The organism is Vibrio sp. 397 (genome assembly GCF_033339395.1).
GTDB classification, from domain to species: domain Bacteria; phylum Pseudomonadota; class Gammaproteobacteria; order Enterobacterales; family Vibrionaceae; genus Vibrio; species Vibrio alginolyticus.
On sequence record NZ_JAWOUN010000003.1, the window covers coordinates 56,818 to 114,488 of the forward strand.

55 protein-coding genes and 1 pseudogene (2 of these 56 only partly in view) are annotated in these 57,671 nt (G+C 44.9%); 28 read left to right on the top strand and 28 right to left on the bottom strand.

What is annotated here, in order from left to right:
* Window positions 1-457, top strand: the final stretch of a protein-coding gene (locus R7P36_RS05745; RefSeq protein ID WP_053308037.1) for a GGDEF domain-containing protein. 692 nt of this gene lie to the left of the window's left edge; the window shows 457 of its 1,149 coding nt (coding positions 693-1,149); its start codon lies beyond the left edge, outside the window; the stop codon is at window positions 455-457.
* A gap of 3 nt (window positions 458-460) precedes the next feature.
* Here R7P36_RS05745 and R7P36_RS05750 read toward each other — a convergent pair whose 3' ends face one another.
* Both R7P36_RS05750 and R7P36_RS05755 read right to left on the bottom strand, forming a co-directional pair.
* Window positions 461-742 (bottom strand): hypothetical protein, encoded by a 282-nt coding sequence (locus R7P36_RS05750; protein ID WP_025768744.1) that lies wholly within the window; start codon window positions 740-742, stop codon window positions 461-463.
* A 132-nt stretch (window positions 743-874) separates the two neighbouring features.
* Window positions 875-1,159, bottom strand: coding sequence for a pyrimidine/purine nucleoside phosphorylase (locus tag R7P36_RS05755; RefSeq protein WP_005383244.1), 285 nt, complete (start codon window positions 1,157-1,159; stop codon window positions 875-877).
* A 328-nt stretch (window positions 1,160-1,487) separates the two neighbouring features.
* Here R7P36_RS05755 and R7P36_RS05760 point away from each other — a divergent pair, with 328 nt between their 5' ends.
* Both R7P36_RS05760 and R7P36_RS05765 read left to right on the top strand, forming a co-directional pair.
* The gene (locus R7P36_RS05760) at window positions 1,488-1,991 is read left to right on the top strand and encodes a DUF2850 domain-containing protein (RefSeq protein WP_206970541.1); all 504 of its coding nucleotides are present in this window, start codon (window positions 1,488-1,490) and stop codon (window positions 1,989-1,991) included.
* 369 nt (window positions 1,992-2,360) lie between these two features.
* Window positions 2,361-4,907 (top strand): glycosyl hydrolase family 18 protein, encoded by a 2,547-nt coding sequence (locus tag R7P36_RS05765; protein ID WP_017633824.1) that lies wholly within the window; start codon window positions 2,361-2,363, stop codon window positions 4,905-4,907.
* 168 nt (window positions 4,908-5,075) lie between these two features.
* Here R7P36_RS05765 and R7P36_RS05770 read toward each other — a convergent pair whose 3' ends face one another.
* Window positions 5,076-5,933 carry an alpha/beta hydrolase gene (locus tag R7P36_RS05770; RefSeq protein ID WP_017633823.1) on the bottom strand — a complete coding sequence of 286 codons (858 nt, stop codon included), beginning with the start codon at window positions 5,931-5,933 and terminating at the stop codon, window positions 5,076-5,078.
* Between the two features lie 128 nt (window positions 5,934-6,061).
* A complete protein-coding gene (locus R7P36_RS05775) occupies window positions 6,062-6,652 on the bottom strand; it encodes a TetR/AcrR family transcriptional regulator (RefSeq protein ID WP_005374416.1) in 591 nt (196 codons plus the stop codon).
* Between the two features lie 250 nt (window positions 6,653-6,902).
* On the opposite strand from R7P36_RS05775, the gene R7P36_RS05780 reads away from it, so the two are divergent.
* Window positions 6,903-7,928, top strand: a complete 1,026-nt coding sequence (locus tag R7P36_RS05780) for an acyltransferase (protein WP_213900006.1) — start codon at window positions 6,903-6,905, stop codon at window positions 7,926-7,928.
* Window positions 7,929-8,348: 420 nt separating this feature from the next.
* Window positions 8,349-9,779: a sodium:proton antiporter NhaD gene (gene nhaD / locus R7P36_RS05785; RefSeq protein WP_005374422.1), complete on the top strand. Its 1,431-nt coding sequence runs from the start codon at window positions 8,349-8,351 to the stop codon at window positions 9,777-9,779.
* A 37-nt stretch (window positions 9,780-9,816) separates the two neighbouring features.
* Here nhaD and R7P36_RS05790 read toward each other — a convergent pair whose 3' ends face one another.
* On the bottom strand, window positions 9,817-10,212 hold the full coding sequence (locus R7P36_RS05790) for a GFA family protein (RefSeq protein WP_033907219.1): 396 nt from the start codon (window positions 10,210-10,212) through the stop codon (window positions 9,817-9,819).
* 201 nt (window positions 10,213-10,413) lie between these two features.
* Here R7P36_RS05790 and R7P36_RS05795 point away from each other — a divergent pair, with 201 nt between their 5' ends.
* A complete protein-coding gene (locus R7P36_RS05795; protein ID WP_033907220.1) occupies window positions 10,414-11,022 on the top strand; it encodes a YitT family protein in 609 nt (202 codons plus the stop codon).
* Window positions 11,023-11,094: 72 nt separating this feature from the next.
* Here the strand turns inward: R7P36_RS05795 and R7P36_RS05800 are convergent, their stop codons facing one another.
* The 3 genes from R7P36_RS05800 to R7P36_RS05810 form a co-directional block, all read right to left on the bottom strand.
* On the bottom strand, window positions 11,095-11,913 hold the full coding sequence (locus tag R7P36_RS05800; protein WP_064376354.1) for a hypothetical protein: 819 nt from the start codon (window positions 11,911-11,913) through the stop codon (window positions 11,095-11,097).
* Window positions 11,914-12,013: 100 nt separating this feature from the next.
* Window positions 12,014-12,496, bottom strand: a complete 483-nt coding sequence (locus R7P36_RS05805; protein WP_213900005.1) for a methylated-DNA--[protein]-cysteine S-methyltransferase — start codon at window positions 12,494-12,496, stop codon at window positions 12,014-12,016.
* On the bottom strand, window positions 12,493-13,860 hold the full coding sequence (locus R7P36_RS05810; protein WP_136976769.1) for an AlkA N-terminal domain-containing protein: 1,368 nt from the start codon (window positions 13,858-13,860) through the stop codon (window positions 12,493-12,495). The genes R7P36_RS05805 and R7P36_RS05810 overlap by 4 nt, the downstream gene beginning before the upstream one ends.
* 194 nt (window positions 13,861-14,054) lie before the next feature.
* Between R7P36_RS05810 and R7P36_RS05815 the strand changes: the two genes are divergently transcribed.
* The 3 genes from R7P36_RS05815 to R7P36_RS05825 all read left to right on the top strand — a co-directional run bounded on the left by R7P36_RS05815 (window position 14,055) and on the right by R7P36_RS05825 (window position 15,729).
* Window positions 14,055-14,258, top strand: a complete 204-nt coding sequence (locus tag R7P36_RS05815; protein WP_017633816.1) for a hypothetical protein — start codon at window positions 14,055-14,057, stop codon at window positions 14,256-14,258.
* 322 nt (window positions 14,259-14,580) lie between these two features.
* Window positions 14,581-15,024: a DoxX family protein gene (locus R7P36_RS05820; protein WP_005374434.1), complete on the top strand. Its 444-nt coding sequence runs from the start codon at window positions 14,581-14,583 to the stop codon at window positions 15,022-15,024.
* Window positions 15,025-15,033: 9 nt separating this feature from the next.
* Window positions 15,034-15,729 (top strand): pirin family protein, encoded by a 696-nt coding sequence (locus R7P36_RS05825; RefSeq protein ID WP_203345515.1) that lies wholly within the window; start codon window positions 15,034-15,036, stop codon window positions 15,727-15,729.
* Between the two features lie 81 nt (window positions 15,730-15,810).
* Here the strand turns inward: R7P36_RS05825 and R7P36_RS05830 are convergent, their stop codons facing one another.
* A complete protein-coding gene (locus tag R7P36_RS05830; protein WP_213900004.1) occupies window positions 15,811-16,704 on the bottom strand; it encodes a LysR family transcriptional regulator in 894 nt (297 codons plus the stop codon).
* 149 nt (window positions 16,705-16,853) lie between these two features.
* Between R7P36_RS05830 and R7P36_RS05835 the strand changes: the two genes are divergently transcribed.
* On the top strand, window positions 16,854-17,207 hold the full coding sequence (locus R7P36_RS05835; RefSeq protein WP_005374439.1) for a DUF413 domain-containing protein: 354 nt from the start codon (window positions 16,854-16,856) through the stop codon (window positions 17,205-17,207).
* 147 nt (window positions 17,208-17,354) lie between these two features.
* Here the strand turns inward: R7P36_RS05835 and R7P36_RS05840 are convergent, their stop codons facing one another.
* Window positions 17,355-17,606, bottom strand: a complete 252-nt coding sequence (locus R7P36_RS05840) for a DUF3081 domain-containing protein (protein ID WP_005374440.1) — start codon at window positions 17,604-17,606, stop codon at window positions 17,355-17,357.
* 374 nt (window positions 17,607-17,980) lie between these two features.
* Here R7P36_RS05840 and nagB point away from each other — a divergent pair, with 374 nt between their 5' ends.
* Window positions 17,981-18,781, top strand: a complete 801-nt coding sequence (gene nagB, locus R7P36_RS05845; protein ID WP_005374441.1) for a glucosamine-6-phosphate deaminase — start codon at window positions 17,981-17,983, stop codon at window positions 18,779-18,781.
* A gap of 90 nt (window positions 18,782-18,871) precedes the next feature.
* On the opposite strand, the gene R7P36_RS05850 is transcribed toward nagB, so the two are convergent.
* Both R7P36_RS05850 and gltS (R7P36_RS05855) read right to left on the bottom strand, forming a co-directional pair.
* Window positions 18,872-19,738 carry a hypothetical protein gene (locus R7P36_RS05850; RefSeq protein WP_005374442.1) on the bottom strand — a complete coding sequence of 289 codons (867 nt, stop codon included), beginning with the start codon at window positions 19,736-19,738 and terminating at the stop codon, window positions 18,872-18,874.
* A 154-nt stretch (window positions 19,739-19,892) separates the two neighbouring features.
* The gene (gltS, locus tag R7P36_RS05855) at window positions 19,893-21,119 is read right to left on the bottom strand and encodes a sodium/glutamate symporter (RefSeq protein ID WP_171344991.1); all 1,227 of its coding nucleotides are present in this window, start codon (window positions 21,117-21,119) and stop codon (window positions 19,893-19,895) included.
* A 413-nt stretch (window positions 21,120-21,532) separates the two neighbouring features.
* On the opposite strand from gltS (R7P36_RS05855), the gene R7P36_RS05860 reads away from it, so the two are divergent.
* The 3 genes from R7P36_RS05860 to R7P36_RS05870 are packed head-to-tail and all read left to right on the top strand — an operon-like array spanning window position 21,533 to window position 23,588.
* The gene (locus R7P36_RS05860) at window positions 21,533-21,904 is read left to right on the top strand and encodes a GntR family transcriptional regulator (RefSeq protein ID WP_005374444.1); all 372 of its coding nucleotides are present in this window, start codon (window positions 21,533-21,535) and stop codon (window positions 21,902-21,904) included.
* A complete protein-coding gene (locus R7P36_RS05865) occupies window positions 21,901-22,758 on the top strand; it encodes an ABC transporter ATP-binding protein (RefSeq protein ID WP_005374445.1) in 858 nt (285 codons plus the stop codon). The genes R7P36_RS05860 and R7P36_RS05865 overlap by 4 nt, the downstream gene beginning before the upstream one ends.
* Complete coding sequence (locus R7P36_RS05870) at window positions 22,758-23,588, top strand: hypothetical protein (protein ID WP_213900003.1); 831 nt, start codon at window positions 22,758-22,760, stop codon at window positions 23,586-23,588. Before R7P36_RS05865 ends, R7P36_RS05870 begins: the two co-directional genes overlap by 1 nt.
* 101 nt (window positions 23,589-23,689) lie before the next feature.
* Here the strand turns inward: R7P36_RS05870 and gltS (R7P36_RS05875) are convergent, their stop codons facing one another.
* Entirely contained in the window at window positions 23,690-24,925 is a 1,236-nt protein-coding gene (gene gltS / locus R7P36_RS05875) for a sodium/glutamate symporter (RefSeq protein ID WP_005374448.1), read from the bottom strand.
* Window positions 24,926-25,787: 862 nt separating this feature from the next.
* Here gltS (R7P36_RS05875) and R7P36_RS05880 point away from each other — a divergent pair.
* The 4 genes from R7P36_RS05880 (at window position 25,788) to R7P36_RS05895 (ending at window position 29,447) form a co-directional block, all read left to right on the top strand.
* Window positions 25,788-26,582, top strand: a complete 795-nt coding sequence (locus R7P36_RS05880) for a DUF4344 domain-containing metallopeptidase (protein WP_213900002.1) — start codon at window positions 25,788-25,790, stop codon at window positions 26,580-26,582.
* 24 nt (window positions 26,583-26,606) lie between these two features.
* Window positions 26,607-26,993, top strand: a complete 387-nt coding sequence (locus tag R7P36_RS05885; RefSeq protein WP_054576513.1) for a thiol-disulfide oxidoreductase DCC family protein — start codon at window positions 26,607-26,609, stop codon at window positions 26,991-26,993.
* A gap of 175 nt (window positions 26,994-27,168) precedes the next feature.
* Window positions 27,169-28,830, top strand: coding sequence for a methyl-accepting chemotaxis protein (locus R7P36_RS05890; protein ID WP_151515215.1), 1,662 nt, complete (start codon window positions 27,169-27,171; stop codon window positions 28,828-28,830).
* Between the two features lie 122 nt (window positions 28,831-28,952).
* Window positions 28,953-29,447, top strand: a complete 495-nt coding sequence (locus tag R7P36_RS05895) for a peptidylprolyl isomerase (RefSeq protein ID WP_020195057.1) — start codon at window positions 28,953-28,955, stop codon at window positions 29,445-29,447.
* A 116-nt stretch (window positions 29,448-29,563) separates the two neighbouring features.
* Here R7P36_RS05895 and R7P36_RS05900 read toward each other — a convergent pair whose 3' ends face one another.
* The 8 genes from R7P36_RS05900 to R7P36_RS05935 form a co-directional block, all read right to left on the bottom strand.
* Entirely contained in the window at window positions 29,564-30,199 is a 636-nt protein-coding gene (locus tag R7P36_RS05900) for a DUF2268 domain-containing putative Zn-dependent protease (protein ID WP_213900001.1), read from the bottom strand.
* 68 nt (window positions 30,200-30,267) lie between these two features.
* Window positions 30,268-31,059: a LytR/AlgR family response regulator transcription factor gene (locus tag R7P36_RS05905; protein WP_213900000.1), complete on the bottom strand. Its 792-nt coding sequence runs from the start codon at window positions 31,057-31,059 to the stop codon at window positions 30,268-30,270.
* A 15-nt stretch (window positions 31,060-31,074) separates the two neighbouring features.
* Complete coding sequence (locus R7P36_RS05910; RefSeq protein WP_213899999.1) at window positions 31,075-32,097, bottom strand: sensor histidine kinase; 1,023 nt, start codon at window positions 32,095-32,097, stop codon at window positions 31,075-31,077.
* Entirely contained in the window at window positions 32,098-33,444 is a 1,347-nt protein-coding gene (locus R7P36_RS05915; protein ID WP_318099070.1) for a hypothetical protein, read from the bottom strand.
* A gap of 45 nt (window positions 33,445-33,489) precedes the next feature.
* Complete coding sequence (locus tag R7P36_RS05920; RefSeq protein WP_213899997.1) at window positions 33,490-34,275, bottom strand: outer membrane lipoprotein-sorting protein; 786 nt, start codon at window positions 34,273-34,275, stop codon at window positions 33,490-33,492.
* Entirely contained in the window at window positions 34,268-35,536 is a 1,269-nt protein-coding gene (locus R7P36_RS05925; RefSeq protein WP_213899996.1) for an ABC transporter permease, read from the bottom strand. The genes R7P36_RS05920 and R7P36_RS05925 overlap by 8 nt, the downstream gene beginning before the upstream one ends.
* A complete protein-coding gene (locus R7P36_RS05930) occupies window positions 35,524-36,222 on the bottom strand; it encodes an ABC transporter ATP-binding protein (RefSeq protein ID WP_005374479.1) in 699 nt (232 codons plus the stop codon). The genes R7P36_RS05925 and R7P36_RS05930 overlap by 13 nt, the downstream gene beginning before the upstream one ends.
* A 9-nt stretch (window positions 36,223-36,231) precedes the next feature.
* Window positions 36,232-36,900, bottom strand: coding sequence for a hypothetical protein (locus R7P36_RS05935; protein ID WP_213899995.1), 669 nt, complete (start codon window positions 36,898-36,900; stop codon window positions 36,232-36,234).
* A 393-nt stretch (window positions 36,901-37,293) separates the two neighbouring features.
* Here R7P36_RS05935 and rodA point away from each other — a divergent pair, with 393 nt between their 5' ends.
* Window positions 37,294-38,376 carry a rod shape-determining protein RodA gene (gene rodA, locus R7P36_RS05940; protein WP_262649489.1) on the top strand — a complete coding sequence of 361 codons (1,083 nt, stop codon included), beginning with the start codon at window positions 37,294-37,296 and terminating at the stop codon, window positions 38,374-38,376.
* A gap of 72 nt (window positions 38,377-38,448) precedes the next feature.
* Here the strand turns inward: rodA and R7P36_RS05945 are convergent, their stop codons facing one another.
* From R7P36_RS05945 to R7P36_RS05955, 3 genes are all read right to left on the bottom strand, one after another.
* Entirely contained in the window at window positions 38,449-39,165 is a 717-nt protein-coding gene (locus R7P36_RS05945; RefSeq protein WP_005374482.1) for a YebC/PmpR family DNA-binding transcriptional regulator, read from the bottom strand.
* A gap of 135 nt (window positions 39,166-39,300) precedes the next feature.
* Complete coding sequence (locus R7P36_RS05950) at window positions 39,301-39,510, bottom strand: DUF3283 family protein (RefSeq protein ID WP_213899993.1); 210 nt, start codon at window positions 39,508-39,510, stop codon at window positions 39,301-39,303.
* A gap of 100 nt (window positions 39,511-39,610) precedes the next feature.
* Window positions 39,611-41,509, bottom strand: a complete 1,899-nt coding sequence (locus R7P36_RS05955; RefSeq protein WP_318122062.1) for an ATP-binding protein — start codon at window positions 41,507-41,509, stop codon at window positions 39,611-39,613.
* 68 nt (window positions 41,510-41,577) lie between these two features.
* On the opposite strand from R7P36_RS05955, the gene R7P36_RS05960 reads away from it, so the two are divergent.
* Window positions 41,578-42,333, top strand: coding sequence for a substrate-binding periplasmic protein (locus tag R7P36_RS05960; protein ID WP_064369544.1), 756 nt, complete (start codon window positions 41,578-41,580; stop codon window positions 42,331-42,333).
* 68 nt (window positions 42,334-42,401) lie between these two features.
* On the opposite strand, the gene ribA is transcribed toward R7P36_RS05960, so the two are convergent.
* Both ribA and R7P36_RS05970 read right to left on the bottom strand, forming a co-directional pair.
* Window positions 42,402-43,463, bottom strand: coding sequence for a GTP cyclohydrolase II (gene ribA, locus R7P36_RS05965; RefSeq protein WP_005374492.1), 1,062 nt, complete (start codon window positions 43,461-43,463; stop codon window positions 42,402-42,404).
* Between the two features lie 238 nt (window positions 43,464-43,701).
* A complete protein-coding gene (locus R7P36_RS05970; protein ID WP_005374493.1) occupies window positions 43,702-43,899 on the bottom strand; it encodes a PA3496 family putative envelope integrity protein in 198 nt (65 codons plus the stop codon).
* A gap of 361 nt (window positions 43,900-44,260) precedes the next feature.
* On the opposite strand from R7P36_RS05970, the gene R7P36_RS05975 reads away from it, so the two are divergent.
* Genes R7P36_RS05975 through R7P36_RS05985 form a run of 3 tightly spaced genes read left to right on the top strand, consistent with a single transcriptional unit; the run spans window position 44,261 to window position 46,511 of the window.
* Window positions 44,261-45,109, top strand: coding sequence for an ABC transporter ATP-binding protein (locus R7P36_RS05975; RefSeq protein ID WP_005374497.1), 849 nt, complete (start codon window positions 44,261-44,263; stop codon window positions 45,107-45,109).
* Between the two features lie 2 nt (window positions 45,110-45,111).
* On the top strand, window positions 45,112-46,044 hold the full coding sequence (locus tag R7P36_RS05980) for an ATP-binding cassette domain-containing protein (protein ID WP_017821873.1): 933 nt from the start codon (window positions 45,112-45,114) through the stop codon (window positions 46,042-46,044).
* Entirely contained in the window at window positions 46,044-46,511 is a 468-nt protein-coding gene (locus R7P36_RS05985; protein ID WP_065275567.1) for a transcriptional regulator, read from the top strand. Before R7P36_RS05980 ends, R7P36_RS05985 begins: the two co-directional genes overlap by 1 nt.
* A gap of 289 nt (window positions 46,512-46,800) precedes the next feature.
* On the opposite strand, the gene R7P36_RS05990 is transcribed toward R7P36_RS05985, so the two are convergent.
* Entirely contained in the window at window positions 46,801-48,771 is a 1,971-nt protein-coding gene (locus R7P36_RS05990) for a replication initiator protein RctB domain-containing protein (RefSeq protein WP_005374502.1), read from the bottom strand.
* Window positions 48,772-50,008: 1,237 nt separating this feature from the next.
* On the opposite strand from R7P36_RS05990, the gene R7P36_RS05995 reads away from it, so the two are divergent.
* From R7P36_RS05995 to R7P36_RS06010, 4 genes are all read left to right on the top strand, one after another.
* Complete coding sequence (locus R7P36_RS05995) at window positions 50,009-51,226, top strand: AAA family ATPase (RefSeq protein ID WP_005374503.1); 1,218 nt, start codon at window positions 50,009-50,011, stop codon at window positions 51,224-51,226.
* 7 nt (window positions 51,227-51,233) lie between these two features.
* Window positions 51,234-52,208 (top strand): ParB/RepB/Spo0J family partition protein, encoded by a 975-nt coding sequence (locus R7P36_RS06000; RefSeq protein ID WP_005374504.1) that lies wholly within the window; start codon window positions 51,234-51,236, stop codon window positions 52,206-52,208.
* A gap of 105 nt (window positions 52,209-52,313) precedes the next feature.
* Window positions 52,314-54,341, top strand: a complete 2,028-nt coding sequence (locus R7P36_RS06005; protein WP_213899043.1) for a tRNA(Met) cytidine acetyltransferase TmcA — start codon at window positions 52,314-52,316, stop codon at window positions 54,339-54,341.
* Between the two features lie 251 nt (window positions 54,342-54,592).
* Window positions 54,593-56,272 carry a DUF342 domain-containing protein gene (locus R7P36_RS06010; RefSeq protein WP_033907245.1) on the top strand — a complete coding sequence of 560 codons (1,680 nt, stop codon included), beginning with the start codon at window positions 54,593-54,595 and terminating at the stop codon, window positions 56,270-56,272.
* A gap of 55 nt (window positions 56,273-56,327) precedes the next feature.
* On the opposite strand, the gene catC is transcribed toward R7P36_RS06010, so the two are convergent.
* Window positions 56,328-56,987, bottom strand: coding sequence for a type C chloramphenicol O-acetyltransferase (gene catC / locus R7P36_RS06015; RefSeq protein ID WP_017821876.1), 660 nt, complete (start codon window positions 56,985-56,987; stop codon window positions 56,328-56,330).
* A gap of 88 nt (window positions 56,988-57,075) precedes the next feature.
* Between catC and R7P36_RS06020 the strand changes: the two are divergent.
* Window positions 57,076-57,671 (top strand): annotated as a pseudogene (locus R7P36_RS06020) (LysR substrate-binding domain-containing protein); it runs 316 nt beyond the window's last position.

A 57,671-nucleotide genomic window follows, 5' to 3' on the forward strand; every position in this document is an offset into this window, starting at 1 on the left:
TATCGATAACTTCAAGCACATCAACGACACCTACGGGCACGATATTGGTGACCAAGTACTTCAAGCCTTCGCAACTCGATTAAAAAATAACATTCGCAACAAAGACAGAAAAACAGATAAACACGACTACTCCATCGCTCGATTTGCGGGCGACGAGTTTGTAATCATGCTTTACGATGTAAAAAGTAAAGATGACCTCGACAGCATCCTAAAACGGATCGTAAATCTGTTTCCGACAGGTTACCGAAGCTACGATATGATTAACGAGTTAACGATGAGTGTAGGTGCTGCTATCTATAAGCAAGATGCAAAGGATTTGTCTGAATTGACTCGATGTGCAGATAAAGCAATGTACGCAGCTAAACATACTGGTAAAAACCAGTACGCCTTTTATGAGCACTGCAATACGGAAGAACAGTCAACATCTGATGCACCAGCTGTACCAGAAGCTTGCTAATGACTAAGCGAACACATGCATCACCCAAAGCCCCACAACGAGGAATACGATTAACCACACTACTTGCAACGTTCTGTTCGGCTTGTCTTGCTGACGAGTGGGGTAATCTTTAAACGCACGGCCCTTCATTTTGCCCATTAAGCTCTTTCCTAGAGCACGTCGATAAAATTCACGTCTCTTATGAGCGGCATTGGCAACTTCGGTAAAGCGCTGTCTTTGCTCATTGGTGAGATCTTTGTCCTCGTAACGAGGAGGGAGATCAGAATGCTTGCGTTGTACTGCCATCACTTCCTCCCTGGTCGATGGGTACATTTTTATTAAGTATATACCCAAATAACCAAAAAGATGCGTTATAAGTGAAGCACATAGACGAAAAAACCACCCGAAGGTGGTTTTATGACGAGCAACAAATGAACGCTAGAAGTACTCACATAAATACGCAGTCGCTTCTTTCACTTGAAGCTCAAATGAAGAATTACCTTCCACTTCAAAAAACTCACCACTTTGATAAGTCGTCCAATCGCTCTCGCCAACACGCTTGACCACAAGCGCACCTTTTACAACCGTCATACGCTCTGGTGCTTGAGTACCAAACGTGTACTCACCAGGAAGCATCACACCAACGCTAACATCCTGATCTTTCTGGTTAAAGCCTAGTGATTTTACACTACCAGCAAAATAGCTATTTTCCTTAATATTCATTATTGGTTTCCTTATCAAAAGTCCGCTCTTTTTTACCTTGTTTCTTTCCGTTACTCAAGCTTTGAAAGCCATTAAACTCAACGTAATAACGCACATCCTTTGCTACTGAGCGAGAACCTCTTTTCACGAGGATTAATCAGGCGACCTAAACCGAGCAAGAAAAACTGCGAAGTAATGAATGTGAGCAAACAACAAAACCATCAATAAGATGTGTATCTGAATGTAAAAGTGGACATTAGATCATAGTTTCGTCGTCTCAATGGCGGGATTGTTTGTTTTTAAAAAGGAAGCTTTCCACCATGTTAAAAAAGTGGAGAAAATTAGATCTATGACGTACTCAACCCGCCGAAGGCGAAAAGCACGACAAGAACCAAAACTTTCATTTTTGGCTCGCCACCAATCCAAAATCCTCAAGAGTACATTTGTCTGCTTCGGGATGGGTCTGTTGACGTTTTTTGGCTATCAAATCCACCTCTCCTATCAAGACCACATTGATCCGGAAAAGGTGTACGGCGAATGGATTGAGATTGGCGCGCCACCCTACCAAACAGAACGTCTCGTTTTCACTGAAGATGGGGTATACCGAAACCATCGACTTATTACGACGGAATTTGAATTCGATGGCAAGGTCATCACGTTGAATACCGGATTAGGAAAGACCGCGTATCAGATCTCGGGCTCTCATCTTTCACCTCAAATACGCCGTATTGAGCCTCTTATTCCAGATCAGCGATTCATTCGTAAAGGATTTGAGCATACCGTTCAGGGCTCAGAAACCGGCGCAGCCTCTAAACGTCGTGCCGCGTTGAGTGAACACTTCAGCCGTGACTAATACGTCTTCACGGCTATTTTTCCTTTCAATTCTCTTTCTATATCAATGAAACAAAACCTTAATAAACAACAAAATAAGGTCTTCATCGCATTTAACTAACTCGTTACTGAGTAAACAATAATTTTAGTTTCTGCTGAGATTTTATAAATTATTGACTCAGTCTGACACTTTCTGTGTAACAGAGTGCGAGTTTTAGTTAAGTTCTCTCAAGTGCCTCGAAAACCGTCTTAATTTTTTTTGACGAAAAAAAACTCTCTGAAATGCTGAGTGTGATGCTTTTGCACGTGGAGTAAATCCAATCATCTTATCTGGTGCAAGAGCAGCCTATGTTCTAGGTAGAACATGAATCCAAGGATTGAGAGAGAAGTTATGATTCGATTTAACCTATGTGCAGCTGGAGTTGCTTTAGCGCTATCAGGTGCTGCAGTTGCGGCTCCAACCGCACCAAGTATCGATATGTACGGTTCCAACAACCTTCAGTTTTCTAAAATTGAACTCGCGATGGAAACCACGTCAGGCTACTACGACATGGTGAAATACCATGAGCAAGCGAAGATCACTGTTAAATTTAACCAGTGGAGTGGCACACCTGGTGACACTTACAACGTCTATTTTGATGGTGTAAAAGTAGCAAGCGGCCCTATCACTGGTAGCCAAACGACAGCTTCGTTTGAATACGGCCAAGGTGGCTTATACCAAATGGAAATCGAAGCATGTGATGCGACAGGTTGTGCGAAAAGCGCACCAGCTGAAATCACGATTGCAGATACCGATGGTTCTCACCTGAAGCCACTAACGATGAATGTTGATCCAAACAACAAAACCTACAATACCGATCCAAGCGTCGTGATGGGTACGTATTTTGTTGAATGGGGCATCTATGGCCGTGACTACACAGTCGATAATATGCCGGTCGACAACTTGACTCACATCCTTTACGGTTTTATCCCAATTTGTGGCCCAAATGAGTCTGTGAAGTCTGTTGGCGGCAACAGTTTCAACGCGCTACAAACTGCTTGTACAGGTGTGCCTGATTATGAAGTCGTTATCCATGACCCTTGGGCTGCTTATCAGAAGAGCTTCCCACAAGCTGGTCATGAATACAGCACGCCTATCAAGGGTAACTACGCAATGCTAATGGCATTGAAACAACGTAACCCTGATCTAAAAATCATCCCATCGATCGGTGGTTGGACACTGTCTGACCCATTCTTCGATTTCGTGGACAAGAAAAACCGTGACACATTCGTCGCATCAGTTAAGAAGTTCCTGAAAACTTGGAAATTCTACGACGGTGTTGATATCGACTGGGAATTCCCTGGCGGCGGCGGTGCAGCAGCCGATAAGGGCGACCCTGTAAACGATGGCCCAGCATACATCGCACTGATGCGTGAACTGCGCGTAATGCTTGATGAATTAGAAGCTGAGACAGGCCGTACTTACGAGCTAACGTCCGCTATCGGTGTCGGTTACGACAAGATTGAAGACGTAGACTACGCAGATGCAGTTCAGTACATGGATTACATCTTCGCAATGACTTACGACTTCTACGGTGGTTGGAATAACGTTCCTGGTCACCAAACTGCGCTTTACTGTGGTTCATTCATGCGTCCTGGTCAGTGTGACGGTAGTGGCGTTGATGAGAACGGCGAACCGTACAAAGGTCCTGCTTACACAGCAGATAACGGCATCCAACTTCTTCTTGCTCAAGGCGTTCCTGCAAACAAGCTAGTACTTGGTACAGCAATGTACGGTCGTGGCTGGGAAGGCGTAACTCCAGATACGCTAACCGATCCAAACGACCCAATGACAGGTACTGCTACAGGTAAACTGAAGGGCAGCACAGCGCAAGGTGTTTGGGAAGATGGCGTAATTGACTACAAAGGCATTAAGTCATTCATGCTAGGTGCAAACAACACTGGTATTAACGGCTTCGAGTACGGCTACGATGCACAAGCTGAAGCACCATGGGTATGGAACCGTACTACGGGCGAGTTGATCACATTTGATGACCACCGTTCAGTGCTAGCAAAAGGTAGCTACGCGAAGTCTCTTGGTCTTGCTGGTCTATTCTCTTGGGAAATTGACGCGGATAACGGTGACATTCTAAACGCGATGCACGAAGGTATGGCTGGTGGTGTGGTTCCTCAACCAAACCGTAAACCAACCGCAGCCGCTGGCGCAGATCAATCGGTAACAGGTCCTGCAAATGTGGTTCTAGATGGCAGCCTGTCAAAAGACTCTGACGGCACCATCGCAAGCTACGCTTGGGAACAAGTATCTGGCACAGCAGTGGTACTAACAGGTGCAAACACAGCGAAAGCAAGCTTTGATGCAGCAGAAGTTACTGTTGAAGAGCAATTAACTTTCAAGCTGACGGTGACTGATAACGAGGGTGCAACGGCATCTGACCTCGTTGTAGTAACAGTGAAACCAGCAGGTGTTGTTGACCCAGTGAACAGCGCACCAGTAGCACAAGTTGTTGCTCCAGCAACAGCAAACGCTGGTGACGTTGTGGTTGTAGATGCATCTGCGTCTAGCGATGCAGACAACGATACCCTGACATTCAACTGGACTCTACCTCAAGGTCTGAATGCAACGGTTGAAGGCTCTAAAGTCACGTTCACTGCTGCGGAATACCCGCAAGACACAAGCTTAAGCTTCACTGTAAGTGTGAGCGACGGTAAAGCGTCTTCATCGGCAAGCGCGACAGTGGTTGTTGCACAGCACACAACCGATCCGAACCCTGGTACTTGTGACAACGCATGGGATGCGAGCGCAGTGTACACAGGTGGTAACCAAGTGACTCACGCAGGTAAAACGTGGGAAGCGAAATGGTGGACTCAGGGTGACGATCCTAGCCAATCTGGCGAATGGGGCGTTTGGAAAGAAGTTGGCGTAGCTAACTGTAACTAATTTCAGCCTTGCAGACGTTCTGCTAAATAAACAAAGGACAGCTTCGGCTGTCCTTTTTGGATTTAACCTCTTAACGAGGAGAGCAACACCAGAGACGAAAAAGTCTGAGGTGTTACTTTCAAACCGAATTAGCGCAAAACGGAGCGAATCAATCAGTAAAAGTAAGGGTTACCAAGCACTATCGAGCAAACGGTCAAAACTACTGAAGACTTGCTCACACTTCATCACTCGACCATGCCCCTGACCTTGTGTTGTCACTAACTCAACGTTTTTAATCTCTTCAGCCGCTTTTGCCGAGACACTGTATTTGGTGAACTTGTCTTGCTCATCATGAATAATAATGGTGTGAGACGGACGCTCAGACAAACGCTTCATCGGATCAATGGACTGTAACGGATAACCAAATTGGTCTTCAACTTCTGAAACCACAGCATTAAAAAGCTTCATCGAGTAACCGGAACGTGCAATGCTACCGAATAAGTTCTCTACGTAATTTAATACCGGAGCAATAAGCAGCAAAGGCTTGTTTTCTAACTTACTGTGCCTACACTCAAGAGCAGAAGCGGTGCCCATGCTGTGCCCAACTAGGCCAACAATATCCTCGACCGTATCCAACACATCTTCTAATCCTCTGACAAACCCCGGAATGTGCCCATACTGCCCCTCACTCTCACCATGTGCCGGATGATCGTACGCCAAAGCAGTAAACCCTTTCGACGCAATATGTTCCATCAGTGGATAAAACTGACTTGCCGTTCCAGACCAACCATGAGTTAGCACCCAAATAGGTCCAGATCCCAAAGTATAGGTTTTGATGATGCCTGCATGCCCTTTAATTTCACCTTTGATAAGCCCTTGAGGTTCTATATTTTTAGGTTGCGTACGAGCAGGTGTCAGAAGAAGCTTGCGCGCGGTCTTCTTTGCATGTGACGGGGCCAGTGTATGGTGTAACCGAGTACTAATGTTCACCAAACTGCGCTTAATACTGAAACGTTGCGATGTATTAAAGTAAATTTTTTCACTCATAATCATGTCCTTAACTATCAGCTTTGCACAAAATAGAACGGTCGTGCTTTTTACGCTGATAAGAAAGAGCGAACTCAGCCGCTCTTTGTGATTTTATGTCTACGAATCTGGGAAGCGAATAACCGATATTAGCCTTTCCAGCGAGAAAATAAGTTGTCGATCCCTTGCCAAAACAGACGCAAGCTTTCTTGCTCACCTTTAATTGAGTAAAAAACATGCGCACTCAAATAGAGACCGTACAAATCAAACGTTGCTTGGCGTGTATCTAAGTCTGCTGCAAATTCTTGCTTCTCTTTGCCTTTCGCTATTTGGATCTCCAAATAACTCAGCCAAGTGTCTATGGATTTACGCAGTCCGGCCTGAAGCGGGCAATCTTTATCTGCCGTATCATTCCAAGCGTCAAGAAACATACAACTTCCTTGGAATGCGTGATTCCAAGTCATCCAAGAGTCGAGCAACCCTCGAATTTTACGCTCGATATTGCCATCCCCGAGTTCTCGAGCAGGCTCAATAACCCGATCAGCGAACACTTTATTGGCGTGATCAAGCACCGATAGCTGTAAATTCAACTTCGAATTAAAGTGGGCAAACAGACCACTTTTCGACATACCGCATTGCTTGGCTAACTCTCCAATCGTAAGACTTTCTAATCCGTCTTCGCTGGCGATCTCAAAAGCCCGCTGCAGAATAAACTCTTTTGTCACTTTTCCTTTTTGCATAGTCTTATTTTTAGCACGATCGTTCTTTTTTGCAATCTCGAGTTAACTGGTCTAACCATTATTCAGTGCTATTTTCGACTCACGAATCAGGTATTGATTGCGTTAATAGGTTAATAATTAAGAAGTTTGAAGTAAGTCTTAATTTTCAAAACAGCTTCAATGTAAGCGCAAGTCTGTTGACTTTTTCACGTATTACTTCAGTAACAACCTGCTATTTTCACCTAAGTTTTTTATTTAGGTAAACAATGTAATGGCAAAGAAACAAAAAATAGCCAGCTTAGAGTTTGCACGTATCATTGCGATGCTTGCGATTGTGGGTTTGCATTGCCAGATGGCACTGACGTACTGGCAGTGGAATGGGATACCATGGGTTGGCTATATGCTCAACCAACTGGCTCGTTTTGCTGTTCCGCTGTTCTTTCTCATCTCGGGTTATCTAATCCAGCCGAAGTTGAGTCATTCACCTATCGATACTCTTAAGAACTACGCCAAACCGTTAATGAAGGTTTGGCTCATTTGGAGCATGATCAGTTTACTGATGCCATTCCAATGGCAGACGGTCGCTGAGGCTGGGTATCTCGCCGAAAGGCAAGGTTATTGGGGGTACTTAATGTCAACCCCGATCAATTCACTCATCGAAGGCGGACTCGTTCATCTGTGGTTTATTCCGGCTCTGGTCATTGCCGTAGCGTTAATTGCCTTTCTCGTGCATATCAATATGGCGCAACTGATACTGCCAACCGCAGTATTGCTATACATATACGGGGCCTTTGCTGGCAGTTACGCGACCATTACCGACCTGCCAGCGCCTTTCTTTACTCGTAACGGGCCTTTTTTCAGCACGTTGCTAGTTGCTCTAGGCTATTTCGCACGAGAAGTGCAGTGGCGGTGGTCGCGAAACAATACGGTTCGATGCATTATTCTTGGCATGGCACTGCATTTTGGTGAAGCTTACTGGCTGATGCAACATGACATCGCTTTCAACTCGCACGACTTCCTATTCGGTACCGTTATCTGGGCTGTAGGTGTCTTTATGTGGCTTTTGGCTCACCCTCATTTTGGCGACATGCCTTGGATCTTCAAACTATCTCCTAGCGTGTTAGGGATATATGTTAGCCATCTGCTTATCATAATTGTCATGATGAATGTCGCTGGATTTATCGGGCTGCAACACCTCGCGAAAGATGTGTTTATTTATCCTGCAACGATTGTTGCAACCATACTGCTTGTGAAAGCAATCGACGCTTCACCGTTGAAAAAATGGCTCCTACGCTAAATGCATTCAGCTCTAGATATAGCTATCTTTAACTCAAAAGGATTAGAGCTAGCCAGTTAAAAATGAGATTTCTCTCTCACTGACCAATTTTTGACTTTCTAATCCTTCAGAATTTGCTTTCACTCACAAAAAACATTGTTCATTTCCTTTAAATTGGCTCGACTATTACAACATTGCTCATTAAACGGAGGCTGTATGTGGGCAGGTCAAGGACTCGTTCCTTTTTTAGAGATTAGTCACTGGTTAACTTACGGTTTATATGCCGCTGCGGTTTTATTCGGCGCAGCAAGCATTGCGTCACTCAGAAAATAGTGGCGCACACTATCATTTCCTAACTCCTACTGTTAATTCGAGCTCTCTCACAACTAACTCATTCATTTGTGGCTAATATTTCTCCAACCAGACAAAGGAGAAATGTATATGCCAATCTATCCAATTGTGGCTTTCTGCTGTTTGTTGTTCTCTAGCGCCACCTTTGCTGCATCAACCAATGAACTGAACCTTGTTAATTCTGGTGTCGGTTACGCGGCTCTGATTATCTTTTCGATCGCTTACATACTGGTTATGTTGGAAGAGTATCTGAAAATGAGAAAATCCAAGCCAGTGCTGCTCGCTGCAGGATTAATTTGGATTCTGATTGGCTACACCTTTGCTCAACACAACCAGCCTGAAATCGCCAAATCCGCACTAGAACACAACTTGTTGGAATATGCCGAGTTGCTGCTGTTTTTGCTCGTGGCGATGACCTACATCAACGCAATGGAAGAACGCAAACTCTTCGACGCCTTACAAGCGTGGATGGTCGGTAAAGGTTTTGGATTCAAAAAGTTGTTCTGGCTGACGGGGTTTCTCGCTTTTGTCATTTCACCGATTGCCGATAACTTAACTACGGCCCTATTGATGTGCGCTGTAGTGATGAAAGTCTCTGGTGATAATCCTAAGTTCGTCAATCTTGCTTGTATCAACATTGTTATCGCAGCCAACGCTGGCGGTGCATTCAGCCCATTTGGGGATATTACAACCCTGATGGTGTGGCAAGCCGGTCATGTCAGCTTTGCTGAGTTCATTCCGTTGTTTGTACCGTCATTAGTGAACTACTTGGTTCCCGCATTTTTGATGTCACTTTTTGTTCCAAACACAAAACCGAATACGATTCACCAACACGTTGAGCTAAAACGCGGGGCAAGGCGTATTGTCGCGTTGTTCATTTTGACGATTGCCACCGCAGTCTCTTTCCATGCTGTGCTGCACTTCCCACCCGTTATGGGCATGATGATGGGCTTGGCGTACTTACAGTTTTTCGGATATTTTTTGCGCCAAACTCTCAAACACTCACTCGCAAAAAAAGCAGCTATGGCAATTGCCAATGGCGATGATCAGGCATTGAAGCGCTTAGGCTCAGTGGTTCCGTTTGATGTGTTTCATCGTGTGTCTCGAGCCGAATGGGACACCTTGTTGTTCTTCTACGGTGTTGTAATGTGTGTTGGCGGTTTAAGTTTACTTGGCTACCTCGAACTGGTTTCAAACGTCATGTACACGCAATGGAACCCAGTCTGGGCAAACGTAATGGTTGGTGTCCTATCTGCTATCGTCGATAACATTCCGGTTATGTTTGCTGTACTGACCATGGAACCAAGCATGTCGATGGGCAACTGGCTACTGGTCACATTAACCGCAGGTGTCGGGGGCAGTTTGCTTTCCATTGGCTCCGCGGCAGGCGTCGCTTTAATGGGAGCCGCGCGTGGACAATACACCTTCTTTGGCCACCTAAAGTGGGCTCCCGTCATCGCCTTGGGTTATGCCGCCAGTATTGCGGTACACTTGTGGATGAATAGCGGTTTATTTACTTAAAAACACCTAGAATTAGTCACTTAACTTGCAATGTAACCTAACGGTCGGATGGATGGTTAACGCCATCCATCACTTCAATCGCTCCCAACTCATATGGGTTGACGCCCTCTAAGCAGCCGACATTATAGCCATACTCACTCGGGTCAGAACGACGCTGATGGTGCGTATAAATACCGCACTCGCCACAGAAAAAGTGCTTCGCAGTGTGTGTATTAAATTGATACTGCTTCAAGACTTCTTCGCCTTGCACAATACGAATACCGTTCAAAGGTACAGACGCGACAATCGCGCCACGACGTCGACACATAGAACAGTCACACCGTCTCGGCTTCTCAATACCATTGGGTAACGCCAGTTCCAGCTCAACTTTTCCACAGTGACAACTCAGTCGATGTAATGTGCTGATTTGGGTGTTGCCAACTTTCTTAATCATAACTTTTCCTTGTTGTTTTTCTATCTGTGTACATTATGTTAAACAGGTTAATATCATCATAATCTCGTCCAAAAACTCGACATCCATCACTTTTCGCGACATTTTATTGGCCGATTTGTTAGTTGCTATTTTGGCGATTGTCTATCGCGTCCGTGAGACGTGTTATCTCCGGCGCGGTTTTTAAACCAAGGAAATTAATTTATGGACAAAGATCATAGCCTAAGAGAGAACCTCTTGGCTCTGACGCTCGGCAGTGCGTTGGTGTCACTTGGGGTGATATTTTTTAGCAAAGTAGGATTGCTCACTGGCGGTACGGCTGGTTTGGCGATCTTCCTAACCAAAGTGAGTGACTTCAGTTTTGGTCAGATATTTTTCGCTCTTAACCTCCCTTTTTATATTTTATCTGTGATGCGCATGGGTTGGCGCTTCACTATCAATACCTTTATTGCGGTTTCGATTGTCTCTTTTGCGGTCGATCATCTGCATCATGTGATTGAGATTTCACGAATCGAACCTTTCTATGCGGCACTTTTGGGTGGTGGGCTGATTGGAATCGGTATGTTGGTAATTTTCCGTCACAAAATGAGTTTGGGTGGCTTTAACATTCTAGCGTTGTACCTTCAGGAACGTTTTGGAGTTCGAGCGGGTAAAGTTCAAATGGCGTTAGATTGTGCCATCGTGGTGATGTCACTGTTGATTGTAGATGTGCACCTTATCGCTCTATCTGTTCTAGGTGCCATCGCTACGAACTTGATTTTGGCGATGAACCATAAACCAGGACGATACCAAGCAAAAGCGCAAGCAGCATAATCATCGCTGCATAGTCAACAACCCTAAAGCCCCCAGCCAGTCGCTCGGGGCTTTTTTCATTCAACGCTAAGATCACGTCAACGAGCTCGTTTTGCAGTGCTGCTGCATCTCTTCATCCAATTTAGCTTTATATTTCTGGCTAAGATGGAAGTGTACTTGCATCAGCAAGTCATGTGCGTGGAACAGCTCAAGCGCGTCGCTACCATGTTGCTGACAAATATCTTCACAGCGCTCAGCATGCACTTTGGCTTCTTGCGGTTTATCCGCTTTAAGCAAGCTCATCGCTAAGCGATACTCTGCGCGCTCTTCTTGCATCCAACCCCCAGCCACTTTCCAATAGTCTAGCGCGAGTGTTGCTGCTTCTAACATCTTCGATTTTTCCATGGACGTGCGCTCAGCCAGCGCTTCGTACTGACATGCTAAGTTGTTTGCAGTGATCGCTATAGCGCGCGCTAATGGCCCTTCTGCATCGTTCGGCGTCATTCCTAACGCTGCTTTCACCAACCATTGACTCGCCAGTTCAAGCTGAGCAAGTGCAGAAAGTTCATTCGAAATCAAAGCGTAAACTCGGCGTTGTTCTTGCTCTTCCAATAATTCCATATTGTCAGTGCCATCTACGAAATAGCGCGCAACGGCAATACTGCGTTGAAATGCCAAACTCTCAGCAACCTTGCGTTCATCAAAGTGCTCTAAACAAGTAAGAAACTGTTCTGGGCACTGGAGATGCCCAATAGCGGTATGCAGCATCAATGCGAATATTCGCTCGATTTGGGTAACGTCTTCCACCTCGCTCAGAGCCGTTTCTAGCTGAGCATAAACTTGTTCGGGATTTTCCTCGTGATGCTGCCAACACTCACTCATGAAGGCATCAAAATCCGTTTTGAAAGGCATGTCCTTATTGTCCTTTTTCTATTCGTATAACGAATATGAAACTCTACACTATCGTTACCCCTGTGTAGCACGCTTAATCCCAATATGAGAATCGCCTCACTTAAAGCGGTGTACCTTGCTCCAGCGCGAGCAAACGTTGCTTGCGCTCCACTCCACCTGCATACCCAGTCAGTTTTCCGCTTTTGCCAATAACGCGATGACAAGGTACCACGATAGAAATCGGATTCTTCCCGTTTGCTAACCCAACAGCACGCACAGCTTTAGGGTTACCTATCGCATTCGCGAGATCTTGATAGCTCCACGTTTCCCCATATGGAATGGTCGTTAGTGCCTGCCAAACTTGATTTTGAAAATCAGTGCCTGTCGCTGCAAGGGGCAAGTCGAATTCGTTGCGCAGACCAGCAAAGTATTCATCCAGTTGGGTGACAGCTTGGCGCAAGACCGGATACTGCTCGTCTCGCACCCCCAGCTCACTCGGCTTAGTGGTGCATGTTTCAAACCAAATGCCAAGTAAGCCCTCAGCGTTCGATTGGATAGTCACCGTTCCTAGTGGACTCGGCATTTCGGTATAAAATGTTTTCATGATTGATTCCATAAGTGAAACGTCGCGTAGCTTCCCCAAGGGGCCGCAGTGTGCGTATTCAGTGATGGGTAACGCTGCATCGCCTTTTTCACCACTAAGTCTTTATCTAGAAAGCAATCGGGTTGAGATTGCCCTCGCAGTTGAGCATAACTGACAGTCCAAGGTCCAATGCCTTTCAAAGCTAGCCACTGTTGGGGGTCAGCTTCTGAGTTGTCCTGCATAAACTGGGCGAAGCGCACTAGCGTCTCTTTACGGCTTTGCGGCATGCGCAAAAAGCTCACGTCGGCGTTCGCAATATCACTGGGAGTCGGGAAAAAACGTTTTTCTGACTCTCCACTAAGTGTGGCCACCAATAAGTTAAGTTGACCAATCGCAGCTTTAACCGACACTTGCTGGCCTAAAATCGCTCTAACCCCTGCTTCCCATGCACTCCATACACCAGGAATACGAATACCTTTACTCGACACGAGCCCAGGCGCAACATACTCCAAATGCTGCTCAACAGTACAAATATCAGCGTCAAGATCGAACATACGACGAATGTCAGACACCAAGTTTTGCAGCTTCGTTACGTCTTCAATTTCAAACGCCAGTTCTAAGTATCCTTCACCTTTTGTCGCTTTAAACCAGGCTTTGCTGTTATCCAAAAAAACGTTGCGCTGATAACTCTCATCCCTCACCTGCTCGACCCCCTCAACCGCTCGTAAACGATAGAAGTCCAACATGTGCGACCAATTCAACTCACCTCGATAAGGTAAGGCAATTCGATTGCAACCCGCACCATCAAACTCTTTACGGCGTACTTGAGAAGGCGTTAGTTTGAGAAACTTTTGAAAAGCATCGTTAAAGCGGCGCGTACTGTTAAAACCTGACGCAAACCCCACGTCGGTGACCGACATAGAGCTGGAGTGAAGCAACTGTTTGGCGAACATTAGTTGCTGATATTGCGCATACTGCTTGGGTGACATACCTAGATACTGCTCAAACAACATACGTAAGTAACGGTCAGAAATCCCAACACGCTCAGCCAACTCAGACACCGAATGGTGATGCAACTCCCCTCTATCAATTAACGAAATCGCTCGTTGAAAGGTCGTCTCGACACCTTTCCATGCCCAAGATCCAGGCGCGCTGTCAGGTCGACAGCGTAAACACGGACGGTACCCTGCTTGAAGGGCTTGCGTCTTATCAGCGAAATACTCAACATTTTCTTCTTTAGGCAAATTTGCCGGGCAAATCGGACGACAAAAGATTCCCGTTGTTTTTACCGCCACATAAAATCGCCCATCAAAACGACTGTCTCGCGCGACTCGCGCCTTGTGACACTGCTCGAAGGTCAGTGAGGTATAGGGGTGAATAAACATAGTGCTTTCCTTGCTCATGCCTTTTGTCATTTATTGTTCATAGGCATCGTTCAATATAGTGTTATTGTAGCTTGCTTAAGCGCCCACAATTAGCCACTTTCGGAACTCAATATTGAGATTTATTGGCATTAGCGCTTTTGTACACTAAAGTTAGATCCAGAACATCACAACAACGTCGGCTAAAGGGAATTGGCATGGACTTACATACTTGCGTAATTGTATTAAGAAACCAAAAGGTTATTACCAGTAAATCCGTAGATCATTCTATTGGAATTATCGAAAGAGACTCAGATAACGAGATCTCAGAAATTCAGATTAATGCGACGGATGGACGTAATATTCGAACTTATCACTACAACAATGTAGAGGAGTCATTAGAGAGCTTAATGAACCTCTGACGGTTTTCTTTAACACACCTTTCTCCCTTGTTAAAAGCGAAAGCAATAGAGCACAGTACATGTGCTCTTTTTTTTGTTTAACAGCAAAAATGTTTATCGAAAATAATGACAGACCTTGATTTAAAACAGACAATAATCGGCAAATAAACACCCGAATATAAAAATCAAGACATTGATTTAAATAAAAACCAATCATTCAATTTTTTAGAACGAGTTTATCAAAATCCTCCCGTTATTTTTATGCTCGCCTCTACCTAAACTGTTCTCAACAGCACGGGAGCACACGCTTCCCACTCATTGAAAAGAGTCAGAGGACAGAATCATGAAAGCACTATTACAGAAAATTACCACATCAAACGCAGGTTACAGCGCACTATCACTTCGCGTTCCAATCGGCATTATCTTTATGGCGCACGGCGCACAAAAACTATTTGGCTGGTTTGGTGGCTACGGCCTAGAAGGCACAGGTCAGTGGATGGCATCTATCGGTTTAGGTCCTGGCGTACTCATGGCGTTACTTGCGGGCAGCGCAGAGTTCTTTGGCGGCTTGTTCATTTTACTTGGTCTGCTAACTCGACCAGCAGCGGTTGCTTTGGCGTTCACGATGGTGGTAGCGATATTCTCTGTCCACTTTGAAAATGGCCTATTCATGGCAAACAACGGTTACGAGTTTGGCTTAGCATTACTGGCAGCAAGCGTTTCTCTGGCGTTCTCTGGCGCAGGTAAAGCAGCGTTAGATAACTTTTTAAACAAAAAGCTCTCTTAAGGAGGCCTTATGATTACGGTAAGACATGCAGCAGACCGAGGTCGAGCAAACTTTGGCTGGCTTGATAGCAAACATACGTTTTCTTTTGGTAGCTACTACGATCCTCAACAAATGGGCTTTTCCGAGCTGAGAGTCATTAATGACGATGTAGTCAAGCCTGGCGCGGGTTTTGATACACATGGCCACCGTGATATGGAGATCATCAGCTATGTGTTGGAAGGTGTTATCGCACACAAAGACAGTGAAGGTAACGTCAAAACACTACCTGCAGGTGAATTCCAACTCATGTCGGCAGGGAAAGGGATTTACCACAGTGAGTACAATGCATCGAACCAAGATACGCTGCGGTTTCTACAGATTTGGATTCAACCGAACACATTTGGAACCAAACCAGGTTATCAGCAAAAAGATTTTGGTCGCAATCCTGGGTTAACGACTATCGCAACTCCAACTGGAGAAAACGGCACGCTACTTATTAAGCAAGATGCGACTTTGCATCAGTTAATTCTTGAGCCAAGTAGCGAACTAAACTTTGAGATTGAGTCGGGCCGAAATCTATTCATCCATCAAGTGACTGGGAGCCTTAGTGTCGACAATACCACTTTGACGGCTGACGACGGCGCGAAGATTGAACACCAGAGTAAGGTTGTTTTGCGCAATACATCAAACGAAAGCACAACAGCCCTGTTGTTTGACTTACCATAACTATCGATTCATCGAGATAAAAACAAAGCCGCCTTGATTTCTCAAGGCGGCTTTTTCGTTTTTCTGACTTTTCATTCAACGCTATTCGTCGGAAGTGCCAGAACCAATTTGCTGAAAACTGTAAGCGGTCAGTGGATCGATCTCTTTGACAATTTCTTCCACTTGCTTAATCGCGTCTACAGACGAGCTAGCTTTACGATAGCTCAAATAGATAGGGCGACACCAATCTTCTACTCCAGGCACCTTGTGAAGCTGCCCATTAGCGATAAATGGCTCCACGAGAGAGATTGGTAAGTACGCGGCTCCACCCTTCTCTAAAATAAAGTCCAATGCGATACGCGCTGTTGAAGTGCGTAAATATGGAGCCGGAATCTTAGGGTGACGTTCAGAATGCTCTGAGGAGAAACGCGTCCCCCAGTCAACGTACACATATTTGTTTTCGAAAACGGTGTCTAAAGAATCTTTCTCAGTTGATACCAGAACGAGAACAACATCCGCCACTTTTTTACAGTTAAGCTCATCAGCTTTGATCTGATCGAACGCAAATGCCATATCTAACGTGCGCTCTAGCAAGCTACGACTGAGCATCTCACGTCCCATCACTTCTGCCATGAAGCCATAACCACCAAACGAATCTGTGACGACACTTAAACAATTCTGTAAATAAGCGTCCCAAATGTTTGGCGTGCCACCTAACGTTAGTTGCAGCGCTTTGCCATCTTCAAGCGATAATTCTAGCTTCGCTTGTTGCAATGTAGTGACCATTACCTCGGCATAGCTGATTAAGCGCTCACCTGCAGAGGTCAACTTTATGTTATTTCGATCACGAATAAACAATTGCGTATCGAAGTAACTTTCCAATTGTTTGATACGTGCGCTCACAGCGGCTTGGGTAATATAAAGGTTCTCAGCAGCACGTCCGAAGTGACGAACTCTTGCCAGCTCTAAAAATGTTCGAAAGACTTTTACATCCATAAACCATCTCCTGGTTAATATAAAACCAGATTAACAACTAATTAAAATCATGACGACAAAAAAGTTTTGTTTTTCTTTTGTTAGATTTAAGCCTAATTTTCGCCGTAAGTTCACTACATTCATCAATAACGGTTACAGAGGCTGTTGACATGTCTGACACTGAATTCCGTCATGGCAAAAAACGTTTTTACGATAACGTAAAATTCCCACGCGGCTTTGCAAAGTCTGGCGATTTTACTCTTTCAGAAGAGGAAATCCTAACAATTTATGGGGATACAATGCTTGGCTTAGAGTCAGGCGAATTAACACCTGAAAACAGCGAAGAGAAACACTTCATCAAGGTGTTAGAAAACCCGGGCAAAGCAAAAACAAAACTTGAGCGTACGTGGCTAAAGTACACCCAACTTGCTCGTGGTCGCAAGCGCTTCCATACGCTAAATGGTCGTAACAAGCCTGACGCCACAGAAGAATACATTGAAGAGAGTTTGGTTGAAGACGATTAATAACCAATAACCTAGTTCTCGCCTTTTTCTAGCAGTAGGCGAAAGCTCGTTTGACTTTACTGAGCGAGCAAGACAAGCTCATTTCTTCTCCTAAAGCCCAAGGGGGCATTCTCCCAAGGGCTTTTTTAATATTTGGGTGATAACCGTTTACTTGGCGAGCGTCGCAATCTTTTTCAGAAAGCTCTCTTTCAAATGCTCTTGGTCATATTCCAAGTGATAGGTGTTGTGGAAGCCAATTTTTAGCTCAACACCATTCCCTCTCAAGAAAACGTTGTACCCATCGTAGTCAGAAAACGCTTCTACACCTTCATACATTTTACCAAATTCGGTTGGCGTACCGTTGTTCATCACACATTCGTAAGCCTGTAGTACTTTGCTCGGATCTAACTCATTTTTCATACCGAATTCCTCACTGGTTTACACATTTCAATTATGGTTAAAGAATGAGCGCCATGCCATATCTAACCCATAATATTTGAAGTTCGTGTGCGATTTCGCACTCTGTAGGTTATTAAAAAACAAGGTTAAGTGCGAAGTCAGAACTTAATTTAGATCATAAATTTTATCTATTGATTCGTCAGTTTCATAATGCAATTTCTTTGTAAAAAATCGTCTTATAAAAGCATTTAGATATAAAAATCGTCGACAAAAACAACATTGGTTAAAGAAAAAGCAAAATTTTGACCTAAAACAATAGCAGTTCGCCATTACTTATTTTATAATGCGAATTAATGTTTCAGTACATCGTCAATTCCAATAACTAGGGGCACAAAATGAGACTTATCCCGTTAACTCGAGCAGCACAAGTAGGTAAGTGGGCAGCTGCGCATATCGCTAAGCGTATCAACGACTTTAAACCTACTGCTGAGCGTCCATTCGTTCTGGGTCTACCAACTGGTGGCACTCCTCTAGCAACCTACAAAGCCCTAATCGAGCTTTACCAAGCCGGCGAAGTCAGCTTCAAAAACGTCGTGACTTTTAACATGGATGAGTACATTGGCATCCCTGCGGATCACCCAGAATCTTACCGCTCGTTCATGTACAACAACTTCTTTAATCACATTGATATTCAAGAAGAAAATATCAACCTACTGAACGGTAACACAGACGATCACGACGCAGAATGTAAGCGTTACGAAGACAAAATTAAGTCTTACGGCAAGATCAACCTGTTCATGGGCGGCGTGGGTAACGACGGTCACATCGCGTTCAACGAGCCAGCGTCATCTCTTTCTTCTCGTACTCGCATCAAGACCCTCACTGAAGACACTCGCATTGCGAACTCTCGCTTCTTTGACGGCGATATCAACCAAGTGCCTAAATACGCGCTGACTATCGGTGTTGGTACGCTTCTAGACTCAGAAGAAGTGATGATCTTGGTCACTGGCCATAACAAAGCTCAGGCACTTGAAGCAGCCGTGGAAGGTTGTGTAAACCACCTATGGACAGTTTCTGCTCTTCAACTTCACCCTAAAGCGGTGATCGTATGCGACGAACCAGCTCAACAAGAACTGAAAGTGAAGACAGTGAAGTACTTCTCTGAGCTAGAAGCAGAAAACATCAAAGGCTTTTAACCCATAGGATGGCAGCCTAGAAACACACTAAAAATACAAAACCCGTGTTGAACACGGGTTTTTTCTTATCTGAACAGCGGGCTTAAGTCGTCAATAAGCTTTAATACCAAACTGACGAAGACGCTTAGGAAGCACTTCATCCAACTTGTCTAGTTCACTCGGTTCGACTTCGATAAGATTGAAATGATGCTGCTCATAAACAGTACGAATGGTCTCACGGTCGGCCTGAGCCATCTCCCCATCGTCACTTCCCCAAAATTGCAAATAGACTTTGCCACCTGGCAAGTAAAAATCGCTAGTGACATCTTGGTCAATCGGCAACTGACGCTCATAAGCGTGCACAACACCAGCCAAGTACAGCCAGTTGTCGATGAGCAACTCCCCCTTAGAGCGCACGTAATGCCCATCTAATGTTCGGTGCTTGGCTTCAAATTTTTGGCGAAAGCTTGAGTACGATTTATCCGTAGAATGTGACTCCGCGTCTTGCCCTAAAAACTCAATGACAGACTGCTTAAGACGCTTGTTACGCAGCACCACATCGTGCCATACGACAAAGGTATTTTGTGTTTCTTTATCGGTTCTTTGCTGCCCACCAGCGCGCACACCAGCTTCTGTGACACTCCATCCCTCTTCGGATTTGGTCAACCAACCCAGTTCACTCAAAAGCTGATTCATGCGCTTCGCATTCAATTTCAGCTTTTCACCCAGTTGTGTCGCGCTCAATGTTTTCCCTGAGCTGGGAGTCAGCTCAATATGTAAGTTGGTCGGCCAGACGATGAACTGGCCAAATTTAGGGTGATCCACATACTCACCGCCAAACTTTGCCCCTTCTTCGGTCAAAATCCACTTTTCATCTTGGCGAACGATGTAGCCTGCACGTTTGAGATCGGCAAACAGCAGCTTAGCTTCTACCTTGCGCATTTTCGCTAATGCCGACGTCGATATTTTTTCAGACATGTGGGTACCTCATGCTGCTGCAAAATTGAACACTATGTCGTCATAGTAACGCATTGATTTCACAGCTTGAAGTCAGGCAAACAAGATTTCGTGTTACAAATAGCAAAGCCAGCGTATAGGTGCTGGCTTTGTTATTTCGGTAAAAAAGCGAATGTTATCGAATAAAAGCGATGCATCCTTGCAAAATCACTAAATTCACAATGTCGATGAAGAATGCACCGACAATTGGAACCACCATAAATGCTTGTGGTGATGGACCATATCGACTCACGATGGAGCCCATATTCATGACCGCAGTCGGTGTAGCACCTAACCCAAAACCGCAGTGTCCGCTAGCGATCACCGCCGCATCGTAGTTGCCTCCCATCATGCGGAATGTTACGTAGTAAGTGAACATCGCCAACACTGCCGACTGAATAGCAAGAATAATAAGGAATGGGATCGCAAGATCGAAAATATTCCACAATTTCAAACTCATCAAGGCCATGGCAAGAAATAGAGATAGTGCAACCGTGCCAAGAATATCAACGGTTTCTAAATCAACCTTGCGCGCCTTCGTCACTTCCATGATGTTAGTGATAACAACACCAATAAACAGCGCATACACAAAATCGGGAATCATTAACCACTTGATGTCAAAACTGCTTACCCAACTCTCCAGATACTTCGCGCCTGTCACGCAAAGTAGAATGATGGACAAGCTTTCAACGACTCTTTTCGCTGTGACGCGATCTTCCTCATGTTCGTTGTACGTCACCAGTTCAGGGAAACTCTGATGACTTTGATTGGTGCGTCCGTATTCCGATTCCAAGTTGTGTTTGTTTAGTAGCTTTTGTGCAACAGGGCTGCCAATAATCCCGCCCATCACCAAGCCAAATGTAGCAGAAGCCATTGCCACCTCTAGAACATTATGCAAACCATACATTTCTTGAAAAGTTTGCGACCACGCAGCTCCAGTTCCATGTCCGCCAGAAAGCGTAATGGATCCGGCGATCAACCCCATGAGTGGATCTAACCCCAGCGCTGTTGCTAAGGACACGCCGACCGCATTTTGGATAAGAATGTAGACCGATGCCACAACTAGGAAGATGAAAACCTTCGCACCGCCTTTAATCAGTTGGGTGTAATTTGCCGCTAAGCCAACGGTTGCAAAAAACATCAGCATAAAGACGTTTTGCAGTGGTAAATCAAAGGAAACATCCACACCGTTTAAGTGCATCATCGTGATGACGCAAGCGACCACTAGACCACCAACAATTGGCTCTGGAATATTAAATTTTTTTAAGGTTGGTAACTTGGTATTGATGAACTGCCCTAAAAACAACACGCAAATTGCGACGAGGAACGACTCCTGTGGGCCGATAGATATTACCTGATTCATGAGACCTCTTTACTCTACTCTTTCTCATTCATTGAGCACGCGCTCAACGTGAGATAGGTGCCTAAGCCAGTCAGATTGCCTCTCGAAACTTTTGTTTTCTAGGCCTCTTTGACCATTGATTCTCATCAAGTAAGAAATAGGCAGACCTAAAATTATGCTAATTATCATTCAGTGAGAATATTTATTTAGAACAGGCGATAAGTGTATTGATGGGAAGAGAAAAACAACACTTCTCAACTTATGAGAAGCAATTAATTTCCATATAAAACAAAACCTCAAAACAACGACCACTTAGGTGGATATTTAGTGCGAATGAGACAGGCGGATACACTAGGTTTTAAATTATTACTTTCTCTCTAATGCACTAGGTGTTATACATATATATAACACCATCTCAACCAAGAGATTAACTCATGACTAATTGGCATGATCGCCAACCGATATTTCGACAGTTGGCAGACCAGATCACGCAGCAAATACTGCAAGGTGTCTGGCAAGAAGGCGATGCTCTGCCCTCCGTCCGTAGCATCTCTGCAGATATGAAAATTAACCACCTCACCGTTATGAAAGGCTATCAATTGCTTGTTGATGACGGGCTAGTGGAGAAAAAACGCGGTCAAGGTATGTTTGTCGCTTCAGGAGCAAAGCTCAAATTACTCGCAGACGAGAAGGCACGTTTTCTTCAGCAACAAATTCCGCAGATAGCCGACACAATACAGCGTCTGGATATGTCACTCGACGAATTCATTCAACAACTAAAACCACACTTGAAAGGTGACCAATGAGCGCATTAGTCAGTGTAAACAACGTCTCCAAGCAATATCAGCAACAAGGAGAAGCACTGCATGAAGTGAGTTTCGACCTACATGCAGGACAAGTACTTGGCTTACTCGGCCATAATGGCGCAGGTAAATCAACGCTTATTAATGCCCTACTCGGTGCACATGAATATCAGGGCACTATTCGTATCAACGGATTTGAACCCATTATGCAACGCGACAAGATAATGCAGAGCTTATCCTACATCTCGGATGTCAACGTTCTGCCAGATTGGATGACCGTTGCTCAACTGCTTCACTATACCGAGGGCGTGCATCCAGGGTTCAATCGCGCCCAAGCAGATACGCTACTTCGTCAAACGGACATCAAACCTCGTGCGCGTATCAAATCTTTATCCAAAGGGATGAAGGTGCAATTACACCTCGCGATTGTGATCGCGACCAACACCCAAATCCTCATATTGGATGAACCGACACTCGGGTTAGATCTCGTGTATCGCGAGACGTTTTATCGTCACTTATTGGAATGGTTTCACGACGGCGAGCGCGTGTTGATCATCGCCAGTCATGAAGTATCAGAGATTGAGCACTTGCTGACAGATGTTCTGATTCTTAAGCATGGTCGCCCCGTTCTGCAAACCTCGATGGACAGTATCAGTGAAGACTATTTCATTCTTGAAGCCAACGACGAGCACCGCACACAAATTGAAGCGATGAACCCACTCTCGTCACAAAAAGGCCTCGGTTCAACGAAATGGTTACTCAAAGCCCAGTATGCCCAACAAGCAGAAACAATGGGTTCCATCCATGGGGTGAAGTTAGCGGATCTATTTTTAGCATTGCAGAAGGAGGCAGCGTAATGCGTTCAGTTGTCGCGATGTTGCAAAAAGAGTGGTTAGAAAACCCTCTTGTTTTACGTATTCCACTGTTTGTGTTGGCGTGTGGAGTTATTCTCTTTGTGAGTTTAATGAGTAACGATACTCTACAACACAATATGTTTTTCCAAATGAGCTTTGGTGGCGATGTCAGTGACATTCACAAAGAGCTTGGTGATGACGTCAATATGTTGATTTCCGGAGGAGCAGGGCTGCTGTCTATCTTGTTAGCCGTTCAGTACTTCCCAAGAACGCTACGCAAAGAACGGGCGGAAGGCAGCATTATGTTTTGGCGCAGTATGCCTGTCAGTGACATAAAAACCCATTTAGTGAAGCTAGGATTTGGCTTATTGGTGATTCCGCTCGTCTGCTCGGTGCTAGTACTCGCTGCAAATTTAATGTTGTGGTTGCTGAACATCTCTACTGATCACCAATTGGCTTTATTGTACCGCCAAGCCTCGTTAGGTTACGTGCTGCTGCATTGGGGAGAGTTTTTAATCAGAATGTTTTTCGCCGGTATTCTGCTGTTACCGCTGGCATTAACTGCGATGGCTATTTCACAAAAAGTGAACTCACCACTGGTCATTTTGTTTATCGCCATTTATGCGCTACGTTGGATGCCTATCGCACTTTTTGGTTACTACGGGCTAGATCACTTTTTCTCCGAAGTGCTTTACCTTCCGCTGCACGCCATTATTACACCAAACCCATTCAATACCATTCCTCAAGCGGGTTGGTTAAACGTTGGCATTTACGCCTTCATTGGTATTCTTGGTTGGACAGCTAGCCTCAAGTTCAGCCGAACCATTCAATAATCCGTCGTCCGATAAACGGCCAAAATCGAGCCATAAAAAAACGGTCACAACCTGTGTTGTGACCGTTTTTATTTCGACCTTAGGAGATCATGAACTTAAATTTAACCAAGGAATGAAATGTAACCTTGTAAAATGATTAAGTTAACGATGTCGATAAAGAAAGCCCCCACAATTGGCACCACCATAAATGCCTGCGGCGACGGGCCAAATCGGTTAACGATCGAACCCATGTTCATTACGGCTGTTGGGGTTGCACCCAAGCCAAAACCGCAGTGCCCCCCTGCAATAACCGCAGCATCGTAGTTGCTTCCCATCACTTTGAACGTAACATAGTACGTAAAGATAGCTAAGACGACAGACTGCACAGCTAAAATAACCAAGAATGGAATCGCTAGATCGAAGATATTCCATAACTTCAAGCTCATCAGAGCCATCGCTAAGAACAGAGATAGCGATACCGTACCTAACATATCGACCGTTTCGGCATCTAACTTACGAATCTTGGTCACTTCCAAGAAATTCGTAATGATCACACCAATGAATAGCGCATATACGAAGTCTGGAATCATCAGCCATGAGATTTCATACGTGCTTACCCATTGCTCGACATACTTGGCCCCAGTAACACAGATCAGTAGGAAGAAGAGTTTCTCCACCACTTTTTTCGCCGTTACTTTATCTTCTTCGTATTCATTGTAAGTCACCAACTCCGGGAATTTCTCGTGAGTTTTGGCATCTCGACCACCACGACCATACTCAGACTCTATGCTGTTCTTTTCCACCAGACGCTGCGCTACAGGGCTACCAATGATACCGCCGATGATCAAACCAAAAGTCGCTGATGCCATTGCAATTTCTAAGACGTTATCCAATCCATACACGTCTTGAAAGGTTTGTGACCACGCAGCACCTGTACCATGACCACCAGACAGAGTAATCGAGCCAGCAATTAACCCCATCAAAGGATCTAAACCGAGCGCCGCCGCAAGTGAAACGCCAACGCCGTTTTGTATGATGATGTAAAACGATGCGACAGCTAAGAAGATAAAAACCTTCGCACCTCCTTTCATCAACTGAGTGTAATTTGCGGCCAAACCAACTGTCGCAAAAAACATTAACATAAACGTATTTTGTAATGGCAAGTCGAACTCTAAATCGATGCCGTTGAAATGAAGAGCAGTAATCATGCAGGCCACAATAAGGCCACCTACAATCGGCTCAGGTATGTTGAATTTCTTTAAAATCGGTAGCTTAGCATTAATAAAATGCCCCAGGAAAAGCACACTAATTGCGACCAAGAAGGACTCCAGTGCACCTACAGATATTAAATGATTCATATCGCCTCTTATTATTGTTCTCTTCATTCTCCGTAATGAATGAGTGTTAGTTTAACCTTCGTTCAATAGCAAATTTTCTCGCTTTATTGTTTCGAAAATACTCAAAAAGTTGGTGTAGATGCGCCTTAGGCTAGTTTAAGGGGCGCTCCTTAAGCGATGTGTCAGTTTTTACGCTGTTAGCAAGCCCTTAAATGTGAAAGGAGCTGATACAGCTCCTTCAAATGGCCCCTCGCAATACCTGTGCGTTATCGCTTGGGGTGTTGTGTTGTGAGTAAATTCTGGGTGACACTTTCTGAACCACTTCGGGCTCCCTTACTTAAACAGAATGTGTCAATTACTATCAAACAAAGTTCCTTCCCGTTGTAACCGCTAAACGCCGAGAGCGCGTTCAAAACAATTGGGTTTGCCTGTTCCTGTCGTAGCTTTTCAACTCTGGCTCATGGTGTATAAACGAGCCGAATCCAAGGAAACTCTCAGGCTGCAACAAACGTTTTCGTCACAACGGAGCAGGATTATAACATATCGCTGATAATTTTCTTCAATTCAGTGACATTCACCAACCCCATGGTTAAACCTTGCAATGATTAACTGCCTATTATCATTTTCACAGATAAAGATCGAAGCACAGTTACTCAGTAAGCTTCTTAGAATACGATGCATAGCTAATAACTTCACCGCCGTTCTTATCCAAGAGGTCTTGATAAACGCCCTAGAGAACCAAGCAGCCGAAATATGCGATGTTATCATGATTGCTTTTCGAGACCGACGTCCCGACTTTGGCTAATGAGTACAACCCCAACTATGCATCAGACAAAAACATGTATAATTTTTTATACAAGTTATTCAATAACAAGAGTCCCACATGAACATTCATTCGCTTTGCCCTGCGCTATTACTCAGCATAGCCTCATCAGCTACAGCAGCTGAAAACATTCGTATTCAATATTCTCCCGTAGAGACAACTCATGAAAAAATAACCCAACAATCTATTCAAAGCAGCGATGTAAACACCATCTTTGCTGAGCTATCTCAGGCCTACTTTCCATTTGATAAAGCTCTCACGCTGGTTTACGGCGGAGAAGATGGTCCAATGTATGATCCTGATACACACACAATATACGTTCCTTACACTTTTTATTTGGAGTCGCTCAATTACTTCTCCAATAATCAGTATGAAGAACGCTTCGGAAAATCCCCAAAAACAGGGGCGCTAGATACGTTATTGCACACTTTACTTCATGAAGCTGGACATGCTTACATCGAAGATCAAAGCATCCCTGTTCTCGGAAAAGAAGAAGATGCGGTCGATAATTTTGCCACTATTTTAATGATTGACTTCCTAGAAGATGGCGCAGATATGGCCATTAGCGCCGCCGACATGTTCGCATTCGAATCCGACGACAGACCGGACTACTACGATTTTGGCGAGTACATTGACGAACACAGCTTTGATTTGCAGCGTTACTTTTCAACGTTATGTTTGGTGTACGGTAGTGATCCGGAGCAATACAAAGCCTTACTCGATGAAGTAGAAAAAGACTACCTGCGTGATCGCAAAGAGTTCTGCCAATTCAATTACGGCAACATTCGCGACAATTGGCTGCATTACTTGCAAAACAATGAACCAAAAGAAAATTCGCCACGTAAAAGCGATTAGAAAATCTCAAACAAGAAGACCGCAATGACAAAACTCACCATATTTTATGACGGAACCTGCCCGCTTTGTGCCAAAGAGATGAAGGCGCTAAAACAACGCGATTCCAAGCAGCACATCAAAACCGTCGATATCTATAGTGATGCATTCGCAGATTATCCGCAGATCGATCCTGAACAAGCCAACACCATTTTGCACGCCCTCAACGAAAAGGGAGAGCTTCTGCTTGGGTTGGACGTGACTCATCGTGCGTGGCAATTAGTTGGTCGCGGTTGGCTCTACGCTCCACTGCGTTGGCGCCTCGTTAAACCTGTTGCTGACTGGCTTTACCTCAAATTCGCAAAGAATAGGTATCGCGTCTCATATTGGTTAACAGGGACTTCTCGTTGCAATAGTGGGTCGTGTTCACGTTAATTGTGATCCCGCTTAAAAATGCTACGACCTTCGTCTAGATTTACAAATTTCCAGTATTTCTGATTGATTAACTCGGTTAATCTCTAAGCATTACAACAATAAGTATTAACACTTTTATCAGGCAAGCTTATTCAGCTTGTCACTTGTAACGCTGCGCCGAGAGAAGGACGTCTCTATGAATCTGACGATCAGAAAACGACTATATATCCTTTCAATAATTCCAATTCTAACTATGGCAATAGGCATGATGTGGTTCACCTACGAACAAACCACGGCCTACAACGAGCACGAGATTGAGCAAACTCGAAGTCGAATGATGGAGATGAAAAAAGCCGAACTCAAAAGCTACGTACAAATGGCGCGTTCCGCTGTCGAGCCGCTACTCGCACAAAATGCCCCACTGGAAGAGGCTCTGCCTATCTTGAAACAACTAGAGTTTGGTCAATCCGGATACATCTTTGGTTATGATTCAAAAGGCGTTCGCGTCGTGGTGGGTAAAAACACCAAAGGCATCGGGGAAAACTTCTATAACTTGCAGGACAAGAAAGGCAATTACCTGATCCAGGATTTGTTAAAAAATGCCAAAACTGGCGAGTTCACGACTTATTACTTCCCGAAACTCGGTCAGAGTGAAGCACTACCGAAACTGAGCTACTCAGTCTTTATTCCTGAATGGGACTTGATGTTGGGAACGGGTTTCTACACGGACGATATCGACGCCATTGTGGCAGACATGGAAAAAGCCGCACACGAAGATCTCAACACCACACTGACGGCAATAGCCCTGTTTTGTGCCTCAATAACAGCGATAGTTGCAGTCTTTGCCGTATTTGTTAACCGCAGCATCATGAAACCTATTGAGCAGTTTGATGCTTCAATTCACTCTTTCGCACAAGGCGATGCAGATTTAACCGCGCGCATGGAAGAATCGAGCGTGCCGGAGTTCACGCAGCTGAGCCGTAACTTCAATATCTTCGTTGAAAGCCTACAAGGCATAATCAAGAGCGTTAGCCACGTAGGACAAGAAGTGGTTTCAGAGACCAACGAGATGTCACAGCGTGCATCGCAAGTGGATGAATTAGCTTCTGGTCAACGTGAAGAGACCGAACAAGTCGCAGCGGCAATGACCGAGATGACAGCAACGGCGCACGAGATTTCAAACAACGCTAACCAAGCAGCGCAATCAGCCAGAGACGCCGATGAAAACTCACAACAAGCAAAACACATTGTTGATTCGGCAGCGAACTCTGTCGAAGCACTCGCGCTAGAGGTGTCGGAAGCCAGCACGGTGATTTCTCGTTTAGAGAGCGACGTAAAAAACATTTCTTCTTCTCTGGAAGTGATTCAGGATATAGCCGAGCAAACTAACCTATTGGCACTGAACGCAGCCATTGAAGCAGCCCGTGCAGGCGAACAAGGTCGCGGCTTCGCAGTCGTTGCCGATGAGGTTCGTAAACTGGCAAGTCGCACTCAAGACAGCACAGGCGAAATTCACCAAATGATTGAGCAATTGAAGTCTGGCTCGGATGCGGCAGTGAAAGCCATGGGCTCAAGCCAAGCGCGTGGTGAAGCAACGGTTGAGGAAGCACGAGCTGCCTCTGCCGCACTGCAAGAAATCCAAGCCGCAATTGCTAACATCATGGACATGAACACCCTGATCGCAACGGCAACCGAAGAGCAAAGCCAAGTTGGGCAAGAGATTTCACAACGCATTGAAGTGATCTCTCAACAAAGCAGTCAGTCGGCAAGCCTTGCGAATCAAAACCGTGCAGGCAGTGGCAACCTTAACCACAAAGCCAACGAACTGTACGACTTGGTCGGTCGCTTTACGGTCTAGAGCTTTCCTCAAACACTCAACATGCAAACAGCGACGCCAAAACGTCGCTGTTTTTATTTCTGCTATCATAATGCGACTTAGCTATAATGCCGCCAACTAAGCACCCACAAGGGCAAAACCAGATGATTATTATGACCACCAATTTCGGTGACATCGAGATTGAACTGAACCTAGAACGAGCACCAGTTAGTTCAAAGAACTTCAAAAAATACTGTGAAGATGGCTTCTACAACGGCACCATTTTCCACCGCGTTATCGATGGCTTTATGATTCAAGGTGGCGGTCATACCGAAGACATGGCAGAAAAGCCAACACGCGCCCCTATCGCGAACGAAGCAAACCGTGGTCTAAAGAACCTTGTTGGCACTATCGCAATGGCGCGTACCGATGCTCCGCACTCTGCAACAGCACAGTTCTTCATTAACTTGGAAGACAATGATTTCCTAGACCACACCGCAACCACCAACCTAGGCTGGGGCTATGCCGTGTTTGGTAAAGTGACCGCGGGTATGGATGTCGTAAATCGCATCGCGAAAGTAAAAACGACCTCTAAGCTTGGTCACGATGATGTGCCATGCGATCCAATCATTATCGAGAAAGTGACGATCAGCGAATAAACCCATTCGCCTCTGCAGAGAAATCGTCGCTATAAACGAAGAAAGCGCCTAACGTCTGATGACCTAGGCGCTTTTTGTTTTTATAACTCGGCCGATTAGTTGGGCTTATAACGAAGTTATTGATAGAAAAGCTCAGCTTTGGCTCCAACCAAATCCAGTTCAGAGCCTTGAAAGTCAGCCAGATATTCAGCAACAAGGTTGTACCCAACCCAATACCCCATGTATTTCGGCCAGCGGCTTTCATCGCTGCCAAGAAAGTAAGCGTCGAAGTTGTAATCTAGGCTGGTCAACTTATCTTTCATCTCAGCGTAGAAAGGGCGCCAATCTTGATCTTTGATTTGCTCAAACAAGCTCGGAGTGACGCCGCCATTCACCTTACGTTCGAAGTGACAAGCTAACCCTTCCATAATCAGCACATCACCAAGTGCAACGCCATTCTCTCCGGCTCGCATACGGAACAGGTGATGCAACTCATGCGCTAACACCGCAGCTAGTTCTTTCTCAATAACGTTTTTAATATCAGCACGTTGAGTATCAAGCAGAATCTCTACACGATAGGCGCTTAAGCAATAGCCACCAATCCCCGTCTGCGGTACGTCATTGCGATCAAACGGGCTAATGGTGAGGTCAATGTTACTTAAATCAAAGTAACTAGAAAGTGGTGAGCTCAGATCATCAAGTTTCTGATGCAAATACTCAGAGATTGGAGACAGTTCTCCCGTCGCATTTAACAGGGTTACGCGATAACTCATTTATCTTCCTTGATAATGTGGGTTAAGAGCAGCGAGTTTACAGTGTAAAGAGTGAGCAGTTCTAACGATTACATCCCTTTGAACAAACTTTGAGATGCACGGCTCACAGGGAGCTTGTTTTCTCCTACGTGAACAAACATTCTGCCAGCAAAATCTTTGTTTACTTTGCAAATTTTACACACTTGCACCACGCTTGAACGGTGCACTTGCCAGAACTGTTCTGGGTTAAGCTGCCCTATCAACTCTTTCAACGATGTACGAATCAAATACTCCTGCACTTTGCCTTGTCCTTGTTGGGCATACACAGAAACGTATTTTTCTTCCGCTTTGAAATACAGCACATCAGACGTGGCGATCAGATGAATGTCTTCCCCTTGCGTCGCTTTGATCCACTGAAGATATTGCGGTGTTTGTGGCGCGGATAATTGCTGCAACTGTTCTAACAGGCTGCTCATCTGCACATTACTGCTTTCTTGCTCTCGCTTAGCAAGGCGTGCTTTCACTCTTTCACACGTCGTCAGGAGGCGCTCATCCGAGATAGGCTTGAGCAAATAATCGGCGGCATTTTGCTCAAAAGCTTTGATGGCGTAATCATCGTACGCGGTGACAAACACAATCAAAGGTGGATTGGCGAATTGATTGAGTTTTTGCGCTAATGTCATGCCATCCAAAACTGGCATACGAATATCGAGAAACGCAATATCAGGTTGACTTTGCTCAATGGCTTGCAACGCTTGTTCACCATCGGCGACTTTGGCTATCACCTCTAGCTCTGGCCACACTTCAGCTAGGCTTTTATCAAGATGACGCCTCAATAACGGTTCATCATCAGCAATAATGGCAGTAAACCCTGTATTCATTCCTTTCTTCCTTGATTACGATTCCATTGGCCAGCGCAAGCGAACACAAACGCCACCCTGAGCAGACTCACTGATAGAAACCTCTCCTTGACCTGCGAACAAAGCTTCAACTCGCTGCTTGAGATTACTTAGACCCACGCCAGACCCCATGTGCCCACTCACGTGATTCAAGCCAACACCTGTGTCTCTGACTTCAATCTTCAAGTTCTGTTGTTCGCGCTTAATGAGTAAGCTGACTTCGCCACCTTCTCGCTTCGGTTCAATACCATGGATGATGGCGTTTTCGATTAAAGGTTGGAGCATCATCGGCGGTAACTCGGTTCTGCCTAGTCCCTCTTCAACCTCAATCTTGTAGCTGAGTCGGTCACCTAAACGGGTTTGTTGGATGCTTAAGTAAGCCTCAAGTAACGCCGTTTCATTGTCTATGGTGGTGTGTTCTTCGCGTGAGCTTTTTAGCGTTGCTCGCAGCAGCGCGGTTAACTGTTCTAGCATCAGCTTGGCTTTATCGACATCTTGCGACATGAGCGCGCTGATATTCGCCAAGGTATTGAATAGAAAATGCGGTTCAATCTGGCTTTGCATCTGCTTAAGCTGACTCAGCAAGAGCGCACGATCTTGCTCTGCTTTCTCGCGCTTGATGGCTTCCAACTCTCGTTGAGCGATCGCATGTTGCTCGCGTGAGTAGAAATAGAAAAAGCACATGGCACTGAATAACAACCCCATGAGTCCAACCGATAGCATACCTGAGATGCCGAAATATTCTCCGAGCCAAAACTCGGCGTTTACCACACCGAACAATAAGCAAGCCGTCAGCGAGATAGCCACTTCCGCCAAACGAGGAATGGTAGGAAACAGGCGGTCGACAAGCCATGAGAAGAATATAGCCGAATAGCCAAATCCAAAACTCACCATAACATGAACGTAAAATGAGCCGCCCCAAACAGAAAGCGTCATTGCTGCGATAAAGAGACAAAATGCCGTGGTCACTAATAAGCTACGCGACCATCCACTTTTCACCATTGATTTTGCTGAACACATTTAGAATTTCCCTTTGATGTTAAATACAATCATATGCTTATCATTGATTTGTGCGTAAGCAGATTGGTCGTCTCCGGTTAAAAAGCGTGCGGCAACTTCCACTTCTACACTTTGATCGCCGGTATCAATCCATTGGTAGTTAAGCCACTGCGTGACAATCACACCACCATCTTGTGACGCCAACATCACATCCAACGTAGGGGTTACATCACTTAGCCAGCCCATATCCGCTTTACCGTTCCATGCAGCCCACGCTTCCAAATCCCAACTCCAGTGCAGCATTACGTTATGCTGAACGATATTGGCATGCTGAAACCCTTGGGCGTAGCTTGTCGCAAGTAGAGCGCTGCTAGCCAACAGAGAGTTGTTAGGATCAGGGATCTGAGAGAGTAATTCGCCACGCCCTATTGCTTGTTGCCATTCGCTTTTCGACCATGCACGACTGTCGTACCAATATTCAGCAATCACGTTGTGCCCGACTTGGTTTGCCCAATTCAACCCAATTAAGGCTTGGAATGCGCTGCCCTGCTTCTCAACCGAAACGGGTTGGTAAAGATCATCCTGCTGAAACTGATAGCCGACACTTTGCTTTTGCCACAGCATGGAACCGTGCATGGCGATGGATTCATCCCACACCGCAATGGCACTGGCGCCAAGCAAACCTCGGCGCACATCATCGTAATAACCAATAAGTTGATACTCGGTGTCACCCACCAGCGCATAACGACGAATACCAACACCTTGCTGCTCTGCGGCTTGATCAAGAGCACTCTGGTCTTGTTGCCCCCAGCTTGAATCGGTCGCAATGACGGTCCATTCGCCGGCCATATCGTAGTGTGAAAGTGAAAACACACCCGCACCTTCTTCTGCTACTAAGCCAACAGGATTTTGTCGATAAGGCTTAAACAGATCCAAAGGTCGGTAGCCATAACCCACGCCCCAATCCACGCGTAACTTACCCAAACTCACATCAAGAGTGGTATCACCGACTTGCCACTCCCCTAGCCAAGCCAGCTCTCTAATCAACAGTTGGTTATCAGCTTCACTCCACCAATCACTCTCTCCTTGTTGATTGAGGTACAAACCTTGGCTGTACAGTGCGAACAAGCCACTGAAGTTTTGATAGTTCACTTGCACATCCAACAGTGCATTAAGTGAATCACGAGAACTGCCCTGCGCCTGCATAAATGCGCTGTCACGCTGCTTGGCAGTTTCGTAACTGACAGCCCAATCCCACTCAAAACTCAGCTCATCATTGGCAAAAACTGGGGCTGCTGCGCCCACACACAACGACGCAGCAATCAACAAACTGGTGCTTTTGTTAAGGTTAGGCTGGTGCGATTTCATGTGACTTCCTTGCTCGTTTTCATGGTTCTATTTAAGGAGTTCAGGCTAAAGCTGAGTCGTATTGGCTTTCGGCAAATAGCTTGGGTTGTAGAACTTGTTGTCCAGCTGCCAAGGCACGATCTCTTGATACTCGATAACGGTCTTTTTGCTCGGCTGAATGCTATCAAGCAAGGTCATCTCACTGACGTAGTCTTCGCCATTGTCGCTTGCACGTCCGTATTGCGCTTGCTTGGCGAGTTTGCCAGAGCGCAAGTAGAGATCAGCTTTAATTGGAAACGCATCTTGCTCAGACAACCATAAGTCGATCTTCTGATAACTCGCCCCTTTGGTTTTCGCGGTTAAAGCAAGATGATAAGCCGCGACACTTTCCCCGTTCACCGAAACGGTTTCTGTCGCTTTCCATTCACCTTGATAATCTTGGCTCCACGTCAGGGTTGAGATGTCGCCGATAGACGCTTCCCCAAGCAACTTCTGCATTGGCGTAATGCGAATCGGGCGGCGGCTCTTTGGCATTTGCAGCCAGTAGTTGTCGCCCATCATCAGCATCTTTTGCCCAGCTTCGACTGCTGATTTGAACACCACCAGCGATTCACGATTTGGACGCGTGTACACATGGTAAAGGCGGGTTTTATCTAATTCTTGGTCTTGATATAAGCGCACCAGTGACACCACTTTGGAGGAATCATCTTGCAAGCGGTAGCTATCGGCTTTTTCAATCAATTGCGCAACTTGCTGTGCATCTAACGCTGTTTCATTCGCACTGGCATTCATGCTTGCCATGCCGCTTACCGTCAGCAGTGCCATTGGTAATAGTGATTTGAAATTAAACATAAATCAGAGCCTCCGTAATTGGCTTGTTCACCCCTTTGCGTGCCGAGAAAAACGCTGCAACCAAACAAATCATCAATACTGCGAATCCAGCGACAGCCACCAGCTCCCAAGAGAAGTAAATCGTTAATGGGTAACCTTCTGTGCGTCCTGGCGGTGGCGGCATTTGCACATCCACGACCATCAGTAAAATGGTGACTAGCGCCGTAAACAAAGCGCCGATTAAGCTGCCAATCACCGCAAGTAACCCGGCTTCGCGCAAGAACCCAGCAATGATTTCGCGAGGGTAGCTACCAAGAGCTGACAAGGTGCCGATTTCACGTGTACGCTCGGTGACCGACATGGTCATGGTGTTGAACAGGGCGACAAAGACTACCAACGCCATTACTGCGCCCATGATGCCGAAGATGCGGTCGTACAAATCTTTCACTTTGAGATAGAAGAACGCGCGCTCTTGCCAAGGCGTAATCTCAATATCTTGGTCGCCAAAGTTCTGCTTTTGCTTACTCAAAACCGAAGCCACTTGTTGCTCGACTTGGTTAGTTAAACTGGTATCGAACAGGAAGACAGATAACGCACTGACTTTGTCTGAACCGAGCAGCGATTGCGCGCTGTTGATGTGCACGTACAGCTGGCGTTTATCAAGCTCAGGCACGCCTGTTGAGTAGATGCCTCGTACTTTGAAGTCATACGCATTCAATGCGCCATCGGTAGTGGTCGCCAGCAAGGTAATCCAATCGCCAACGTGCACGCTTAGGTTGTTCGCCAAATCAGCGCCGAGCATCACCTCTGGCTCTGCAGGGTCATAACGCGATGCATGAATGTTGGACAGCGTTTGCCCTTCACGCACGTCCAAAAACGGTCCTTTCATATCGAATTCGCGTTCGTTAACGCCAATACCGATAAAGATCGACGACTTGTTGCCGTTGGAAATCAAACCACTGAACTCAACTCGAGGCTGCACACCTCGCACTTCATTCAACCCAATCAATTGCTTGGTGATGTCGTCCGCATGAGTTAACCCATTACTCAGCGGCATCTCTTCTTCTTTGGCGAAGTAACCCTGTGTGGTTAACGTCAGATGCCCCGTGTCACGTGCTGTCGATTCTTTCAAACTGTCGTAGGTGTAAAGACCAAAACCACCCGCACTGGTTAACGCAAACACGGCAATGGCGATGATCAGCATCGACAACAAACTGCGGCGGCGATTGCGTTGCAGGTTCAACCAAGCAAGGCGAACGGAAACTGGAATTAGCTTGCCCATGAAACCTCCTCCACACTTGCGTGCGTTTGGGTAATCTTGCCGTCCACCAACTCAATGGTGCGGTCACAACGGGATGCCATGCGAGGGTCGTGAGTGGCGACGATAAAAGTGGTGCCAAGCTCGTGTCCGAGCCCTTTCATAATGTCGATGACCTTATTGGCAGTTTGGCTATCAAGACTTGCGGTTGGCTCATCAGCAATCACCAATGCTGGTTTGTGCACTAAGGCGCGTGCAATTGCCACACGCTGCTGCTGGCCGCCAGACAGGTTATCGGGCATGTGATGAATAAACTCGCCCAAGCCAACGTGTTCTAACATTTGTGTGGCGAGCTCGGTTTGTTCTGCTTTTGAAAAGCCGTTGAGATGCAGCGGATAAGCCACGTTCTCCAATGCCGTCATCACAGGCACAAGGTTGAATTTTTGGAACACAAAGCCAAGCTTTTCACGACGCATTTTCGCAGCCTGCATTTGCCCAGTTGGGTATGGGCTGCCTGCAAATGTCACCTGACCTTGGTATTGAGTATCCAGCATGCCAAGCACGTTAAGTAAGGTGCTTTTGCCTGAGCCAGACGGCCCGCACAATGCCACCATTTCGCCGGCAAACACTTCACCAGACACGTCTCGCAATGCACGCACCGTTTGGCTGCCAAGGGCGTAATCGCGACTAAGTTGATTAAAAACGATCATGACGCCTCCCTAATACTTCGCTAGCAGCGCTTTCGCGGTTTGCGTTTCTAGATTGCTGTCGCCCAATTGCTCCATTTGCGCTAACCATGTTTTGGCTTGTTGAACATCTTCAGCGCGCAGTGCCGCTTCAATGGCATAACGGTAAATCCACGAAGTAGCCGCGAAAGGTTGTTGGCTAAAACTCGGCTCATCGAGCGATGAAAGGTACAGCTCGTAGCCACGCTCAAAGTGATTGAACATGTCTGGCAGAGAGGTAAACGTAGTAGCTGCCATGGCGGTAGCTAGCTGGTATTCCGGCAAGCCTTGTAAGCGTTGTTGCTCTTGCAGTGGTACTGGCTGATTCGCCATTAAATCCAAGCCTTTTTGGATTGTGGCAAGACCGCGCTCGGTGAACTTGATCTTGTTCCAAGGCATAAACGCCTCACGACCTTGCAACGTCTCCGCACTGCCCAAGTAAACCAAGGTCACCGGCGTTGCGCCCTGCTCTTCGAGTTGTTTGGATAGTTCGCCATAAACAGTATCAACTAAGCCAGAGTCACCCTGTGCTGCTTGGTTGAATTGACTGAGTGTGCGCTCGCTTGGGTTAGCCAGAGCCAGATTGCTGCTGAGTGCAAATGCGGCGATAAAGGTACTTGCCAGTTTAAGAGCTTTGATTGAGCGAGATTGAGAAACCATCATGTACTGTCCTTAGTTGAACGTGATTTGATGGTTTCAGATTAAGGGAGAAGATCGCACGCTGCTTTTGCATGCGACCAATGGCAATTATGCGGAGTGAATGGTATTGAGAGAGGATGAATGACATTCACTTAAACAGAAAATACAATTCCGTTCATTCGTAACGCTACATTTTTACGGCAGTAACAATAAAAACACTGGCTTAAAATCTGAGGCTAGTGTATTTATCCATCCCACAGCTACCCATAACAGACAGTGTCGCACTCTCCTTTCTTACACACCTTTGCATGGTGTCTGTTGTTTCCAAATCGAGATTCTTAGCATCGGAATAGTTTGAACTCTTCGAGTTTTAGTTGTTTTCGCACTCAAAATAGGTGCGTTATTAGGTCGTTGAAAATGAATAAGCGTTATTTCCCAAGAGTTGATTTGCCACTACTCATGGCGATCATTCCGATCATGCTGTTAAGTTCGCTCACTCTCTGGAGTGCCAGTAGCTTTAATGAGGCGATGCTCTTCAAACATTTGGCGCGCTGCGGACTGACATTAGTTTGTATCTTGGTCATGTCCTCGATTCCAGCGTCCAGCTATCAGCGCTCAGCTCCATATCTCTACATTATTGCGGTTGCTCTGCTACTTGCTGTCGCTTTATTTGGTGATAGCACCAATGGCTCTCAACGTTGGCTCGATATCGGCTTCTTCCGCTTTCAACCGTCTGAGCTAATCAAACTTTCCATTCCAATCATGATCGCCTGGATGCTGCATATTGAAGGAGGTCGACCAAACAGTCGGAAAATTGCGTTTTGCTTACTTATTACAATGATTCCTGCCGGGTTAATCGCGCTACAACCGGATTTAGACGGTGCAGTTTTTACCATCATTTATGCATTGTTCGTTTTGTTTTTGGCTGGCATGAGCTGGAAAATAATCTGCGGGTTTATTGCGAGCATTTTAACGTTAGCACCTATTTTATGGTTCTTCGTTATGGAAACCTATCAAAAGAGCCGTGTAACACAGTTCTTGCACCCTGAGTCCGATCCACTGGGTTCGGGCTACCAAATCATCCAATCTTTGATTGCGATTGGCTCAGGCGGTATGAAAGGCAAAGGTTGGATGAATGCAACGCAGGGAACACTTGGCTTTATTCCAGAAAGTCATACGGACTTTATTTTTTCGACCTATGCGGAAGAATGGGGCTTTGTTGGCAGTTTAGTCTTACTCGCATTGTACTTGTTTATTACTGCACGCGTTATGTTGCTTGCATGTCAGTCTGACCACTTTTTTAGTCGGCTGGTAAGTGGCGCATTAGCGATGAGCTTTTTTCTGTATGCTTTTATCAATACGGGCATGGTGAGTGGCTTGTTGCCAGTAATGGGTAGCCCACTTCCCTTCTTTAGCTATGGCGGCACGGCGATGCTAACTCAAGGTATCTGTTTTGGTGCAATCATGTCGCTGTGTTATTCCAAATATCGTAACGCATAGCTCTGCTTGAGAAAAAGCGATCAAAAAAGGCTTCCCTAAGGAAGCCTTTTTACTACGATATGAGCGAATTAATTACAGCTCTGCGTTGTGGTAAACCTGCTGAACATCATCACAGTCATCTAGAAGATCTAGGAATTTCTGGAACTTCTCAGCATCTTCACCCGAAACAGGCGTATGAGTTTGCGGAACGAATGTGATTTCTTCAACATCGATCGTTAGATCTGGGAATGCACCGTTAAGCGCAGTTTTTGTTTTGAAGAATTCAGTGTGAGGTGCGAATACAGTGATAACACCATCTTCTAGCTCAACGTCAGTAACGTCTACGTCTTCCATCATTAGCGTTTCTAGGATGATTTCATCATCGTCGCCTTTGAACTGGAATACCGCTTGGTGGTCGAACATGTGAGAAACCGAGCCCTCAACACCAATTTTCGCACCGACTTTCACAAAGCATTGGCGTACATCTTGGAAAGTACGGTTGCCGTTGTCTGTTAGACAGTCAACGATAACGCTAGTACCGCCAGGGCCGAAGCCTTCGTAACGTGCAGGAGTGTAGTCTTCACCACCGCCACCGTTCGCTTTGTCGATCGCTTTATCGATAACGTGCGCAGGAACTTGGTCTTTTTTCGCTTTTGCGATCAGGTGTTTCAAAGACAAGTTCATGTCTGGATCACCACCACCGTTTTTCGCGCACATGTAAATTTCTTTACCGTATTTGGAATAAACTTTAATTTTCGCGCCTGCAGTTTTCGCCATAGAGGCTTTGCGCACTTCAAAACTTCTTCCCATCGGGATGTCTCTCTAAATTCAAATTTAATGCGAAGGATTTTAGCAAAAAGCGAAACCTTTTCAATTTCGCTTAGCAAAGGAATAGGGAGGTTACCTCATTCGTCACATTGGATTGAACCATTGCCACGGTTCGCGTTAAGCGACACCCATTACTCGTTTGTACTTTTCGACCGATTGCTGGAAAAACGCCTTTTCATCAGCATCGTTAATCTTGGACAACAGTTCTTCTATTGCTTCAGGACCAGATTTGGCCTCTCTGAGCTTCCAAACCAAAAACGACGCCTGCTTATCCAGTTCGATTTTGTTTTTTTCGTCAGGCGGCAATAGGGATAGATTAAACGACATTCACAGCCTCAAGGTACTTTAAATACTAGCCGGGCACTATATCACACAGAGTTACAATTACAGAATAGAAACGCACTTAACTTGATCGATTTCAAGTTAACTATTTAGGCACAGCGCTGATTTTCAGTGCTTTTGGTAAATGCTGTTCGAATATTTGTTGTAATCGAGTCTTGGTAACGGGTTTAGCCACGAACTCGTTCATCCCGACATCGAAGCAATGTTGCTGATCCTCTTTAATGACATTGGCACTTAGCGCAATAATTGGAACGTGTTTCCCCCACTCTCCCATTTTTCGAATTCGCTCCGTAGCAATAAACCCATCCATCACAGGCATTTGGCAGTCCATAAAAATCAAATCGAAAGGCTGCTGATCACACAGCTGCAATGCTTCTTCGCCATGGTTGGCGACACCCACTCGCACACCCAGTTTTTCTAACATGATGCGAACTACCTTCTGATTGACGATGGTATCTTCAACAACCAATACCCAAGGTTTATCATTATCTAGAGGGCTGATTTCGTTGTCTTCCGCTTTCCGGAAATCTAATACATTAAGTTGGTCGGTATAGGTCGATTGCGCATTTATTACAGCAACAGGAATCGAAAATTCAAAACAGCTTCCCAGCCCAAGCTCACTTGTTAGTTGTATTTCCCCTCCCATCAAGTTAACCAACTGTGCAGCTATCGCCAAACCAAGCCCTGTCCCACCATACTTTCTGGTGGTACTACCATCAGCTTGTTGGAAGCGTTCGAAGATTGCTTGTTGGTGCTCTTTCGCAATACCAATACCAGAATCCACAACTCGAAACCGGATATGAGCGGTCTCTCCATCAAGTCGAGATAACGCTACAAGAAGCTTCACATGGCCGCGCTCGGTAAATTTAATCGCGTTGCTCAACAAATTGTTCAGAACTTGTTTCAATCGTGTGGCATCACCTTGCACTTCCGTTGGCAAGTGAGGATCAATATCGCTGAGCAGCTGTAAGTTTTTCTGCTTGGCTTTGACACTATGTAAACTGATGACATCGTCAAGTAGCTCGCGAAGATCATAGCTCGTGTATTCTAGCTCTACTTTGCCAGCTTCAACTTTAGAGAAGTCCAAAATGTCGTCGATGATCGTCATTAGTGAGTGAGAAGAACTGTCAATGATCTCTACAAACTCTTTTTGCTGGGGATCGAGGTCGGTGTCATTGAGCAACGACGACACACCAATAATGCCATTCATCGGTGTGCGGATCTCATGACTCATAGTGGCAAGAAACTCACTTTTCTTACGATTAGCGACTTCTGCCCTATCGCGTTCAGCCTCTAACTCAGTCTGGTGCTCTTTCACTTTCTCAACACTTCGGTTGTATTTCTCTGCCAAAACACTCACTTCATCAAAGCACCATCGTTTAGGGAGAGTCACTTTACTCGGCACTGTACCGCCACGAAAATCGCTCACCGCACCAGACAGCAATTGTAACGGATTGACCAACAAGCGAAACGCCACCCAAAGAACACCAATGATGAGGACAAGAATTTTGATCGCTTCTGTCGTAAGTAGAAAAAAGAACTGCTGCCAAAGATCTTCATATATCGCGCTAAGATCCGATTGAACCGTTAATATCGCGAGATCATACGTTTTATCGCCGACCCGATACTGCATCGGCCAGCTTCTCTCGACAACATCCTCAGAAAGCGCCGAACCTAATTCAATGATAACTTCGTCTTCACTAGCAATACGTAAGTAGTCCACCGAGGGCATACGCATTGCACCTTGAGCTTGTGTCAGCAACAGCTCCCTATCCTCTACCCACAAACTCGCAGAAAAACTCGATAAATAGCTAGACTCAACCTGCTTTAATTCAACATCTAAATGGGCTAAATCTTCGTGAAAAACTCGATATAAGCTCACTGTAGAAATGATGACCGTAAAGATTAAACTCAACGTTAATACCGCCAACATAAGTTGGTTGCCGATACTAAAACGACGTTGAGATCGCTCTTTTTCATCCATATGAAACCGCTCCGATAAACTTGCGCTACTCTAAATATAGCTACGCACAAATAATAATCGAGGATACGATGAAAAGACTTCTACTTAGATTGGCTTTTAGCTTAATTGTTGTAAGTTCTCATGTGACCGCAAATCAAGTGAACTATTACGTCATTGCTGAACAAGCTCGACCATTTCAAATTGAACAACAGGGACAAATGCACTCCGGAATTGTGACCGATATCGTCAGCGCTATCTTCGCGGAGTCGGATTACCAAGTGAATTATCATACTTATCCATTTAAACGTATGATTTCCATATTGGAAGAAGGCGCTGAGCCAAACTGGTTAACTTATGGCAGCCCGAACTGGGGCAAGGTGCAATCGGAAAATTTATCTGAGGAGCCCATTTACACTGTAAAACATGTACTGGTGTCGAGTAGCGAGAAGCCTTTAGAATTCAAAAATATGGATACGATGCATGGTCGTTCTATTGTATTACTGCTGGGGTTTGATTATCCAAATTTAACACCGTTCTTTGAAAATGGCAGTGTCAATGAAATGCGTGTGAAAGACTACAACGCCGCATACCGAGTGATAAGCCGAACCCCTGGAGATACAGCTTTTGTCGAGATGGAATCCCGAGTCCTTTACAACTTAAAGCGACTCAAATTGCCGTTAGAGAATTTTCAGATACAGCCTTTCAGCTCGGTTATTCCTGACTACTCAATCTACCTGGCTTTTTCACCTCAAATGCAACCAGAAACTCAAAATTACATCAATACACGACTCGTTGAATTAAAAACCTCAGGGGAAATTGATGAAATCATTCAAAAGTATCAATGAATCAACTCATTAACAAAAACGCCAACGATGATACGTTGGCGTTTTTGTTTCTGGGAAATCTGTAGCACTTACTTAATGTGGTTAACAAACTTAGGATCAAACATGTGCCCCAATTTACTCGCCTTGGTTTGCAGGTAATGTTGATTACTTGGGTTATTCCCTTCTTGTAATGGCACTCGTTCAATGACGTTAATATCAACCGCTTTTAAGGCGGCGAGCTTGCGTGGGTTATTCGTCATTAGACGCACAGCGTCAATCCCCAAATGCTCTAGCATTCCTTTACAGAACGCGTAATCACGCATATCAGCGGCAAAACCTAAACGCTCATTTGCTTCCACGGTATCTGCGCCATCATCTTGTAAGTGATAGGCACGAATTTTATTAATCAAGCCGATTCCACGCCCTTCTTGACGTAAATAAAGCAGCACGCCACATCCCTCTTTGACGATGTTTTGTAGCGCTCTATTAAGCTGAAAACCACAGTCACAACGCGTGCTAAATAGAGCATCTCCGGTAAGACACTCCGAATGCAACCGAATAAGTGGAGCTGCACTTTTTGTTGGCTCACCATAGACCAGAGCAAGATGCTCTTTATTTGTCGCGGCTTCAATAAAGCCGTACATCATAAATGTGCCCCACTGGGTGGGCAATTTGGCTTTATCGATAAACTTCACGAGATTGTAAGGCTCAACATGTCTCAGCTCTGCCCGCACATTCATCAGAATCTCTCCTAGATGATTTTCTCCTTTACCATCTCCCCCGTCTCCCCAAAAGGCATCTTTATGAGAATGCTCTGTTAGGCAAGCGTTACCCGTTCTCATTAATTGCTGCGCTAATGGTGGATTTTGTAGAAACTTTTCCCTAACGATGAAAGCCATAACAGCCAACTTTATATCGTCCCAATCGCTTCTGACAAAGTGTTCGTATTTGCGGCTTAAAGCAAACGCTTCGTCAGGGGTGCTTGCGTGCTGAATTTTACTTTGCAACTGAGCATCGAGAAACTTTTGGGCTTGGTAATAATGCTCGCTGGTGGGCCAAGTTTGGGAGGAGATATTGACTGGGGCATGGCAAAAATTTGAGAGAAAACCGTGGGGCTCATCTGGCTCATAAAAAAGGATTTGATCAACCATACTTGCGCTCCTTGCTTTGTGGTTGCGATAATCAACAAAAAGCATATCGCTACTGATATATCTAGTAACACAAGGTCAGATTGTCAAACTTCTTCGGGACGGGACGTGAGTGTGAAACTCGTGCTTTTGAGGCGCAAGACAGATAAATGGAGGTTTTGAATAAGAGAGTAATAGAGTGAAAAAATAAAAAGGGCAGTCCGTCGACTACCCTATGGGTTGCTAAACCAACCTGAGGCGATCAGTGTATCAAGCCAAGCTCCCTTGCTTCTTCAATGGTCAACCCACTTTCACGGATCTCACGTAACGCTTCAATGCGTCTTCTGGCTTCTGCTGATTTCACTGTTTTCTCTGGCTTCACAACGGTTTCCTCATCAGGTAATTCCCATTTGTGAGCGATGTTGGTCATCTCGTCATGGTCGATAGAATTAATGGACATATTTCCTCCGAACACACCATGTTTTCGATGCGTAATCTATAGCAAAACCGGAACAAGGTGGTAAGAAAAACTGTAGGGAAATGTGACCCCTCCCGCCCTTTCGTTAACTCCTTAATAGATTCATCATTTAAGTTTTGCCAAGGGACAAATTTACGATTAAATTTGAGTAATTCCCCTTACGAAAAGTGTGCTGATCTAGCTCTCAATTCTGCTCTTCTTTAGTTTTATCAACGACGCATTACACCACTTCCTGTTTCACCTAACTTTCGAGTCACTTCACTGATTCATAGTTTGATACTTTCTAAAAACCGCCACACCTGATAATGATAATAATTATCTTTTAGATTGGTAAGGTGTTTATATGGATGGTATTAACTTAAGTCATGCATACCACAATGACCCGGTCATCCAGATCCGAGATTTGTGCGTCGATTACATCACTGATAATGGTGATTTTAATGCGGTAAAGTCCGTCAGCTTTGATATCGGCAAAGGCGAAGTATTTGGTCTTGCCGGTGAATCTGGATGTGGTAAAAGCACAATTGCATTCTCAATAAATCGTCTTCATAAGCCGCCAGCGTTCATTTCTGGCGGTAAAATATGGTTTGATGGCAAAGATATCCTTAGTATCTCAGACTCTGAACTGACCGCTCTAAGGTGGAGTGAAATCGCCATGGTGTTCCAGAGCGCGATGAACTCACTCAACCCTGTCTTAACGATACAAGAGCAATTTGCAGATGTGTTACGACACCATCAAGGCCTCACTAACGCTCAAGCAAAAGATAGAGCAGAAAAGTTGTTGGACTTGGTCAATATTCCTCGAGAACGCTTAGCAGAATATCCTCATCAATTTTCAGGAGGAATGCGTCAGCGGTTGGTGATAGCCATTGCTTTATCTCTAAATCCAAAACTGATCATTATGGATGAGCCCACAACAGCATTAGATGTAGTGGTACAGCGAGAAATTTTACAGCAAATTTATCAGCTTAGAGATGAGTTCGGTTTTTCAGTCCTCTTTATCACTCATGACCTGGCACTCATGAGCCAACTATGTGATCGAATTGCAATCATGCGTCACGGAGAAATCGTCGAAGTCAATCGAGCATACGATATACGCAATCATCCTCAACACCCTTACACGCAAAAGCTATGGGCTTCTTTCCCAAACATCCATGACGTCCACAAACAACCAGAGTTACAAGGAGCGTAACCATGAGCCAGCCTATCATCCAAATGAAAAATGTGATTAAAGAATTCAAAGTGGGCGGTGGTTTAGCGAAAGAGGAAACCTTTCGTGCGCTTCAAGGAGTGACTTTTGATCTGTACGCAGGAAAAACCTTGGCTTTGGTTGGAGAGTCAGGCTGCGGTAAGAGTACTTGCGCTCGCTTAATAACCAAAGTCTATCCTGCAACGGAAGGCGAGATCCTTTTCAATGGCACTGACATAAATGAGATCACGTCACGATCGGCTCTACAAGAATATCGCAGTAAAGTACAAATGGTGTTTCAAGATCCGTTTGGCTCTCTCAATCCAACTCATACCATTCGCCATCACCTAACACGTCCTTTAAAAATTCATAAACAAGTCAAAAACGAGCGCGACATCCCAGCCCGCTTGGAAGAGCTCCTAAAGCTGGTGGAACTACCTGAAGAGACATTGAATAAGTTCCCTCACGAACTCAGTGGTGGGCAACGTCAGCGAGTAAACTTAGCAAGGGCTTTAGCGGTAGGTTCGCAAATCATTCTTGCGGATGAGCCTACGTCTATGCTGGATGTTTCTATTCGCTTGGGAGTGTTGAATTTAATGCAACGAATGAAGCAAGAACTGGGAATTGGTTTTTTATACATCACTCATGATCTGGCGACTGCGCACTACATCGCGGAAGAAACCGCAGTAATGTACAAAGGGCAAATCGTTGAATGGGGCGACACTCATTCAATACTTAAGAATCCGCAGCATCCTTATACTAAGCTGTTGATTTCTGCCGTTCCTGATCCTGACTTACCTTTTGGTAACTTAGTGAAAAATGAGCCAAACTATTCGATAGATGCCGATGAAATTCGTCAACGTAGCAGCATAATTGTCGACGAATTTGATCAAATAGGGCCAAATCACTATGTAAAACAATGGACTGAGGCAGCGTAATGGATTTGAGTACTTGGCAAGATCAAATCGCCATGTGGTACGAACAGCGGAAACATGATCAAGTAGAAAAATTGGAAACGATCTTATATCAGGTGCCTGATGACGTGTTTGGACCCGAATTGAGTGATCTTCAAAGTAAAGCGATTGCTTGCTGGTTGGATGGATGTTTACGCGTGTTTCAACATGCAAGGTACCAAGACCCTCAGAAAGCATATCAAACCTTGCTTTATACGAGTGCAAAGCTTGAACAAGCAGCATGCCAAGTCTCGACTGATATTCTGATCAAAGATTGGTGTTTGAGACGACTTCAGCATCTCACCGTTGTGGCGTTAGAGTTTTGTAATCAGCAGTGTGATCAAAACAAGTGGCAGGAACAAGCCCATAGCTTAATCGAATCACATGTTGCGTTGATGCGTTCATTACACTGGAATGAATCCAAGAAGCATGATCAAGGTTTACCTCATTAGTCCGGAAAAATGATCAAGGCTTAATTAGCGGAATTTTAGGCAAAAAAAAGCGAGTTTCCTGAGGAGAAACTCGCGAAGTCTATTCAGAATGAATGTAACAATATGAGCCAATCTATTAATCATCAGAAAGGACAAAAGGTTGTCTATTCGGGATAAATAGTAGTATTAGGCTTGGCTTCTAATGTCAGTGGTTTGTAAGAGTTAAGTCTGTTTTTTATCATCGAAAGACATTGTTACATTTCAAACCGATACATCACACCTATAGCTTGATACACATCAAGCGACACTTTTAAATCGCCATTTCATCCAAGGCACGAAATACCATTTCATCCATGTGACCATCGAAGATTTGACGACAAACTTTCCGGCGCACCGCTAACCCCGCAATCAAGCGCTCGATGGTAAGATGCTTAACATCGTTCTGGGTGTTAAACAGCTCGACGGTTTTACTTAATGTCTCATAAGGAATCGGCTCATCCCCTACCCTTAGCCAATCGAGCTTCTCTATGTAATCTGAGCACTCTTCTTTGATTGAGGCATAGGAGTGCCCTGTCATCGCAGACAAAGCCGTTATACTGCGTTCTAGAGCCTCTGGTGAGGTATATTTAGATAGAGTAATGGTGATCTCATCAGCATTGATCTCTACCAAATGTTTTCTTTGCTTCACGCGTCGCCCTAAATTTCCTCTTGGAGACGGTGCTTTGCGTTGAATGGGCTCAAATTCGCCGTCTATGATGCCTGAGAGCTCCTCAAGCTGCTGTCGGGTTACCATCTCATTACGAAGCGGGTTTGGCAGCGTAGGCGCCATGTTGCGCTTGCCTGCGTTGGTTGTACGAGCACGTGAGTAACGCAGCACCTCTTCGACGTCACATTTGATGTCGATCTGGTAATCCATCACTTTATCATTCTCGATCATAGTTTCGATCGTTAAGTGATAGCCCCATAAGTTCACCACAAAAAGATCGTCTGTCCCTTTGCCGTCTGACAAGCGTTTCAGCTCACGGATCAGATCCATGGAGAACCGACGCCATTCAATGTTACGTGCAAGCTTCTGATTTAACTCACTCAGTAGCATGCAATCCGTGTGACGACGAACCATGCGACTACGGAAGAAAGAGTACAGTTGAAACACCAACGTATGTTGTTTCAAGATCTCTGGCGGAAACAAGAAGAAATAATCGCGTGTTAACAGCTCTTCATAAAACGAAGGTTCCCAAACTAAAATATATAAGTTTGGCTTGATACGAATTTCACCATCGCTACCCTCCACTGGTGCCTCTTCAGAGGCTGTGATGGTTCGTGCAAGAAAACGAAAACGATCACTTTTGAAGCCCTCTGGCATGTTTTCACTTAGCCAACGTCCAGTAAGTTCATGGAGCTGAAAATCAGTGAATTCAATGCGATCAATGCTATCGCGAATGGAATCACGAGCTGGACCACTGTCTTTTTTGCCTCTGAGCGACAAAATATCAGTGATGTATAGCGGCGTTTTGTTTGGTACGTGAGCAGCATCAAGCTGATACTGATCTTTGTGATGATCATGATACTGAACCGTTAACGTGAAGAGAGCGAACAGGGTCATGAGATCATCCACAGTCATGATATTTTTGGATGATCGCGTCTCAATAACGGCTTTTGTGCCAGAGATCGACACCATGGATTTCTGATAACTTTTTCGAGTTCTTGGTGGCGCAAGTGCTTGGTCAATGATCCCAGCCCAATTTGTTGGAGATACAACAAATTGATCGGCTTCATCTTTCATCGTGGGAGGTGTGTTTAACCCGTGCTCATTCAACAAACGTTTGTTTACTTGAGTCTGAGCCAATGCTTTCGAACGTTTTTGTTTCTCGTTCTGGCGAACTTTGTCGGTAACAAGACTTGTTGCTCCCAATACAGATATAAGCTGATTGGGATTCACAAATTTATGTAGCATCGTTTTACCAGCAAGTCCCTCTTCAAAACGCACTGGTGTTTGAGTAAATAAACCAATATTTACTGCCGCGCGCAAACGTTGTTGCAGAGCTGCACGTGTAAGTTGCCCATCTGTTGCTTCCACAATCTCTGTGGTTGAAACCAAACCATCCTTGCTGCTGAAGCCTCGTAATGAGATCAGATTAAGCAACTCTAAGATGCTTTTGGTCACCCCTTTGAAATGTTGGTACTGCTCTACCCAATCCGCAGAGGATTCATGTACCTCAAAAAGATGGCCATCTTTGTGGCTTCTCGGTGCTTTAATCAGAATTTTTTCATCAGCCGTCATTTTAGATCCAGATCACACTAGCCGTAGTTGTGCTATGGTTCCGAAGAATAAAGAAAAACAGATCATAAATAAAGAAAAAAGATTGTTTTTTAAATAACTGATCTTTTTGATTAATCTGATCTTAATTGATTATATGATCTAATGATCTGGCTTGAAAATTTTCTCTAAGTTTTTGTTCTATAAGACTATTGTTTTCATGTATTTCGGAACTATGATCATAAGAAGTCTGAAAGTATGATCAACAATAACCTGAAAGCATGATCATATTTATTCGTAAGCATGATCATTAAGGTTATGAAAAGATGATCAAAAGAGTCTTGAAACGATGATCATGATGTTTTTACAGGTTATCCACAGATGCAGTATTTAATAATGATCTTCACGATGATTATATTGTGCATTGGTGATGTTATTTATACTCGGATCGATGATCAAGAGCCAATATATCTATCGTTCTGGCGCCCATATTGATGAGATATCACTCATCTGATTAAAATACATTCAAGTTGCTCATATTTAGAAGTAAATCCTAGTCTCTGCTTATTTACAGGAAGCATGATCATAAGAGCGTGATTTATCATAGCAACTTGAGCAATTTCATTGTTCCGGCTTCTATACCATCAATTTCTGCTCAATCCCCCATTCTGTCTGCACTCAACCGTAAATCAGAGAAGAAAACTCATGCTTCCGAGAGATTCTAAGGCTTGATCATATTTCCGATTAATGGATCTTATTTTATTTGCGTGTTTACACCGTATTCTGCTCTATTCTTCCATGATCATGCTTTCGGATTTGTTTATTAACACGGAAGCATGATCATAAGTATACCTTGATCATACTTCCATGGATGTTTCGCTGGAACTGCCCTATTTTGCTCGGAGACATGATCAAGGTGTTCAGGTCTTTATTGTTCCGATATTACTTACTATCCTTCGTTTAAATTAGGTTGGTCTAACATAATCCGTAATTTAGCTTAATACTATAATCGTTCCGGTAGAAAATTGATTTACATTGTAAATGGGTGACGCTGTAACACTTTTTATTTTTAAGTTTAGGTGTCCACTTATAGAAGATTATTTGATTAAAAATAGTTATCTTTTTGACCATAAATCATAAAAGCGTCGATTTGGGTGTTTTTTTATGTGATGGTTATTCAAAATGTTCGTGCACCTTTTTGTTGTTTTTGGTCTTTACTGCTGTACAATTGCAATTATAAATCCTTCCAACGGAATTTGGCATGAAAAGAGAAAAAACGATTGAAAACCTTCTTGAGTTAGCGGAGCTGACTCAGCAGGTTCAAGCTGACCGTATTGAAATTGTTTTAGAAGAGCGAAGCGATAACTACTTCCCACCAATGTCGAAAGCGATGATGGAAACCCGTTCTGGTCTAACTCGCCGTAAGCTCGACGACGCGATTGGTAAAATGGAAGCCGCTGGGCATCAATTTACCAAAAACAACGCGAATCATTATTCAATTACGTTAGAAGAAGCACACATGCTCATGGATGCGGCTGAAGTGCCTAAATTTCATGAGCGTAAAAAGAATTCAGGTAACAAACCTTGGATTATTAATGTGCAGAACCAAAAGGGCGGTACAGGTAAATCAATGACCGCGGTTCATTTAGCAGCATGTTTAGCGCTAAATTTGGATAAACGATACCGTATTTGTTTAATCGACTTAGACCCACAAGGCTCGCTACGTTTATTCCTCAACCCGCAAATCAGCATGGCAGAGCATGATAATATCTATTCTGCGGTAGACATTATGTTGGGTAACGTGCCTGATGGTGTGGAAATTGACAGTGAATTTTTACGTAAAAACGTATTGCTGCCAACGCAATATCCGAACTTAAAGTCGATTTCAGCGTTTCCAGAAGACGCGATGTTTAATGCGGAAGCATGGCAAACGCTATCTGAAGACCCATCACTCGATATCGTCCGTCTGCTGAAAGAGCAACTGATTGATAAAATTGCTGATGACTTCGATATCATTATGATTGATACCGGTCCACACGTTGACCCATTAGTATGGAATGCGATGTATGCATCAAATGCCTTGCTAATTCCTTGTGCGGCTAAGCGTCTGGACTGGGCTTCAACAGTAAACTTCTTCCAGCATTTGCCTACGGTATATGAAATGTTCCCGGAGGACTGGAATGGTCTTGAGTTTGTTCGCTTGATGCCAACCATGTTTGAGGACGACAATAAGAAGCAAGTTTCTGTTTTAACTGAAATGAACTATCTTCTAGGTGACCAAGTTATGATGGCTACTATTCCTCGTAGCCGTGCGTTTGAAACCTGTGCCGATACCTACAGCACAGTATTTGATCTGACAGTAAGCGATTTTGAAGGCGGTAAGAAGACACTAGCCACCGCGCAAGACGCTGTTCATAAAAGCGCACTGGAATTAGAGCGTGTGCTGCACTCTAATTGGCCGTCATTGAATCAGGGGTAATAAGTAAATGGCTTTGAAAACGTCTGAATTAAACGCGAAATTATTTGGCAAAACGAATAAGCGTCGTGTTGTGACTCCGCAAGAGGCGCAAACTGCGGCAAAAGAGAAAGCTCAAACGATTGAACTAGCAGTTGCAGGTGAAAATATTGTTCAGTTTGAACTTGTGCGTATTCCTGCAAATAAAGTTGCGACAGAAACAACAGTATTTGTTGATAACGCTCGTGAGCAATCGTTCTTAAACGAACATGCTTTATCTGATGTTTTAGTCACACTCAAAGAGCGTGGCCAACAATATCCAGCAGTGGGTCGTAGAACTGAAGATGGCAAGATTGAAGTTTTAGATGGTAGCCGTCGTCGCATGTCTTGTATCCTCGCCGAACAAGACTTTTTGGTTTATGTTGCTGACAACATCAATACTGACCATGCTAAGTTTTTGTCTGATGTGGCAAATGCTCACAAGCCGCTCTCTTTATATGAAAAAGGGAAAGAGATGCAGGCTAAGCTTGATAGTGGTGAAGCTGAGGATCAGAAAGCATTGGCAAAAATGTTCCAGTGCAGTGAAGCGTTGGTAAGTGGCGCTTTAAAAGCCGCAGCATTACCGTTAGAACTGCTTCAAGCGTATCCGAATGTTGGCGATCTCGGTCGTCCAACTATCGTGAAACTGCACAAACAGTTTTCAACGCTGACGCCAGAGCAGCAGCAAGAGCTGTTAGATAAATGTCGCTCTAGCGAAGGGTTTTTATGGCAGCGAAGCACAGCTCAAGGCGTTGCTCGTCTGACAAAAGAAGTCACGGAAAGCATCGAAAATTGGATTACTGAACTTGCACCAGCAAAACCTGGCAAGAAGACGGAAAAAGTCGACTTAGTAAAAGGTCGAGCAAGCTATAGCCGAAAAGGTAGCAGCCTGGCGTTGAACTTGAAGAAAGTTGACGATAGCTTAATGGAAGAGATTCTTGCGTTTGTACAAACCAAACTGCAATAACAAATGATGATTGAATCAACCGCCTCCGGGCGGTTTTTTTATATCTGAGAAGCGTCAAATTAAAGATGTGATACCATTACGTCAGTTCAACGTTGGATAGACAAAATGCAGACACAATCTGATTTCCTTTCATCACTTCAACATCAAGCTCACCAATCTTTCCAAAGGATTGGTGTTGTCATTCAAGGCGAGGCTTCTTGGCAAAATGCGTTGATGTCAGAGTTCCATAAAACGCAGCGCCATCAACGTTGGTTTTCTGTTGGTGATTTTGGTTTGAAAAACGTATCCAGCGTTTCGTCTAAACAAGGGCACATGTTGCTAGGCAGAGAGTGTGACGTTCTATTGTTTGATGCTCGAAATGGCTTTGACGCAAATAGTTTTACCGCCACGCTTGGCTCATTGGTTGGCGGCGGTTTTCTTGTTGTCATTACTGAGCTGCGACAAAATGCGAATTTTGCTCAGCAATGGATGCATAAACAATGGGAGAAGCTCGTTGTTATTGAGCAAGACAAACCATTGCCAACGGCTCCAGACATCAAGCAGGCAGAAAAAGAAAGCCACTACACGGAACAAGAACATGCCATTTCTCTAATTGAAAAGGTGGTAACTGGACATCGAAAGCGACCGTTAGTTTTGACCGCTGATCGTGGGCGCGGAAAAACAAGTGCCCTCGGCATTGCGTGTGCGAGCTTATTACAGCAGAAGCCACTTAGAATCTTAATTACGGCACCATCTATAAAAGCCGTTGAGCCTGTTTACCAACATGCTTTGCGGCTACTTCCTAATGCGCAGCGTATTAGGAAGGACAGATTAGAATCAGGGCAGGGAGCCATTCAATTCATTGCTCCTGACGAACTTCTATCGAGCAGACCTGAATGTGATTTGTTACTTGTCGATGAAGCGGCTGCAATTCCAGTTCCTATGCTCAAAAGCATTACCGAACATTATCATCGACTCGTTTTTTCTACGACTGTTCATGGTTATGAAGGTTGTGGCCGGGGCTTTACGATTAAATTTGTTGATTGGCTTCAGAAACAGCGTTCGGGAATGAAAACATGGCACATGACACAGCCCATCCGCTGGAGCATGAATGATGCGCTTGAATCATGGCTCTATGACGCGTTTTTGTTGGATGCGGAGTTAACGCACCATCAACTTAAACAGGTCGACTCAATTTCCCTTTCTAAAGCCGATAAGAACAATTTGATATCGCAGCCTAGTTTGCTGCGTGAGTGCTTCGCTCTTTTGGTGAATGCTCATTATCAAACCTCGCCGAATGATTTGATTCACCTTTTGCAAGACGACAACAGTCAGCTCTATTTTGCTAAGCAAGATAATGCGGTTGTGGGGGTGATATTAGCGGTCGAAGAGGGGGGCCTTGACGATGAATTGATTGAAGAAATCCAGCTTGGTAAGCGTCGTCCTAAAGGACACTTAGCCCCAATTACGATTGCAAACCACCTAGGATTCCCGAATGTCGCGAATCTATCGACGCTGCGAGTCATGAGAATTGCGGTTCATCCAGCATTGCAAGGCAAAGGCATTGGTCAAAAAATTCTGCAGCAACTTGAGCAAATGGCTGCTAAACACATTGCCTACTTATCCACGAGTTTTGGTGCGACGGAAGAGTTGCTCTATTTCTGGCGACAATCGAACTTCCGTACAATTCGCTTAGGGTCAATGCGCGATGCTGCTAGCGGTTGTTATTCAGTCTTGATGGTCAAACCTTGTGATTCCCAACAGACGGCTTGGGTCGACCAATCTCAGGCGCTATTTGAAGAAATGTTGTCTAACAATGTGGCTGACGTCTATCCAAAATTAGAAGCCCCTATTTTTCGAGCTCTATTGCCGCAACCTTTGGGAATGAGTCCACTTCATCCCGCTAAGTTATTACTAATTGAATGTTATGCTGATGGTGGTAACAGTTATGAGTCTGTGTCTGTGTGGCTTCAGCAGTGGTTACTTAACTTAGGTTTGAACTCCGCTTCCGACTTGATGATCAGTAAGCTTTTTCTTAACCGTAGTTGGACTGAATGTGCTCAGCAATTTGGTTTACCTGGAAGAAGGCAAGTTGAGCAGCAGTTAAGGGACGAAGTAAGACACATTTGGAGCGATTTACACTGTAAACAATAAAGGGAAATTTACACTGTAAATGAAATTATTGGGAGCTGATTTTACACTGTAAATCCAGCTCCTTTTTGTTTCAGCGTGTATTTTGATTGAGCTTTAGGCTAAATCGAGTTTTCTCTTAATATCCTGTTTAACCGTTATTGATGGATTACTTTCTTTAGTGACGTGAGCCCTATAATAAGAAATGCGAGGTTTGTTCAGAAAACGGATTTGGTTAGACTGAGAGTGTTGATGGGAAGCAAAGTGGTAAGGGTATGTGGAAGCTGTGTCTTGAGTTATCTGAAGATAAGACCAAGGTGATAGCCCGTCTTCCGGGTGAAGTGGATCTCGGTGGTGAGCTAAATCAAAATGAATTAAACGAGCAGCTCGTCGTAATGAACGCCGAAAAGATGTTTGTTGTAGAGGGGGAAGTCGTTAGGTTCATTAACTGCGCCAAAGAACGTAAAGCTGAAGCTTACGAAGGCATCGTCATTGCAGAAAAACGCAACGCACAAGTTGAGGTCGAATTGTCGAATAATGACATGCTCGCCAGCATGAACGTTGTCGGCGCGTACGGAGGCCGAGGTTTACGTGGCCCCGAGATTGTTCAAGCCCTTGCTCAAGCGCGAGTTTCGAAAGGCATCAACAAACTGGCTTTGAAGAAAGTGTTGGTTGTCAGCACTCAGCTCAAACCCGGCGAAACTTTTTCTCAACCTGTAGCGGTTGGTAAGCAACCTATCAAAGGCAAAGACGCTCTTTTTACTCCTCTTGTTAAAGACATCACCAAACGCATCCTCAAACCCAAAGACGGCCAATCTGCTAGCGACAAAATTGATTTACGTAACCTCGGTGAAACTATCGCGGTTGACGTAGGCGATGAGGTGATGCGCCGCACGCCTGCGACCAAAGGCACGCCTGGCTTTACTGTTCAAGGGCGAGTGATTCCTCCGCAAGCCGGAAAAGACAGCCCAATGAAGCCGGGCAAAGGCACTGAGATAAGCAAGCAAGACCCAAACCTATTGATTGCATCGGTATCCGGTACGCCTCTGATTAAAGACAAAACCATCGAAGTTGATAACGCACTCTGCCTCAATAGCGTTGGCGTGAATACAGGCCACGTGAAATTCAAAGGGAATGTGATTATCGGTGGCAACATCGAATCCGGAATGATTGTTAAAGCGACGGGCTCTATTACTGTAGGCGGCTTCATTGAATCGGCTGAAGTACAAGCGCAAGACGACATTCAAGTTGGTAAAGGGATCATTGGCCACACCGTGAGTGATGGCCAGCCAAAGAGTTGTCACGTCAAAGCCAAAGGTTCGATTCGTGCCAGCTACGCCCAATATTGTGATTTGCAAGCCGGCGAAGATATTGAGTTGGCGGTGCACAGCATGAATAACGATATTGTTTGTGGGCGCAATCTGACGGTGCTAGACGCGAACGGTAGGAACGGCACGCTCAGCGGCGGAGATGCAAAAGTCGGTGGCAAAGTGGTGTGCTTACAATTGGGCGTAGAAGGCGACACCGCCACTAAGGTAGAAGCGTTCGCACGCTATTCTGCATTTAAGGAACGATTAGCAGAGCTTAAAGAACAATACAAACGCGCTCAAGAAGGCACGATGGATGTGATTCGTAAAGAGCTCGAATTTAAGAAACGTGCTAAAGCCGAACGTACCGACGAAGAACAAGCTCAGATTGACGTGATGAAAACACAAAACAACGAGCAGCTTGAAGCGATAAAGCAAAAGCTAGAACAAACGGAACACGACTTTGAAGTCGCGTTAGAAGAAAATATTGTCGAAGCCAAAGAGCGTGTCTTCACTCGCGTGACGGTGCAGTTTGGCGACGAACAAGTAACGACAAAGCGCACTCATGGCGGTTGTTCGTTCCGTTTCAATCAATACGAAATTAAAGTCTCGGCGAACTTGGAAGAAGAGGACGTCGCTGCGGTTTAAGCTTTCTTACTCACTGAGCCCACACGTCGCAACAATATGTGTGGGCTTTTTTTATCTACAAATCGACAATGTGCTCTTGATAGTAGTCCGCAAGCGCACCCACTTGGCTGCTACACATTACTTTCATTGCTTGTTTAATGTGTTCTATTGGCCAGTTCCACCATTGGATATTGAGTAGAGTTTCAATCTCTTTATCGCTGAATCGTTGACGTACGACTTGGTTGTTTCCAACCACCACAGAATAAGGTTGCACGTCTTTCGTCACTACGGCGCGTGCTCCGATGACGGCTCCATCGCCGATGTTTACTCCGGGCATGATCATCGCCTCACCGCCAATCCAAACATCATTTCCCACCACTGTGTCTCCGGCACGCTCGAAACCGTCTTGTACGCCTTCTCCAAATTCTTCAGGAGAGAAGGGGAAGGTCGAAATCCAGTCAATGCGATGACCTTGGTTTCCTGCCATCATGAAGGTGGCTCCAGAAGCGATGGAACAAAACTTGCCAACGATTAATTTGTCGATGCTATCGGGTTCTCTACTTTGCCATTCTTGAAGTGTGACGGGGTCACCCAACAAGTAGCGTACCGCTTGCTCTTCGAAGCTTTTTTGATGATAGAAGCCCGAGTAATAGCTGTAATCGCCAACGATGATATTGGGATTAGTGATGTGATCTTTAATGACTTGACCTTTTAACCACGTGTCGAAAACACTCATAACTCATCCTTTCAAATTTAGGTTGTACAGAGTTTAGAGGCTTTCTATTATTTCCAGTAGTTTGATTTTAGAGATTCAGAATTACTGTATGGAAATAAAATGGCTCAGCTACGTACCACTTTACGTCGCTTTGTGTGAGGAACGGAGTATTGCTGGTGCAGCAAAGCGACTGAATTGTTCGAATGCGCATGTAAGTCGGCAACTTAAACAGCTTGAAGACATATTGTCGGTGCAGCTTATTCAGCGAACTACGCGCCAGTTTAATTTGACCTACGATGGTTTGCGGTTTTATCAGCAGGTAAAGCAACTGCTCGAAGGCGCTGAGCAGATCAATGAGCAAGTCATGGCAAACGAGATCGTATCGGGAAAATTGAGAATAGCGGCGTCCGCTTCTTTCGGAGCTGCGTTACTCAGCCAAACATTGATCGAGTTTCGATTGCAACATCCACAAGTGAGCGTCGAAGTGATCTTCACAGAGACGCCTCTCGACTTGATTGAGGCTGGGTTTGATATCGCATTCTACTTTACCGATACTCCTCCAGAGGGATACGTCGGCCATCAGCTACGCACTTTACACTGTAAACCGATCGCTCATCGCTCGTATTTAGCTGATAAACCAAATGTAAGTACGCCAGAGGATCTTGGTGACTTAAAGCACATCCTTTATAAAAGTCGCGACTTGGT

Coding starts and splice junctions, on each gene's coding strand:
- R7P36_RS05905 (WP_213900000.1), bottom strand. CDS start 31,059: ATGAATACAGGGTTTACTGCCATTATTGCTGATGATGAACCGTTATTG.
- R7P36_RS05755 (WP_005383244.1), bottom strand. CDS start 1,159: ATGAATATTAAGGAAAATAGCTATTTTGCTGGTAGTGTAAAATCACTA.
- R7P36_RS05815 (WP_017633816.1), top strand. CDS start 14,055: ATGGACTTACATACTTGCGTAATTGTATTAAGAAACCAAAAGGTTATT.
- R7P36_RS05900 (WP_213900001.1), bottom strand. CDS start 30,199: ATGAGTTATCGCGTAACCCTGTTAAATGCGACGGGAGAACTGTCTCCA.
- R7P36_RS05825 (WP_203345515.1), top strand. CDS start 15,034: ATGATTACGGTAAGACATGCAGCAGACCGAGGTCGAGCAAACTTTGGC.
- R7P36_RS06005 (WP_213899043.1), top strand. CDS start 52,314: ATGCAGACACAATCTGATTTCCTTTCATCACTTCAACATCAAGCTCAC.
- R7P36_RS05790 (WP_033907219.1), bottom strand. CDS start 10,212: ATGATTAAGAAAGTTGGCAACACCCAAATCAGCACATTACATCGACTG.
- R7P36_RS05760 (WP_206970541.1), top strand. CDS start 1,488: ATGACGTACTCAACCCGCCGAAGGCGAAAAGCACGACAAGAACCAAAA.
- R7P36_RS05800 (WP_064376354.1), bottom strand. CDS start 11,913: ATGCCTTTCAAAACGGATTTTGATGCCTTCATGAGTGAGTGTTGGCAG.
- R7P36_RS05985 (WP_065275567.1), top strand. CDS start 46,044: ATGGATTTGAGTACTTGGCAAGATCAAATCGCCATGTGGTACGAACAG.
- rodA (WP_262649489.1), top strand. CDS start 37,294: ATGAATAAGCGTTATTTCCCAAGAGTTGATTTGCCACTACTCATGGCG.
- R7P36_RS05885 (WP_054576513.1), top strand. CDS start 26,607: ATGACAAAACTCACCATATTTTATGACGGAACCTGCCCGCTTTGTGCC.
- R7P36_RS05945 (WP_005374482.1), bottom strand. CDS start 39,165: ATGGGAAGAAGTTTTGAAGTGCGCAAAGCCTCTATGGCGAAAACTGCA.
- R7P36_RS05935 (WP_213899995.1), bottom strand. CDS start 36,900: ATGATGGTTTCTCAATCTCGCTCAATCAAAGCTCTTAAACTGGCAAGT.
- gltS (WP_005374448.1), bottom strand. CDS start 24,925: ATGAATCATTTAATATCTGTAGGTGCACTGGAGTCCTTCTTGGTCGCA.
- R7P36_RS05835 (WP_005374439.1), top strand. CDS start 16,854: ATGTCTGACACTGAATTCCGTCATGGCAAAAAACGTTTTTACGATAAC.
- R7P36_RS05780 (WP_213900006.1), top strand. CDS start 6,903: ATGGCAAAGAAACAAAAAATAGCCAGCTTAGAGTTTGCACGTATCATT.
- R7P36_RS05860 (WP_005374444.1), top strand. CDS start 21,533: ATGACTAATTGGCATGATCGCCAACCGATATTTCGACAGTTGGCAGAC.
- R7P36_RS05840 (WP_005374440.1), bottom strand. CDS start 17,606: ATGAAAAATGAGTTAGATCCGAGCAAAGTACTACAGGCTTACGAATGT.
- catC (WP_017821876.1), bottom strand. CDS start 56,987: ATGAGTGTTTTCGACACGTGGTTAAAAGGTCAAGTCATTAAAGATCAC.
- R7P36_RS05930 (WP_005374479.1), bottom strand. CDS start 36,222: ATGATCGTTTTTAATCAACTTAGTCGCGATTACGCCCTTGGCAGCCAA.
- R7P36_RS05820 (WP_005374434.1), top strand. CDS start 14,581: ATGAAAGCACTATTACAGAAAATTACCACATCAAACGCAGGTTACAGC.
- R7P36_RS05765 (WP_017633824.1), top strand. CDS start 2,361: ATGATTCGATTTAACCTATGTGCAGCTGGAGTTGCTTTAGCGCTATCA.
- R7P36_RS05975 (WP_005374497.1), top strand. CDS start 44,261: ATGGATGGTATTAACTTAAGTCATGCATACCACAATGACCCGGTCATC.
- R7P36_RS05915 (WP_318099070.1), bottom strand. CDS start 33,444: ATGAAATCGCACCAGCCTAACCTTAACAAAAGCACCAGTTTGTTGATT.
- R7P36_RS05955 (WP_318122062.1), bottom strand. CDS start 41,509: ATGGATGAAAAAGAGCGATCTCAACGTCGTTTTAGTATCGGCAACCAA.
- R7P36_RS05980 (WP_017821873.1), top strand. CDS start 45,112: ATGAGCCAGCCTATCATCCAAATGAAAAATGTGATTAAAGAATTCAAA.
- R7P36_RS05895 (WP_020195057.1), top strand. CDS start 28,953: ATGATTATTATGACCACCAATTTCGGTGACATCGAGATTGAACTGAAC.
- R7P36_RS05925 (WP_213899996.1), bottom strand. CDS start 35,536: ATGGGCAAGCTAATTCCAGTTTCCGTTCGCCTTGCTTGGTTGAACCTG.
- R7P36_RS05890 (WP_151515215.1), top strand. CDS start 27,169: ATGAATCTGACGATCAGAAAACGACTATATATCCTTTCAATAATTCCA.
- nhaD (WP_005374422.1), top strand. CDS start 8,349: ATGCCAATCTATCCAATTGTGGCTTTCTGCTGTTTGTTGTTCTCTAGC.
- R7P36_RS05950 (WP_213899993.1), bottom strand. CDS start 39,510: ATGTCGTTTAATCTATCCCTATTGCCGCCTGACGAAAAAAACAAAATC.
- R7P36_RS05880 (WP_213900002.1), top strand. CDS start 25,788: ATGAACATTCATTCGCTTTGCCCTGCGCTATTACTCAGCATAGCCTCA.
- R7P36_RS05830 (WP_213900004.1), bottom strand. CDS start 16,704: ATGGATGTAAAAGTCTTTCGAACATTTTTAGAGCTGGCAAGAGTTCGT.
- R7P36_RS05995 (WP_005374503.1), top strand. CDS start 50,009: ATGAAAAGAGAAAAAACGATTGAAAACCTTCTTGAGTTAGCGGAGCTG.
- R7P36_RS05920 (WP_213899997.1), bottom strand. CDS start 34,275: ATGTTTAATTTCAAATCACTATTACCAATGGCACTGCTGACGGTAAGC.
- ribA (WP_005374492.1), bottom strand. CDS start 43,463: ATGGTTGATCAAATCCTTTTTTATGAGCCAGATGAGCCCCACGGTTTT.
- nagB (WP_005374441.1), top strand. CDS start 17,981: ATGAGACTTATCCCGTTAACTCGAGCAGCACAAGTAGGTAAGTGGGCA.
- gltS (WP_171344991.1), bottom strand. CDS start 21,119: ATGAATCAGGTAATATCTATCGGCCCACAGGAGTCGTTCCTCGTCGCA.
- R7P36_RS06010 (WP_033907245.1), top strand. CDS start 54,593: ATGTGGAAGCTGTGTCTTGAGTTATCTGAAGATAAGACCAAGGTGATA.
- R7P36_RS05810 (WP_136976769.1), bottom strand. CDS start 13,860: ATGTTTATTCACCCCTATACCTCACTGACCTTCGAGCAGTGTCACAAG.
- R7P36_RS05990 (WP_005374502.1), bottom strand. CDS start 48,771: ATGACGGCTGATGAAAAAATTCTGATTAAAGCACCGAGAAGCCACAAA.
- R7P36_RS05750 (WP_025768744.1), bottom strand. CDS start 742: ATGGCAGTACAACGCAAGCATTCTGATCTCCCTCCTCGTTACGAGGAC.
- R7P36_RS05805 (WP_213900005.1), bottom strand. CDS start 12,496: ATGAAAACATTTTATACCGAAATGCCGAGTCCACTAGGAACGGTGACT.
- R7P36_RS05775 (WP_005374416.1), bottom strand. CDS start 6,652: ATGCAAAAAGGAAAAGTGACAAAAGAGTTTATTCTGCAGCGGGCTTTT.
- R7P36_RS05960 (WP_064369544.1), top strand. CDS start 41,578: ATGAAAAGACTTCTACTTAGATTGGCTTTTAGCTTAATTGTTGTAAGT.
- R7P36_RS05850 (WP_005374442.1), bottom strand. CDS start 19,738: ATGTCTGAAAAAATATCGACGTCGGCATTAGCGAAAATGCGCAAGGTA.
- R7P36_RS05770 (WP_017633823.1), bottom strand. CDS start 5,933: ATGAGTGAAAAAATTTACTTTAATACATCGCAACGTTTCAGTATTAAG.
- R7P36_RS05870 (WP_213900003.1), top strand. CDS start 22,758: ATGCGTTCAGTTGTCGCGATGTTGCAAAAAGAGTGGTTAGAAAACCCT.
- R7P36_RS06000 (WP_005374504.1), top strand. CDS start 51,234: ATGGCTTTGAAAACGTCTGAATTAAACGCGAAATTATTTGGCAAAACG.
- R7P36_RS05795 (WP_033907220.1), top strand. CDS start 10,414: ATGGACAAAGATCATAGCCTAAGAGAGAACCTCTTGGCTCTGACGCTC.
- R7P36_RS05865 (WP_005374445.1), top strand. CDS start 21,901: ATGAGCGCATTAGTCAGTGTAAACAACGTCTCCAAGCAATATCAGCAA.
- R7P36_RS05910 (WP_213899999.1), bottom strand. CDS start 32,097: ATGTGTTCAGCAAAATCAATGGTGAAAAGTGGATGGTCGCGTAGCTTA.
- R7P36_RS05970 (WP_005374493.1), bottom strand. CDS start 43,899: ATGTCCATTAATTCTATCGACCATGACGAGATGACCAACATCGCTCAC.